The following is a 56533-nucleotide window of genomic DNA, read 5'->3' on the forward strand; positions in this document are numbered from 1 at the left end:
CGCGCGGGCCCGGTCGAGGTTGCCGGTGCACAGCGCGAGGACGCCCAACTCGTGGTGGAAATACGCTTCTTCGCCGACCTCCCCGGCCAGCCGCGCGGCCTCCTGGCCGGCGCGCAGGCCGCGTTCCCAGGCGCCCCAGTGCAGCGCCGCCGCGAACGCCGGGGCCGCGGTGCGGGCCAGCAGCACGGCGGCCGCCCGGTGCGCGGGCTCGCCGCCGGCGATCAGGGCGCTCAGCGCGGCGAGGATCGCGTCGGCCTCGGTGGCGATCCGCTCGGGGGTGACGGAGGGGTGGCCGGCCCACCAGGCGTAGTGCTGGGCGGCGGCGTGCGCCCGGTCGGCGGCCTCGTCGCCGTAGCCCTCGGCGAGGAGCTGCTCGGCGACGCCCGCCGCCAGCCGGTAGTGGGCGCCGGCGGGGCTGATCAGGCCGCAGGCGAGGAGTTCGCCGACGGCGGCGTCCGCGTGGGTGTCGCCGGCCAGCGCGGGCAGGTGCGCCTGGTGGGGCAGTTCACCGCCGAGCGCGACGGCGAAGCGCAGGGCGTCGCGGGCGGCCTCGTCCAGGCGGGAGGCGAGCAGCGCGGCGGGGGCCGCGGCCTGGGCGAGCGTGGGCAGCGGTGCCTCGCGCCCGTCGCCCTCCCCCTCGCCCTCGGCGGCGGCCGCCGCGTACGGCCGCTCGGCGAAGACGCCGAACTCGTCGACGGCCGTGGATCCGGGCGCCTGCCCGGTCCCCAGCCGCAGCAGCGCGCCGGCCTGGACGAAGCGCAGCGGCAGGCCCTCGGACTCGAACCACAGGTCGGCGGCCCAGTCGGCCTCGGCGTCGGTGAGCGGGCGGTCGACGGCCAGCTCGAGCAGCTCCAGGCAGCCGGTGCGGTCGAGTCCGCCGAGGAAGACCTCCTCCACGTGCGAGTCGGTGGAGGGCGCGGCGACGTCGGGGGTGGCGGCGAGCAGGAACGCGCACTCGGGGGTGGCGTCGAGGAGTTCGTCGAGCGCGCTGCCGCCGAACTCGAGGTCGTCCAGGACGACGACCGCGCCGATCTCGTGGACGGCCGCCAGCAGCTCGCCGCGGTCCAGGCGGTGCAGCGGCGCGTGGTGGACGGCGGCGAACAGGTCGTGGAGCAGGTCGGTGGGCGTGCGGCGGTAGCCGCTCAGGCGGACGACGCCGTCGGGCGCGAGGTCCGCGCAGTCCTCGGCGACGGCGTCCAGCAGGACGCTGCGCCCGGAGCCGGAGGGGCCGGTCAGCCGGACCGAGCGGCCGCGCGAGAGCAGGCGGCCCAGGCGCTCGCGCTCCTCGGTGCGGTGCAGGAGGGGCAGGTGGGGCCCGGCCTGGCGGGCGGGCGGCGGGGGCGCGGCGGCGCGGCGCAGGTCGGCGCGCTGCTCGGGGCCGTGGCGCTCGGGTCTGGCGGGCAGGGCGCCGGGCGGGCAGGGCTCTATTTCGCTGCCGTCGACGGGGTTGACCGTGAGGAGGTAGTCGCCGGTGACGAGCTGGACGACGCGCACGGGGCCCTGGGCGGCAGGGGCCTCCGGGGCCGGGGCGGACTCACGCGGCGAGCGCTGCGCGGCACCCGGTCCGGCGGGAGCCTGCTCGTCGTCGTGGAATTCCTCGGGTTCCCGGTTCGTCGGGTCCATGGTTCAGAGCCCCCAAGATGCGTGGCGTGCCGTCGTGCCCTCCGGCCTGTCCGCACTCCTTCGACCTCCGGCCGGGCGCTGCCCGTGCCGTCGATTCCGGTCCGGTGCCCGCCGTGGGCTTTCGTAGGCGGCGGGAAACCGAACAGACCTTGGCACAGTATCTACGACCGGGAGGGTGCCACGGCGCCATGGGACGTCACAGTCTCATGAGGATCGGGGTACTCGTGTCTCAGGGGGCTCACCGGGCCCGCCCGGCGCCCCGTGTTCACGCGCCCCACGGGCAGGGGCGTGGTGTGTCCACGGGAGAGGTCAGACGCGCGGCAGGGGGCGCCGCCGGTCCTCCTCCTCGATGGCGAGGATGCGGTGCAGCCGGGTGGCCACCAGGAGGCGCTGCATCCGGTCCGGCACCCCGCGCAGGACGAGCCGCCGGCCGGTGCGCCCGGCGCGGCGGTGGGCGCCCATGATGACGCCGAGCCCGGTGGCGTCCCAGGAGTCCAGCTCGGTCAGGTCGAGGACGAGGTCGCCCCGGCCGCCGTCGAGGGCGGAGTGCAGGACCGTACGGGCGTCCGCCGCGCTGCGGACGTCGAGGCGGCCCCCGACGACCAGTTCGGCGTGATCGCCCCTGATGTGCATATGCGCTCCCGGGAGTGGTGCCTGATGTGGTTGTGGCTCTAAAGAACTGACTGCCTCTCACACCACAAAGTTGCCGCTTGTAAGCGAACCGATACAAAGTTCACCCTGGAGGGTGAACTTTGTAGCTGTCGGCCCGTCAGTGCTGGTAAAAGCCCTGACCGCTCTTGCGGCCGAGGTCGCCGGCGTCGACCATGCGGCGCATGATCTCCGGCGGGGCGAACTTCTCGTCCTGGCACTCGGTGTAGATGTTGCCGGTGGCGTGCATGAGGATGTCGATGCCGGTGAGGTCGGCGGTGGCCAGGGGGCCCATCGCGTGGCCGAAGCCCAGCTTGCAGGCGATGTCGATGTCCTCGGCGCTGGCCACCCCGGACTCGTAGAGCTTGGCCGCCTCGACGACGAGCGCCGAGATCAGACGGGTGGTGACGAAGCCCGCGACGTCCCGGTTGACGACGATGCAGGTCTTCCCGACGCCCTCGGCGAACTCACGGGCCTTGGCGAGCGTTTCGTCGCTCGTCTTGTAGCCGCGCACCAGCTCGCACAGCTGCATCATGGGCACGGGCGAGAAGAAGTGCGTGCCGACGACGCGCTCCGGGCGCGAGGTGGCGGCCGCGATCTTGGTGATCGGGATGGCGGAGGTGTTGGAGGCGAGGACCGTCTCGTCCTTCACCAGCGTGTCGAGGGCGCGGAAGATGTCCCGCTTGGTGTCGATGTCCTCGAAGACGGCCTCGACCACGATGTCCGCGTCGGCGGCCCCGTCGAGGTCGGTGGTCGTGGTGATCCGCGCCAGCGCCTGCTCGGCGGCACCGGCCTCCAGCTTGCCCTTGGCGACGAACTTCTCGTACGAGGCCTTGATGCCGTCCGTACCCCGGCGCAGCGCCGCGTCGGTGACATCCCGCAGCACGACGTCCCATCCGGCCTGGGCAGAGACCTGCGCGATCCCGGAGCCCATCAGTCCGGCGCCGATGACGGCGAGCTTCTTGGCCACGACTGTCCCCTTACTCCCTGTGCATGTACCTGTTCATCTACGGCTCTCCGCCCGGAGATTAGCGCCCGTCGGCGCGCCGTTGGGCAGGAAGAGATGCGCGTCACGTCCCGAATGACGGACGTCACACTGAGACGGCCGGACGCCGTGCCCCACGGTGCAGTTGAGCCACTCGAGCCCCACTGATCACAGGACGAGCCGCCGGGCGTAGCCGCGCAGCCGCTCGCTCAACAGGCCCTCGATCTCGTCCAGCAGGACGAGCGCCGCCCGCGAGGTCCCGGCGGCCGTGCGCCCCGCCACCATCTCGTGCTGGATGAACTCCACGACGTGCCCCTGCACCCAGCCCAGCTGACTGGCCACCAGGGCCGGCATCAGCCCGCCGTCACCCTCCCCCTCCGCGCCCGCCTCCTGAGCCAGGACGGCGGTCAGCGATTCGGTGGCCCTGCGGTGCATGTCCAGCAGGCGGGAGCGCAGCGCCTGCGACTCGCCGATGACGCGCAGGAAGCGGTCGTAGCCGTCGATGAGGCCGAGGCGCGGCGAGACGGCCACCGCCTCGGCGCGCAGTGAGCGCAGCACGGCGTCGGCGGCCGACTCACCGGCGGGGCGGCCACGGACGACAGTGGCCAGCCACTCGACGGCGTCGTGCTCGCGGTCGAGGAAGAGGTCTTCCTTCGCCGGAAAGTAGTTGTAGACGGTATTGACCGATACGTCCGCCGCCTTCGCGATCTCCGCGATGGTGACGGCGTCGAAGCCGCGCTCCAGGAACAGGCCGGTCGCCACATCCGAGATGTGCTGCCTGGTCTGCCGCTTCTTCCGTTCCCTGAGTCCTTCGGTCATGGCCTCATCGTAGCTTCGCTGGGCTCCATGAAAATTTGGAGTCATTGCAAAATTTAAGCGACTCTGTTTTTCTTGCGGCATGGACGCACCGGCTCCCCTCAGCATCAGCGCCTCCGGGCTGACCCGGACCTTCACCACCCCGCGCGGGCCCGTCGACGCCGTGCGCGGCATCGACCTGGCCGTCCGGCGCGGCGAGATCCTCGGCTTCCTCGGCCCCAACGGGGCGGGCAAGTCGACCACCCTGCGCATGCTCACCACGCTCCTCGCCCCCACCGGCGGCACCGCGGCCGTCGCCGGCCACGACCTCGTCCGCGACCCCGCCGGCGTGCGCCGGCGGACCGGCTACGTCGCCCAGTCCGGGGGCACGGACCCGGCCGTGTCGGTCCGCGAGGAACTCGTCACCCAGGGCCGCCTCTACCGCCTGCGCCGGCCCGCCGCCGAGGCGCGCGCCGCGGAACTGGCCGGCGAACTCGGCCTGACCGAACTGCTCGAGCGGCCCTGCGGCGCGCTCTCCGGCGGGCAGCGGCGCCGCCTCGACCTCGCCATGGCCCTCACCCACCGCCCCGAGGTGCTCTTCCTCGACGAACCCACCACCGGCCTCGACCCCGGCAGCCGCGCGGACCTGTGGGACCTCGTCCGCCGCATCCGCTCCGAGTGGGACACGACCGTCCTCCTCACCACCCACTACCTCGACGAGGCCGACGCGCTCGCCGACCGCCTGGTCGTGGTCGACCGGGGAACGGTCGTCGCCGAGGGCACCCCGGCCGGCCTCAAGGCCCGCTACGCAGGCTCCCCCGGCGCCACCCTGCAGGACGCCTTCCTCGCCATCACCGGGCGCACCGCCGCGCCCCAGGTCCCGGCGCCCGTCGCCGTCTAGAAAGCGGACACCGATGCCTCTCCTCTCCGACACCGCCATCGTCTACGGCCGCTACGCCCGCCAGACCCTGCGCTCGAAGCCCGCCATGACCTTCGGCGCGCTCATGCCCGCGCTCTACCTCGTCCTCTACGGCCCCCTGCTCACCGGCATGCCGCTCGGCGGCGCGGGCAGCTCCTGGCAGGTCCTGGTGCCGGGCCTGCTGCTCCAACTCGGACTGTTCGGCTCGACGTTCGCCGGGCTCGGGCTGGTCGCCGAGAGGCAGAACGGCGTGGTCGAGCGGATGCGGGTGACGCCGGTCAGCCGGCTCGCCCTGCTGCTGGGCAGGGTGCTGATGGACACCACGCTGCTGCTCTTCCAGGCCGCGCTGCTCGTCCTCGTCGCCCTGGCGATGGGCCTGCGCGCCCCGCTGCCCGGCGTCCTCATCGGCTTCGCCTTCACCGCGGCCCTGTCGCTGTCCCTGGCGTCGCTGTCCTACGCGCTGGCCATGAGGATCGCCGCCCCGCGCGTCTTCGCCCCCGTCGTCAACGCCCTCACCATGCCCTCGATGCTGCTCTCCGGGCTGCTGCTGCCGATGTCCCTGGCCCCCGGCTGGCTGGACGCCCTCTCGCACGTGATGCCGCTGCGCTACCTGGTGGACGCCGTGCGCGCCGCCTTCACCGGCGACTACACCGCACCGGCGCTGCTGACGGGCACGGTGGCCGCCGTATCGCTGATGGCCGTCTCGGTGACGGCGGGCACACGGTACTTCCGGCGGGCCGGGGCCTAGGCTCGTAGGCATGGTCAATCTGACGCGCATCTACACCCGCACCGGCGACGACGGCACGACCGCCCTCGGCGACATGAGCCGGACCGTGAAGACCGACACCCGGATCGCGGCGTACGCCGACGCGAACGAGGCGAACGCCGCGATCGGGGTGGCCATCGCGCTGGGACAGCTGCCGGCGGACGTCGTCAAGGTGCTGGTACGGGTCCAGAACGACCTCTTCGACGTGGGCGCCGACCTGGCCACCCCCGTCGTGGAGGAGCCGGAACACCCGCCGCTGCGGGTCGAGCAGTCCTACATCGACAAGCTCGAGGCGGACTGCGACCACTTCCTGGCCGACCTGGAGAAGCTCCGCAGCTTCATCCTCCCCGGCGGCACACCCGGCGCCGCCCTGCTGCACCAGGCCTGCACGGTCGTCCGCCGCGCGGAGCGCTCCACGTGGGCGGCGCTGGAGATGCACGGCGACATCATGAACCACCTGACGGCGACCTACCTCAACCGCCTGTCGGACCTGCTGTTCATCCTGGCCCGCACGGCGAACAAGGAGCGGGGCGACATCCTCTGGGTGCCGGGCGAGAACCGCTGAGACCACGTAGGGAAGACCGGGGAGACGGGGGGCCGCTCCGTCTCCCCGGTCGTTTCGGGGCGGGCGCTAGCCCAGGCCGCTGACGACCGCGTTCATCAGCGTGCCGCGGTCACCGGACATCTCCCAGATCATGACGCCTCCGAGGCCCTTGGACTTCAGCCAGGCGGTCTTCTTGCCGATGGACCACGCGTCGTCGAACGTCCACCACTGGCCCTTGTCGCCGGTGTAGCCGTACGTGGCGACGGCCGCCTCGTCGTGGTGCACCGTCAGGTTCGGCACCGACGCCATGAGGTTGTCGTAGCCACGCGTTCCGGCTTCCTCGGGGAACTGGCCGGGGGCCGCGCCGCCGGCCGGCTGCCAGGCGCCGCGTTCGCCGCCGTCGGCGACCTGCTGCCAGCCCCGGCCGTAGAAGGCCAGGCCCACCACGACCTTGCGGGGGTCGACGCCCGCGTCCAGGTACGTCCGCACGGTCGTCTCCACGCTGAACTTGGTGGTGTAAGGGTCCTTGGCGTCCTGGTAGAGGTTGCCCTGGTGGCCGGTGCGGTTGGGCTCCCAGCTGTTGTCGCTGCCGGAGCCGTGGAAGTCGTAGCCCTGGACGTTGGCGAAGTCCATGGAGTCCAGGACGCTGGGCGTGCCGTCCTTGGTGGTGATGTCCCAGCCGGCCTCGATCTTGGCGGGGTCCGCCGGGGTGAAGGCGGTGAGCAGGTACTTCCGGCCCGTGGTGGTGCTCAGCGCGTCGAGCTGCCTGCGGAACTCGGCGAACAGCAGGGTGTTGTTGGCCTTGTCGTCCTTCGAGACGTGGTTGCCGGCGTGGCCCTCGGCGCCCGGCCACTCCCAGTCGATGTCGAAGCCGTCGAAGATCCCGGCGGCGACGCCCGCGCCGCCGCGCCCGCCGGTCGTCGGCAGGTCGCCCTTGATGTACATGTCGATGCAGGACTTGACGAACTTCTGCCGCGAGGCGTCGGTCCGGGCGACGTCCGAGAAGTACTTGCTGTACGTCCAGCCGCCGATGGACATGTTCACCTTGAGCCTGGGGTACTTGGCCTTGAGCTTGCGCAGCTGGTTGAAGTTGCCCGCCAGCTTCTGGTCCCAGGTGTCGCCCACCCCGTCGACGGACTCGCCGGCGCCGAAGCCCTTCTCGTAGTCGGCCCAGGCGTCACCGGCGCCGTCGCCCTGGTTGGGGTCCTGGGGGTTGGGGCTGGTGGCCTTGGTGACGCCGTTCAGGCAGGTGAGGTTGACGGGGTCGATGTTGGAGAACGAGTAGTTGATGTGCGTGAGCTTGCCGGCGGCGCCCGTGGTGTCGAGGGACTTCACGGTGTAGCCGCGGCCGTAGATGCCCCACTGCACGAAGTAGCCGGCCTTCACCGGCTCCCCGCCCGGCTGCGGCTCGCTGCCACCGCCGGTGGTGCGCACGGTCAGCGCCGGGCTCGCGGGCCCGGTCTGGTCGGCACTGTCGCGGGCGACGACCGTGTAGGAGTAGTCGGTGCCCGCCGTCAGCCCGGTGTCGGTCCAGGCGAGTTTGGCGACGGTGGCCACCTTCGTCTTGCCCCGGTAGACGTCGTAGTTCTTGACGCCCTTGTCGTCCGTGGCGGCCGTCCACTTCAGGGAGACGGAGTTCTCGGTCACGGCCGTCGACGTGGGCCTGCCCGGCGCGCCCGGCGGGGCGTCGGCCGGCGGGGAGCCGTCGCAGGCGCCGCCGTCGAGCCGGCAGCCGGAGGGCTCGCCGTCGCCCGAGGCGACGAAGCCGAAGCGGACGGCCCCGCCGGGCGGGACAGTGCCGTTGTACTCGCGGTTCTTCGCGGTGTAGTGCGTGCCGGAGCCGGTGACCAGGGCGTCCCAGAAGGAGGCGACCGTGGTGCCGGAGGGGAAGTCCCACTCCACGGTCCAGCCGTTGATGGCGGTGGTGCCGGTGTTCTTCACCGTCCATTCGGCCTGGAAGCCGGTTCCCCAGTCGGAGGTCTTGACGAAGGTCGCCGTGGCCGAGGGGCCGGCGGGCGCGGCGTGGGCCGGGCCCGCCGGGCCGGCCAGGGTGGCGGCGGGTATGAGCAGCGCGGCGAAGGCCGTCACCAGGGCGGTGGGTATGAGGCGTCTGTGTCGTCCCGAGGTTCCTGTGCTCAAGCGGCTCAAGGGGGTCTCCCCGAGTGAGATCCGGACAGGGTGGGGGGTGCCGTTGCGCTGGTGCGTGGGGTTGCCGTTGTGGGGGTGTGCGTCGGTGGGGGTGCGCTTGTGAGGGGAGCGTAAGAAGGTCCGTACCAATGGTCAAGAGGTCTGGACCAGACCCAACTCCCGTGCCAGCACCGCCGCCTGTACCCGGCTGCGCAGCTCCAGCTTCCCCAGCAACCGGCTGACGTGCGTCTTGACCGTCGCCTCCGCCATCCCCAGGCGCGCCCCGATCTCCGCGTTCGACAGCCCCTCCCCCACCTGGGCCAGCACCTCCCGCTCGCGCCGCGTCAGCGCGTCCAGCACCGCCGCGTCCGGCCCGCCGGGCGTACGGGCGGGACCGGGCCGCGCGAACTCGGCGATCAGCCGGCGCGTGACCGCCGGGGAGATCAGCCCCTCGCCCCGCGCCACCGTCCGCACCGCCGCCACCAGGTCCGCCGCCTCGCTGTCCTTGAGCAGGAAGCCCGCCGCGCCCGCCCGCAACGCCCCGAAGACGTACTCGTCCAGGTCGAACGTGGTCAGCACCAGCACATCGGCGAGCTGCTCGGCGGTGATCTGCCGGGTGGCGGACACCCCGTCCAGGCGCGGCATCTGCACGTCCATCAGCACCAGGTCCGGCCGCAGCTCGCGGGCCAGCCGCACGGCCTCCTCGCCGTCGCCCGCCTCCCCGACGACCTCGACGCCCGTCGCCGAGCGCAGAATGAGCACCAGGCCCGACCGCACGGCGGCCTGGTCCTCGGCGACAACGACCCGGATCATCGTTTCTCCTCCTCGTCCACGGGCAGTCGGGCCCGCACTTCCCACACCTTGCCGTCACCCGCCACCGGACCGGCCAGCAGTTCCCCGCCCAGCAGCGCCACGCGCTCGCGCATGCCGGTGAGCCCCGCCCCGGCCCCCGGGGCGCGCGGCCCCGACCGGTCGCCGAGCGGACTGACCACCCGTACCTCGAGCGCCCCGGGCTCCCGGGCCAGCTCCACTCTCACCACGCCCGGCGCCGCATGCTTGACCGCGTTGGTCAGCGACTCCTGCACGATGCGGTACGCCGCCAGCTCCACCGGCGCGGGCAGCCGGCCCGGCCCCCGCCCGTCGCTCAGGACGAAGGAGAAGCGGTCGTCGCGCACGGCGGTGCGGGCCCGCTCCAGCAGCGCGTCGAGCCCGGCGAGCGTGGGGGTGGGCGCGGGCTCGTCCCGGCCGGCCGCGTCCCTGAGCAGGCCGATCAGGCGGCGCATCTCGGCGAGCCCCTGGACGCTGTTCTCCCGGATGACGCCCAGCGCCTCCCGGGACGCCTCCGGTTCGTCGATCGACAGGGCGGCGGAGGAATGTATCGCGATGGCGGACAGATGCCCGGCCACCATGTCGTGCAGCTCGCGCGCCATCCGGGCGCGCTCGGCGACCACCGCCTCGCGCCGGTCCAGCTCGGCCAGCAGCGCGGTGCGCTCGGCCGCCAGCCGGGCGGCCTCGGCCCGGTCCCGGTGGACGCGCACGCCCACGCCCGTCCAGGCCGGGACGACGGTGATGACGCCCAGACCCATGCCGAGCAGCAGCCCGGTCGCCTGCTGGGTGATCACGACGGCCATCAGGGTGCCCAGCACGGTCACCACCTCGGTGACGCGCGGGATGAGCCGGTAGGCGGCCGGCGGCCCGTAGAGCACCGCCGCGTAGACCAGGTCCGTGAACATCGCGACGTTCGCCACGAGGCTGCCCGCGCACACGTCGACCGCGAGCGCGCCCATCCCGATGGCCAGGGCCGTCATCGGGGCATGGCGGCGCACCAGCTCGGCCCCGGCCATGACGACGAGCGCGACCAGCGCGAACCGCCCCGGCAGCGTCGACGCGGGATCGCTGCGCAGCCCCAGCGCGTACAGCAGGACGCCGCCGAGCAGCCCGGCGAGCGCGATGAGGACGGCGTCGCGGTCGGGCGGACGAAGCGGGAGACGGAGCGGCATGGGTCCATCTCAGCACGTGGGAGCGGGTGCGGTCGTCACCTGCCGGAGCCTTCCCCGCCGCCGCGGGTACATCGAAGGATGCAGTCCGGGATCGTTACGCGCGACGACGAAATGGCCGGTCAGGGCCGTGACGATGGTGGGGAGGGAAGGGAGAGACCCGTGATCGTCACGTTGATCGTCGCCTGTGAAGTGGGCTTCTGGCTCCTGCTGGCCGCCGGGCTGAGCCTGCGCTACCTGGCCCGGATGCCCCGGGCGGGAGTCGCCGTGCTGCTGCTGGAGCCCCTGCTGGAGCTGGTGCTGCTGATCGTCACGGCGATCGACCTGAAGAACGGCGCCACACCGGGCCTGAAGCACGGCCTGGCCGCCGTCTACATCGGCTTCTCGGTGGCGCTCGGCCACTCGATGATCAAGTGGGTCGACCAGCGCTTCGCCCACCGCTTCGCCGGGGGCCCGCCGCCGGTCAAGCCGCCGAAGTACGGCATGGCCCGGACGGTGCACGAGTGGAAGACGGCCGGCCAGTGGGTGCTGGCCGCGGTGATCGCCATGGCGCTGCTGCAGGGGGCCGCCTGGTACGTCGGCGACTCGGGCGACATCAGCTCGCTGCGGAACTGGCAGACCAAGATGCTGTTCGTGATCGGCATCAATGTGGCCATCGCGCTGAGCTACACGATCTGGCCGAAGGAGCCCAAGGAGCCGGAGAAGGGAGAACCGGGTCAGGGAGACCCGGGGCACGGGGAAAAGGCCGGACTGGCCGAACGGCACTAGGCGACGTTGACGCGCTGCCCCGGCGGGGCGGCCTCCAGCCAGGCGAGGAAGCCCGTCAGGGCGTCCTCGCTCATCGCCAGTTCCAGGCGCGTGCCCCGGTGCAGACAGGCCAGCACGGTGGCGTCCGACAGCAGCGCCAGCTCCTCCTCGCCCTGCGGGGTGCGCCGCTCCAGCACCTCGATGGAGTCGCGCTCCAGCACCCGGCGCGGCCGGGGGGCGTACGAGAAGACCCGGAACCACTCGATCCGGTCACCGTTGTAGCGAGCGACCCCGTACACCCAGCCCTTTCCGGCGGGTTCGGGGTCGTCCTCGGGAACGTTCCAGCGCAGGCTGCAGTCGAAGGTGCCGCCGGACCGCTGGATGAGCCGTCTGCGCAGCCCGAAGACGAAGAGCCCCACCAGCACCAGCAGTACGACGATGCCGCTCACGAGCAGAGCGAGGACCATCTCCACCGACCTCCTCGCGTCAACTAGAACTGCACCTGCGTTATTGCCTCAGCCGCGGACCGCCCTGGAGTGTTCCAGGCCGGCCCGCGGCTGAGGGTCGTACTCGAAGCGGAGGCGGGCTAGCGAACGCCCGTGACCGCCTTCAGCCGGACATCCGCGCGGCGCTCGGCGGCCGCGTCGGCGTCCGCCTTGGCACGCTCGAGCGCCCGCTCGGCACGCTCGACGTCGATCTCGTCGGCGAGCTCCGCGATCTCGGCGAGCAGCGAGAGCTTGTTGTCCGCGAACGAGATGAATCCGCCGTGCACCGCGGCGACGACATTGCCCTCGGCGGTCTTGATGGTCACCGGGCCAGACTCCAGCACACCGAGCAGCGGCTGGTGGCCGGGCATGACGCCGATGTCACCCGATGTGGTACGCGCGATGACCAGAGTGGCCTCGCCGGACCAGACGCTTCGGTCCGCCGCGACCAGCTCGACGTGCAGCTCAGCAGCCAACGTGGCTCCTCGGGTCTCCACCCGCCGGGTGTGGCGGGTGTTGGGTCAAAGAATAGGGGACGTACGGACCGGGGGCGGGGCAGCCCCGCCCCCGGCCGTCAGAGCGCGTGGCTCAGGAGACGCCCAGCTCCTTGGCGTTGGCCTTGAGGTCCTCGAGGCCACCGCACATGAAGAACGCCTGCTCCGGGAAGTGGTCGAACTCACCGTCGCAGATCGCGTTGAACGCGGCGATGGACTCGTCCAGCGGAACGTCCGAACCGTCGACACCGGTGAACTGCTTCGCCGCGTGGGTGTTCTGCGACAGGAAGCGCTCGACGCGACGGGCGCGGTGGACGACCAGCTTGTCCTCTTCGCCCAGCTCGTCGATACCGAGGATCGCGATGATGTCCTGGAGGTCCTTGTACTTCTGCAGGATGCCCTTGACGCGGGAGGCCGCGTTGTAGTGGTCCTGGGAGATGTAGCGCGGGTCCAGGATGCGGGACGTCGAGTCCAGCGGGTCCACCGCCGGGTAGATGCCCTTCTCCGAGATCGGACGCGACAGAACGGTCGTGGCGTCCAGGTGGGCGAAGGTCGTCGCCGGGGCCGGGTCGGTCAGGTCGTCCGCGGGGACGTAGATCGCCTGCATGGAGGTGATCGAGTGACCACGGGTCGAGGTGATGCGCTCCTGGAGGAGGCCCATCTCGTCGGCGAGGTTCGGCTGGTAACCCACCGCGGACGGCATGCGGCCGAGCAGGGTGGAGACCTCGGAACCGGCCTGGGTGAAGCGGAAGATGTTGTCGATGAAGAACAGCACGTCCTGCTTCTGCACATCGCGGAAGTACTCCGCCATGGTCAGACCGGCCAGGGCGACGCGCAGACGGGTGCCCGGGGGCTCGTCCATCTGGCCGAAGACCAGCGCGGTCTTGTCCAGAACGCCGGACTCTTCCATTTCCGCGATGAGGTCGTTGCCCTCACGCGTGCGCTCACCGACACCGGCGAACACGGAAACACCCTCGTGCAGCTTCGCCACACGCATGATCATTTCCTGGATCAGAACGGTCTTGCCGACACCGGCACCACCGAACAGACCGATCTTGCCGCCCTTGACGTACGGGGTGAGAAGGTCGACGACCTTCAGACCCGTCTCGAACATCTCGGTCTTGGACTCGAGCTGGTCGAACGCCGGGGCCTTGCGGTGGATGGACCAGCGCTCGGTGACCTCGGCCTCGGCCTCGGGCTCGTTCAGGATCTTGCCCAGGGTGTTGAACACCCGGCCCTTGGTGACGTCACCGACGGGGACGGTGATGCCGTCGCCGGTGTCGGTCACGGCGGCCTGGCGGACCAGGCCGTCGGTGGGCTCCATGGCGATGGCGCGCACCAGGCCCTCGCCCAGGTGCTGCGCGACCTCGAGCGTCAGGATCTTCTTCTTGCCGGCCTCGGCCGGGTCGGAGACCTCGACGGTCAGGGCGTTGTAGATCTCCGGCATGGCGTCGACGGGGAACTCCACGTCGACGACCGGGCCGATGACCCGCGCGACGCGGCCCGTCGCCGTGGCCGTCTCAACAGTGGTGGTCATTTATCGGTCACTCCCCGCGGTCGCGTCGGCCAGAGCGCTGGCGCCACCGACGATCTCGCTGATTTCCTGGGTGATGTCGGCCTGGCGGGCCGCGTTGGCAAGCCGCGTGAGCGACTTGATGAGCTCTTCGGCGTTGTCGGTCGCCGACTTCATCGCCCGGCGGCGGGCCGCGTGCTCGGAGGCGGCGGCCTGCAGCAGGGCGTTGTAGATCCGGGACTCGACATACCGCGGGAGCAGTGCGTCGAGCACACCCTCGTCCGACGGCTCGAAGTCGTAGAGCGGCAGGAGCTTGTCCTTAGCCACCTCCGACTCCTCGACCGTGCCCGCGGCGTCAGCCGCAGATGTCTCGGCGAGACTCAGCGGCAGCAGCCGCTTGTCGACCGGCGTCTGCGTCATCATCGACACGAATTCCGTGAAGACGATGTGCAGCTCGTCCACGCCGCCCTCGGCCGTGTCCGTGAGGACGGCCTCGATGAGGGGGCCGGCGACCCGCTTGGCGTCGGCGTAGGTCGGGCTGTCGGTGAAGCCCGTCCAGGAGTCGACGACCGGGAGCTCGCGGAAGCCGTAGTACGCGACGCCCTTGCGGCCGACGATGTACGTGACGACGTCCTTGCCGTCCGCCTTGAGGCGGTCGGTGAGCTGGCCGGCGGCCTTGATCGCGTTGGCGGAGTAGCCGCCGGCCAGACCGCGGTCGCTCGTGACGAGCAGGATCGCGGCCCGGGTCGGGTTCTCCACCTCGGTGGTCAGGGCGTGCTTGGTGTTGGAGCCGGTGGCAACCGCGGTCACTGCCCGGGTGAGCTCACTGGCGTACGGAGTCGACGCGGCCACCTTGCGCTGTGCCTTGACGATGCGCGAGGCGGCGATCATCTCCATCGCCTTGGTGATCTTCTTGGTCGCGGAGACGGTCTTGATCCGCCTCTTGTAGACCCGGAGCTGGGCACCCATGCTCAGCCCTCGCCCAGCAGCTTGCCGTCCGAGGTCTCGAACTGCTGCTTGAAGGACGCGATCGAGTCGCCCACGGACTGCAGCGTGTCGTCGGACATCTTGCCGCCCTCGCGGATGCTGTCCATCAGGCCCTTGTGCTCGCGGTGCAGGTAGTCCAGCAGCTCGCGCTCGAAGCGGCGGATGTCCTCGACCGGAACGTCGTCCATCTTGCCGGTGGTGCCGGCCCAGATGGAGACGACCTGGTCCTCGGTGGAGTACGGGGCGTACTGGCCCTGCTTCAGCAGCTCGACCATGCGCTTGCCGCGCTCCAGGGCGGCCTTGGAGGCCGCGTCCAGGTCGGAACCGAAGGCGGCGAACGCCTCGAGCTCACGGAACTGGGCGAGGTCCACACGGAGGCGGCCGGAGACCTGCTTCATGGCCTTGTGCTGGGCGGAGCCACCGACACGGGAGACCGAGATACCGACGTTCAGCGCGGGGCGCTGACCGGCGTTGAACAGGTCCGACTCCAGGAAGCACTGGCCGTCGGTGATGGAGATGACGTTGGTCGGGATGAACGCCGACACGTCGTTCGCCTTGGTCTCGACGATCGGCAGACCCGTCATCGAGCCGGCGCCCATCTCGTCGGAGAGCTTGGCGCAGCGCTCCAGCAGACGCGAGTGCAGGTAGAAGACGTCACCCGGGTAGGCCTCACGGCCCGGCGGGCGGCGCAGCAGCAGGGAGACGGCACGGTAGGCGTCGGCCTGCTTCGAGAGGTCGTCGAAGACGATCAGGACGTGCTTGCCCTGGTACATCCAGTGCTGGCCGATGGCCGAGCCGGTGTAGGGGGCGAGGTACTTGAAGCCGGCCGGGTCGGACGCCGGAGCCGCGACGATCGTCGTGTACTCCAGGGCGCCGGCCTCCTCCAGCGCGCCGCGCACGGACGCGATGGTGGAGCCCTTCTGGCCGACGGCGACGTAGATGCAGCGGACCTGCTTCTTCGGGTCGCCGGAGCGCCAGTTGTCGCGCTGGTTGATGATCGTGTCGACGGCCAGCGCGGTCTTGCCGGTCTGGCGGTCACCGATGATCAGCTGACGCTGGCCACGGCCGACCGGGGTCATCGCGTCGACGGCCTTGTAGCCGGTCTCCATCGGCTCGTGGACCGACTTACGGACCATGACGCCGGGGGCCTGCAGTTCGAGGGCGCGGCGGCCCTCGGTCGCGATCTCGCCGAGGCCGTCGATCGGGTTGCCCAGCGGGTCGACGACGCGGCCGAGGTAGCCCTCGCCGACCGCGACGGAGAGCACCTCACCGGTGCGCTGCACCGGCTGGCCCTCCTCGATGCCGCTGAACTCGCCGAGGACGACCGCACCGATCTCGCGCTCCTCGAGGTTGAGGGCGAGACCGAGGGTTCCGTCCTCGAACCGCAGCAGCTCGTTCGCCATGGCCGAGGGAAGACCCTCGACCTTCGCGATGCCGTCGCCGGCAACGCTGACCGTACCGACCTCCTCGCGCGAGGCCGCGTCCGGCTTGTACGCCTGGACAAAGTTCTCCAGTGCGTCCCGGATCTCCTCCGGCCGGATCGTGAGCTCCGCCATCTGGGTTCCCTGCTCTCCTTGTTGGGCCCGAAGTAATTCTGGGGGGTCTGGGGACTTGCTCCCGCGGCGGTTGCCGCGGGCCCCCAGAGGACACCGTCGACCCAACTCGGGCCGTCAGTACATGCTCTTGAGTTGGTGGCTGGTCAGCCGGCCATCCGACGGCCCGCCTCGGCGAGCCGGTCCGCGATGGTCCCGTTGATGACCTCGTCGCCGATCCGCACCTGGATGCCGCCGATGACCTCGGGGTCGACGTCCAGGTTGAGGTGGACACGCCGTCCGTACAGCTTGGCGAGCGCGTCACCGAGGCGCTGCTTCTGCTGATCGCTCAGCGGCACCGCGGAGGTGACCTCGGCGACCATGCGGTCGCGGCGGTCGGCGGCCAGCTTGGAGAGGGCGTTGAGCCCACCTTCCAGGCTACGGCCACGCGGCGCGGTCACCAGCCGGACGACCAGGCGCTCGGTGACCGGGTTGGCCCGGCCGCCCAGCAGCTCGCGCAGCAGGCCCGCCTTGGCGGACTTCTCCGCGACCTTGTCGGTCAGCGCGGCCCGCAGGTCCGCGGTGGAGGTGACGATCCGGCCGAAGCGGAACAGCTCGTCCTCGACGTCGTCCAGGTCGCCGGCGCGCTCGGCCGCGATCAGGTCGGCGCCGGAGGCCAGCTCCTCGGTCGCGTCCACCAGGTCGCGCGAGCGCGACCAGCGGGAGCGGACCATGCCGGCCACCAGGTCGGCGCACGCGTCGCCCACCTGGCCGCCCAGCAGACGCCGGGCCAGCTCGGACTTGGCCTCGCCGGACTGCGCCGGGTCGGTCAGGACCCGACGCAGCGACACCTCGCGGTCGAGCAGCGCCGTGACGGCGGCCAGCTCCTCGGCCAGCTTCGCGGCGTCGACGGACGTGTTGTCCGCCAGCGCGTCGAGGCTCTCGCGTGCGGAGGCCAGGGCCTCCCGGCTCGCTCCGCTCATCGGGTGGCCTCGGCCTTCGTCACGTCGGCCGGCTTGCTCTCGAGCGCGTCGAGGAAGCGGTCGATGGTGCGGCTCTGGCGGGCGGAGTCCGCGAGGGACTCGCCGACGATCCGGCCGGCCAGGTCGATGGCCAGCTGGCCGACGTCCTGACGCAGCGTGGCCGCGGCGGCCTTGCGGTCGGCCTCGATCTGGGCGTGACCGGCAGCGATGATCTCCTCACGCTGCCGCTGGCCCTCGGACCGCATCTCGGCGATCAGCGCGACGCCCTGCTCCTGCGCCTCCTGGCGCAGACGCGCGGCCTCGTGGCGGGCGTCGGCGAGCTGAGCCCGGTAGTCCTCGAGGACCTGCTGCGCCTCGTCCTGGGCGGCCTTGGCCTTCTCCATGCCGCCCTCGATGGCGGCACGGCGCTCGTCCAGAACCTTGTTGATGTTCGGGAGAAGCTTCTTGCCGAGGAAGACGAAGACGATCAGGAAGGCGACCAGGCCGATGACGAGCTCTGGGATCGGCGGGAGAAGGGGGTTCTCCAGCTCCCCTTCGGACGCCAAATTCAGGGCGTACACATCAGTGCCTTTCGTCGAAAAAGGTGGTCGTCAGGCGCTGCGATCAGGCAGACGGGTAGACGAACGGCATGACCAGACCGATCAGGGCGAGCGCCTCACAGAAGGCGAAGCCGAGGATCTGGTTGGCGCGGATCAGGCCGGCGGCCTCGGGCTGGCGGGCCAGGGCCTGGGTGCCGTTACCGAAGACGATGCCGACGCCGACGCCGGGGCCGATCGCGGCGAGGCCGTAGCCGATCGAGCCCAGGTTGCCCTTGATCTCGACACCAGCGGCGATGGTCTGGAGAGCAGCAGACATGCTCGTTCTTCCTTCTCTTTCACGGACCGGTGGGGGTTGGCCACCGGACGATTGTTGGACTGGGCAGGCGAGGTGCTCAGTGGTGCTCGGCGAGCGCGCCCTGGATGTAGTTCGTGGCCAGCAGGACGAAGACGTACGCCTGGACGGCCTGGATGAAGAGCTCGAAGCCGGTCATCACGATGGTCATCACGAACGAGACACCGGCGTAGGCGATGCCGATGCCGTTCAGCAGGTACCAGCTGGCGATGGTGAACATCAGGATCAGCAGGTGACCGGCGAACATGTTGGCGAAGAGCCGGACGGCGTGGGTGAACGGCCGGACCAGCACGTTCGAGAAGAACTCCAGGATCACGGCCAGCGGGAGAACGCCACCGAGCGACTTGTCGTAGCCGGTGATGTTCTTCAGACCGCCGACGAAGCCGTGGCGCTTGAAGGTCAGGTACATCCACATGACGTAGACGATCAGCGCGAGCGCTGCCGGGAAGGCGATGATCGAGGTCACGGGGAACTGGGCGACCGGAATGATCGACCAGAGGTTCATGATCCAGACGAAGAAGAACAGCGAGACCATGAAGGGGACGTACTTCTCGCCCTCCTTCTTGCCGAGCGCCTCGTAGACGATGCCCCGGCGGACGAAGTCGTAGCCCGCCTCTCCCACCATCTGGAGCTTGCCCGGGACCACCTTGGCCTTGCCGAATGCCGCCCAGAAGAACCCGATGACGATGACCGTGGTGATCACGGCCAGCAGCATCGGCTTGTTGAAGTCGAAGCCGCCAATGCTGAAGATCGGTTCAAACAAGAACGAGTGGAGGCCTGGGGCCGGGAAGCCGCACCCATCGAAGATGTGGCAATCGGTCTCGAAGGCGAGCATCTGGTCAGCACTCACCGCGAGCTCCTTCAGCGTGGCGCATAGGTACGGCAACCTCGTTGTGTCGGCGCGGCGCACAGCCGCGGAACGGCACTGGACTGGTCTTGCGGATGGGGGGGCAGGTGACCGGCGCGGAACCGATCGGCGTAAGCGGCATCAGCTGCATGGACCGCCGATCGCGTCCCGGGAAACTCGGGAGTTCAGCTGCCTGCGCCCACTGTGCCTCAGATGGCACCGGACGATAGCAGGTGAGCGCTCGAGCACTTATCCCGGGCCTACCTGTCACGACGCGGACCCGGCTGGCGCGGACTTCTTCGCGTCGGCGGAATCCGGATCCACATAAAAGATCTTGGCCTTCAGGTACGCCCGCGTCTGGGCGGCGGTCCACACGAGGACCGCGGCCAGGAGGGCGAAGGCGAAGGCACGGGTATTGAAGAGCGACGTGTCCCGGAAGACCGCGAGAACGACGGCCGAGATCAGGAACTGCGTCACATAGAGCACCAGGCCCATGGCCTGGAACAGGTGCGGAAACGACTTGGCGGTGCGCTGGAGAACGACCAGGCCCATGGCCATGATCCCGCCTCCCACGGCTGTGCCGACGGCGGCACCGATTCCCCCCTTGCCGCCGGCGAGCACCGAGCCGGCGACGACGGCGACGACGCCGGCGACGGCGGTCGGGACGGCGCACTGCAGAAGTGTTCGGGCGTCGTTGGACTGCATGAAGGGTTTCTCCGGCGAAGTCGGAAGCAACGATTCGTCGTGGACGAGCGTATCCCCGGGAGCGAGACACGGCTCGCCACGAGGGACCGTCGCACTACGGTCCTTCGGCTCTATCACTCGGGTTTCGTGAACGGTATCACAAACTATTTGATGAGGTCTTTACCTACATCGTGTGCCGGACGTCACACGCAAGGGTCAATCCGCTGGTCATCGGGCTGACGGACCCCCCGTTCCTCTGCTATGCGGGCCCGCTGGGAACCTTCCGGGTGTGCGCGAAACGTGACCTGTCGCCGATGGCCGTGGCCCCGTGGAGACCGGCCGGAACGGGCTCCCGGCGCTCCGTCGCGGCGGCGGTGACCGGCTCGGCCGCGGGGGCCGGAACGGCCCGCCGGCGGTAGCGCGGCGGCACGAATCGCTCGGCCCAGCGAGGGGCCCGCGGAGTGAATCGCGGCATCAGCAGCAGCACCAGTCCGACCGCGCTCAGCACCACGACGAGCAGCAGGATCCAGACACTCGCCGAATTCACGGAATAGGCCACCGCGCCGAATGCGATGAGGGCCGACCAGAAATACATGATCAACACCGCTCGGCTGTGCGAGTGACCGATTTCCAGCAGCCGGTGGTGCAGATGTCCCCGGTCCGCGGCGAACGGCGACTGGCCCTTCCAGGTGCGCCGCACGATCGCCAGCAGCAGGTCCGCCACCGGCACCGCGATGACCGTCAGCGGCAGCAGCAGCGGGATGTAGACCGGCACCATGGCATTCACGGCCGCCCGCTCCGAGCCCGCCCACAGCTTGAGCGCGTCCGGGTCGACCTGCCCGGTGATGGAGATGGCGCCCGCCGCCAGGACCAGCCCGATGAGCATCGAGCCGGAGTCGCCCATGAAGATCCGCGCGGGGTGCATGTTGTGCGGCAGGAAGCCCAGGCACATGCCCATCAGGACCGCCGCGAACAGCGTCGCCGGGGCGGCGGACTCCAGACCGTGGCCGAACCACATCCGGTAGGCGTACATGAAGAACGCGGCGGCGGCGATGCAGACCATGCCCGCGGCCAGGCCGTCCAGGCCGTCGACGAAGTTCACCGCGTTGATGGTGATCACCACCAGCGCCACCGTCAGCAGCGTGCCCTGCATCGGGGTCAGCGAGACCGTGCCCACCCCGGGGATGGGGATGAACAGGATCGTCAGGCCCTGCAGCACCATCACGCCGGCGGCGATCATCTGCCCGCCCAGCTTGACCAGGGCGTCCACGCCCCACTTGTCGTCCAGCACGCCCAGCAGCCAGATCAGGCCGGCGCCCGAGAGCAGCGCCCGTGGCTCGTTGGACAGCTCGAAGACGGACTTGAGGTTGGACAGGTGCGCGGCCACCAGCAGCCCCGCGCACAGCCCGCCGAACATCGCGATACCACCGAGCCGTGGCGTGGGTTCCCGGTGCACGTCGCGCGCGCGGATCTCCGGCATGGCGCCCGCCAGGATCGCGAACTTCCGCACCGGGCCCGTCAGCAGATAAGTGACCGCCGCGGTGACGCACAACGTCAGCAGGTATTCACGCACGGGCTGCCCCAGGGATCGCGCTGGACATCACAGCCTCACACCATATTCGCGTCCGCCCCGGAACCGTGAATGGGCTGGAAGACGTACGCCACCGCCCGGCGGTTCCAAATGATCACATGTGGGACCGATACGGGGGGAACCTTCCGGCCAGCTCCGCCACCTCCACCCGGACCTCGCCCTCCCGCCGGTCGCCCCGCAGCGCGGCCCCCATCAGCGCCCCGATCCGGGCCATCTCCGCCTCCCCCATGCCCTGCGTGGTCACCGCCGCCGTGCCCAGCCGCAGGCCGCGCGCGCTGCCCCCGGCCAGCCCGCAGGTGTCCAGGACCATCCCGGCCGCGGCGAGCCGCCCGCGGGCCGTGGCGCCGTCCAGGGCGAGCGGGGCGGCGTCGGCGGTGATCAAGTGCGTGTCGGTGCCTCCCGTGCCGATCAGCAGGCCCTCACCGGCCAGCGCGGCGGCCAGCGCGCGGGCGTTGGCGACCACCTGATGGGCGTACGCCGTGAACGCGGGCGCCGCCGCCTCCCCGAAGGCGACCGCCTTGGCCGCGACGGTGTGCATCTGGGCGCCGCCCTGGGTGAACGGGAACACCGCCCGGTCGAGCCGCTCGGCCAGCCGCGCCCCGCACAGGATCAGCCCGCCCCGCGGCCCGCGCAGCACCTTGTGCGTCGTGGCGCAGACGACGTCGGCGTACGGGACCGGACTGGGCGCCGCTCCCCCGGCGACCAGCCCTATGGGGTGCGCGGCGTCCACCACGAGGTAGGCGCCCACCTCGTCGGCGATCTCGCGGAAGGCCGCGTAGTCGGGGTGGCGGGGATAGGACATCGAGCCGCAGACGATGGCCCGGGGCATGCGGTCCCGGGCCAGGGCGCGGACCTCGGCGTAGTCGATCAGGCCGGTGTCCTCGTCGAGCCCGTAGGCGGCGAAGTCGTACCAGCGGCCCGAGAAGTTGGCCGGAGAGCCGTGGGTGAGGTGGCCGCCGTGCCGCAGGGACATGGCCAGCACCGTGTCGCCGGGGTGCAGCAGCGCGGCGTAGGCGGCCAGCACGGCGGCGGTGCCGGAGTTCGGCTGGACGTTGGCGTGCTCGGCGCCGAAGAGGGCCTTGGCGCGCTCGGCGGCGATGCGCTCGGTGAGGTCGACGAGCTCGCAGCCGCCGTGGTGGCGGGCACCGGGATAGCCCTCGGCGTACTTGTTGGTGAGCGGCGAGCCGAGAGTGGCCAGAACGGCGGGTGAGGTGAAGTTCTCGGCAGCGACGAGCTGGAGCCCGGTCGCCTGGCGCTCGGTCTCGGCGAGCAGGAGCCCGGCGATCTCGGGGTCCTGCCGGCGCAGCGACTCGAATCCGCCGCCCCACGACGGGTGGAGCCGGCCGTGCTCCGCGGCTCCTTCGGCGGCGGGCGCGCTGGCGCCCCTGGCGGGCGTGTGGGTGACGGACATCGCCGGCTCCGGACTGTGCGGCGCGATGGGTCTCAGCACCCACTGTAGGCCCGTGCACAGGCATATGCCCGGTCTGGCGGGCCCGCGGCGGGCCCGGGTCTCAGGAGCGGGCCGCAACTCCCGTGAGCGCGGTGACGACCGGGTCGAGCGCCTGGTTGATCTCGTCGCCGATGGAGCGGAAGAAGGTGATCGGGGCACCGTACGGGTCGTGGACCTCGTCGGCCTCCGCACTGGGCGCCAGCAGCCAGCCGCGCAGCGCCGCCGCGGCCTGCACCAGGGCGCGGGCGCGCTCGACGACGCCGCCGGCCTGCTCGGGGTCCGGCAGGGTGGCGGGGTCTATGGCCCGTACCAGCCGGGTGAACTCCTTCAGGGTGAAGGTGCGCAGGCCCGCCGAGTGGCCCATGGAGATGACCTGGGCGCGGTGGTCGCGGGTGGCGGTCAGCACCAGGTCGGCCCGGATGACGTGCTCGTCGAGCAGCTCACGGCCGGTGAAGCCGTGCGCGTCGGCGCCGAAGTCGGCCAGGACGGTGGCGGCGTGGGCCTCCATGGGGGCGCCCTCGTGCCCCCAGGTGCCGGCGCTCTCCACCACCAGGCCGCCCGCGGCGGGGTCGCCCAGGCGGTGGGAGAGGGCATGCCGGGTCAGCCGCTCGGTGATGGGCGAGCGGCAGACGTTGCCGGTGCTGACGTGGAGGATGCGGAAAGTGTCGGTGGTGGTGTCCGGTCCCGCTATGCCACGCCCCTGCGGGGCGATCAATTGGCCACCTCGAGGTCGGGTACCACCTCGCGGAGCTGCTCGGCGCTGATGGCGCCGGCGCGCAGCAGGACGGGCACCTTGCCGGTGACGTCCACGATGGAGGACGGCACGTCGGCCGGGGTGGGGCCGCCGTCGAGGTAGACGGAGACGGAGTCGCCGAGCATCTCCTGCGCGGCGTCGCAGTCCTGCGGGGCGGGGTGGCCGGTGAGGTTGGCGCTGGAGACGGCCATCGGGCCGAACTCGGTCAGCAGCTCGATGGCGACCGGGTGCAGCGGCATCCGCACGGCGACGGTGCCGCGGGTCTCGCCCAGGTCCCAGGTCAGCGAGGGCTGGTGCTTGGCGACGAGGGTGAGGGCGCCGGGCCAGAAGGCGTCGACGAGCTCCCAGGCCTGCTCGGAGAAGTCCGTGACGAGGCCGTGCAGGGTGTTCGGGGAGCCGATGAGGACGGGCGAGGGCATGCCCCGGCCACGGCCCTTGGCCTGCAGCAGGTCGCCGACGGCCTCGCGGCTGAAGGCGTCCGCACCGATGCCGTAGACGGTGTCGGTGGGCAGCACGACCAGCTCGCCGCGGCGCACCGCGGCGGCGGCTTCGCGCAGACCGGTCCTGCGGTCGGTCGCGTCGCTGCAGTCGTATCGCCGTGCCATCTAACGGACCTCCTCGTACAGGGCGAACAGGGCAGAAGTCTGGGGGGCCGGGGATGCCGCCGTCACGGCATGGCCTTGCGCGCGGTGGCGAAGCGGGGCCGGTTGTTCAGGTCGGGGTGGTCGGCGGCGTCCGCCCAGCCCCGCTCCTCGGTGAAGATCCACGGCACCTGGCCGCCCTGGGTGTCGGCGTGCTCGATGACGACGACGCCGCCGGGGCGCAGCAGCCGGTGCGCGGTGCGCTCCAGGCCGCGGATGGTGTCCAGGCCGTCCTCGCCGGAGAAGAGCGCCAGCTCCGGGTCGTGGTCGCGGGCCTCGGGGGCGACGTACTCCCACTCGGTGAGGGGGATGTAGGGCGGGTTGGAGATCACCAGGTCGACCTGGCCGTCCAGCTCGGGCAGGGCCTGCAGCGCGTCGCCGTGGTGCAGCTGGACGCGGGAGCCCTCGATGTTCTTGCGGGCCCAGCTCAGGGCGGTGTCGTCCAGCTCGACGGCGTGCACGCGCGAGCGCGGCACCTCCTGGGCGAGGGCCAGGGCGATGGCGCCGGAGCCGGTGCACAGGTCGACGATGAGCGGCTCGACGACGTCCATGGCCCGCACGGCGTCTATGGCCCAGCCGACGACCGACTCGGTCTCGGGCCGGGGCACGAAGACGCCCGGCCCCACCTGGAGCTCGAGGTAGCGGAAGAAGGCGCGGCCGGTGATGTGCTGCAGCGGCTCGCGGGCCTCCCGGCGCGCGACGGCCTCCCAGTAGCGGGCGTCGAAGTCGGCGTCCTTGACGTTGTGCAGCTCACCGCGCTTGACGCCGTGCACGAAGGCGGCGAGCTCCTCCGCGTCGAAGCGCGGGGACGGTACGCCGGCGTCGGCCAGCCGCTGAGTGGCCTGCGCCACCTCTGCTAGCAGCAGGTTCACGTTGTTCCTCTCGCGTCGGCGCCCCGGTCGTCCGTGATGGCCGGACGGGCTCGATTCTTGTGCACCGGTCTACCGCACTCCGGTCAGCTCGCGGCGGCGAGCTTGGCCGCCGAGTCGGCGTCCACACAGGCCTGGATCACCGGATCCAGCTCTCCGTCGAGCACCTGGTCCAAGTTGTACGCCTTGAACCCCACCCGGTGGTCCGAAATGCGGTTCTCCGGGAAGTTGTAGGTGCGGATCTTCTCGGAGCGGTCGACGGTGCGGACCTGGCTGCGGCGGGCGTCGGCCGCCTCGGCCTCGGCCTTCTCCTGGGCGGCGGCCAGCAGCCGGGAGCGCAGGATGCGCAGCGCCTGCTCCTTGTTCTGCAGCTGGCTCTTCTCGTTCTGGCAGGAGGCCACGACGCCGGTCGGCAGGTGGGTGATGCGCACGGCCGAGTCGGTGGTGTTGACGGACTGGCCGCCGGGACCGGAGGAGCGGTAGACGTCGATCCGCAGGTCGTTCATGTTGATCTCGACGTCGACCTCCTCCGCCTCGGGGGTGACGAGCACGCCGGCGGCGGAGGTGTGGATACGGCCCTGCGACTCGGTGGCGGGCACGCGCTGGACGCGGTGGACGCCGCCCTCGTACTTCAGCCGGGCCCAGACGCCCTGGCCGGGCTCGGTGGCGCCGTTGCCGCCCTTGGTCTTCACGGCGACCTGGACGTCCTTGTAACCGCCGAGCTCGGACTCGGTGGAGTCGATGATCTCGGTCTTCCAGCCGATCCGCTCGGCGTAGCGCAGGTACATGCGCAGCAGGTCGCCGGCGAAGAGCGCGGACTCGTCGCCGCCGGCACCGGCCTTGATCTCGAGGATGACGTCCTTGTCGTCGCTGGGGTCGCGGGGGACGAGCAGCAGGCGGAGCTTCTCGGTGAGCCCCTCGCGCTGCTTCTCCAGGTCCTTGACCTCGGCGGCGAAGTCGGGGTCGTCCGCGGCGAACTCGCGGGCGGTCTCGATGTCGTCCCCGGCCTGCTTCCAGGAGCGGTACGTCCCGACGATCGGCGTCAGCTCGGCGTAGCGCTTGTTGAGCTTGCGTGCGTTGGCCTGGTCCGCGTGCACGGCGGGGTCGGCGAGCCGCTTCTCGAGGTCGGCGTGCTCACCGATCAGTTCCTCGACTGCCTCGAACATGGGGTTTCCCTAGCTGCTGGAAGTGACGGGCCTGCGGGCCTTCGGGCCTGCTGGACGACAAAGCGCCGGTCCGGTGGCCCAGCCGGGGCTGGGCAACCGAGGACCGGCGCCTGCGGGTCGCTACTTCTTGGCCGACCCGGCGGTCTTGCCGAAGCGGGCCTCGAACCGCGCCACGCGGCCACCGGTGTCGAGGATCTTCTGCTTGCCCGTGTAGAACGGGTGGCACTCGGAGCACACGTCGGCGCGGATGGCGCCTTCGGCGACGGTGCTACGGGTGGTGAACGAGGCGCCACAGGTGCAGCTGACCTGGGTCTCGACGTACTCCGGGTGGATGTCGCGCTTCAAGGGTTCTCCTAGGTTCGGGAGGGCACCGGGTCGTAGAGGCGGGATTGCCTTACGTGAACCGGGGCCGACGTACCAGTCTGCCAGTACTGGCCGTATCCCCCAAAACGGGGGGTGGCGGCCGGGTATTCCCGGCGGCCCGGTGCCGGAGGCGGCGCCTCCGGTGCCGGGCGGCGGTGCTACTTGACCACGCCGTCGGCGTCGGTCTTCTGGCTGTCGCCGAGGGCGGCCTTCGGGATCTCCCGGTCCGCGAGCAGGGCCTTCCAGACCTGCTCGGACTCGGCGGGCAGCGGCACCACCCGGTCGGGGTCCCGGGGGTCGGCACCCACCGGCAGGGTGATCATGTGCATGTCCTCCGAGCCGATGCCCTTGAGGCCGCCCGCGAAGCTGTAGAGCTTGTCGACGGTGTTCAGCTCGCGGTCGGTGGTCAGCGCCTTGGTGGCGGTGTCGGCGATGCCGTAGAGCTTGGTGGGGCTGGTGAACAGCCCGATGGACTTCACCTGGTCCAGCAGCGCCTTGATGAAGGCCTGCTGGAGCTTGATCCGGCCGAGGTCGCTGCCGTCGCCGACGCCCTTGCGGGTGCGCACCAGGCCGAGGGACTGCTCGCCGTCGAGCTTGTGGGTGCCCGGCTCGAGGTCGAGGTGGCTGGACTTGTCGTGGATGGCCTTGGTCGTGGTGACCTCGACCCCGCCCAGCTTGTCGATGAGCTTCTGGAAGCCGGCGAAGTCGACCTCGAGGTAGTGGTCCATGCGGATGTTCGTCATGGCCTCGACGGTCTTGACCGCGCACACCGCGCCGCCGATCGTGTACGCCTCGTTGAACTGGGCGCGCTTGACGGCCGGGCTCCGCTTGCCGCCGGTGGTGGTGCACTCCGGGCGGGGGACGATCGTGTCGCGTGGGATGGAGACGACGCTGGCCTTCTTGTGGCCCGCGTAGACGTGCAGGATCATCGCGGTGTCGGAGCGGGAGGTGCCCTCGTCCCTGCCGTACTTGCCGTTGTCGCCGGCCCGCGAGTCGGAGCCGAGGACGAGGATGTCCTGGGAGCCGTTGTCGACGTTGTCCGGGCGGTTCTTGCCCAGGGCCGCGTTGATGTCGACGCTGTGCAGGTTGCCGTTGAACTTGAAGTAGAGGAAGCCGAGCCCCGCGCCTGTGGCGAGCACCACGGCCGCCGTGCTCCAGGCGGCTATTCGCCGGCCCTTGCGGCGCACGGGCGGCTTGCGGCGGCGGCCGCGCTTGCCACCGCGGCGGTGCGAGCCCGCCCGCGGGCTCCTGCTCTCGTCGGCCATGCGCTCCTCAGTCCTTGTCGTCTCCGTGCCCCCTGCTGGTTGACGGGGAAGTCTGCGCCAGGGTTGCACAGCGGATTCTGAGGAGAGTCTTAGGAAATCTCCTGATCACCGGCCGCCCGCAGAGCCGCTTCCACCCCTGCCACCTGCGATTTCGGCCATCCGGAAGGCGTCGGTTCCGGCCAGGCGCGGACGGCCGCGCTGTGGCGGATGTCTCAAAAGGTCACGGGAAGATCACGGCGCCGGGCGGCACGGGGGCGGAACGACCGTCACGGGGCCGGAACGACGGAGCCTCCCCGTCACGGTCGTGACGGGGAGGCTCCGAAGGACGGACGCGGATCAGTCGTTGCCGTTGCCCGGGGCGGGCGTGGTCTTGGCGATCTGCATCAGGAACTCGGCGTTGGACTTCGTCTGCTTCATCTTGTCGAGAAGCAGCTCGATGGCCTGCTGCGAGTCGAGCGCGTGCAGCACCCGGCGGAGCTTCCAGACGATGTTGAGCTCCTCACCGCTGAGGAGGATCTCCTCCTTGCGGGTGCCGGACGGGTCGACGTCCACGGCCGGGAAGATGCGCTTGTCGGCGAGCTTCCGGTCGAGCTTGAGCTCCATGTTGCCGGTGCCCTTGAACTCCTCGAAGATCACCTCGTCCATGCGCGAGCCGGTCTCGACCAGCGCGGTGGCCAGGATGGTCAGCGAGCCGCCGTCCTCGATGTTGCGCGCGGCACCGAAGAACTTCTTCGGCGGGTAGAGCGCGGTCGAGTCGACACCACCGGACAGGATGCGGCCCGAGGCCGGGGCGGCCAGGTTGTAGGCGCGGCCCAGACGGGTGATCGAGTCCAGCAGGACGACCACGTCGTGACCCAGCTCCACGAGGCGCTTGGCGCGCTCGATGGCCAGCTCGGCGACGGTGGTGTGGTCCTCGGCCGGGCGGTCGAAGGTCGAGGAGATGACCTCGCCCTTGACCGACCGCTGCATGTCGGTGACCTCTTCCGGACGCTCGTCGACCAGGACGACCATCAGGTGGCACTCGGGGTTGTTGGTGGTGATCGCGTTGGCGATCGCCTGCATGATCATGGTCTTACCGGTCTTCGGCGGGGCCACGATCAGACCGCGCTGGCCCTTGCCGATGGGGGCGACCAGATCGATGATCCGGGTGGTCAGCACGCCCGGGTCCGTCTCCAACCGCAGGCGGTCCTGCGGGTAGAGCGGGGTGAGCTTGCCGAACTCCGGCCGTCCGCGCCCGTTTTCGGGCGGCATGCCGTTCACCGAGTCCAGGCGGACGAGGGCGTTGAACTTCTCGCGCCGCTCGCCGTCCTTGGGCTGGCGGACCGCACCGGTGACGTGGTCACCCTTGCGCAGGCCGTTCTTGCGGACCTGGGCGAGGGAGACGTAGACGTCGTTCGGGCCCGGCAGGTAGCCGGAGGTCCGGATGAAGGCGTAGTTGTCGAGGATGTCCAGGATGCCCGCGACGGGGATCAGGACGTCGTCCTCGGCGAGCTGCGGCTCGTTGGCGCCGAACTCGTCGCGGCCACGACGACCACGACGGTCGCGGTAACGGCCGCGGCGGCCGCGGCGGCCACCCTCGAAGTCGTCCTCGTCCTGCGGGCCGCCCTGGGGGCCACGGTCGCCGCGCTGCTGGCGGTCGCCCTTCTGGCCGGCCTCGGCGTCGCGGCCACGGCGGTCGCGGTCGCGCTGGCCGCGCTCGCCACGGTCCCCGCGCTCGCGGCGCTCGCCCTTCTGGCCGCGACCCTCGCGGTCCTGGCGCTCGCCGCCCTTGGCGGCCTTGCCCTCGGCGGTGTCCACGGCGGCCTCGGCCTTGGCCTCGGCGCGCTCCTCGGTCCGCACCTCGGTGCGGGTGGCCTCGGCGCGGGCCTCGGCGGCCGGCTCGGGGCTGCCCGCGGCGGCGGTGGCCCGCCGGCGGCGGCGCTCGCCCGCCGGGGCCTCGTCGGCGCCCGGCTGGCCCGGGATCTCGATCTGCTGCTGGGCCGCGGCCTTCTCGGCGGGCTTGTCGGCAGCGCTCTCGCCCGTACGGGCCCGGGAGGTCGCACGGCGCTTCGGCTTGGTCTCGGCGGCCTCCGACGGCGCCGGGGCCTCGGTCTTGGCGGGCGCGGCGGAACCGCCGGCCTGCCTCTCCTTGATGACCTCGATCAGCTGGCCTTTACGCATCCGCGCGGTGCCCTTGATGCCGAGGCCGGAAGCGAGCTGCTGGAGCTCGGCCAGGACCATGGCGTCGAGGCCCGTGCCCGAGCGGCGCCGCTTGGGGGCGGTGGCAGCACCGGTGGCAGGCGCGGCGGGAGCGTCCGTGGCGGGCGCGGAGGCATTGCCGGCGGCGCCGGCGTTCACGCCCATCAGATCGGTGGTGTCGCTCACGAAGGGGTCCTTCCCTGGAGCGGGCGTCGGCCTGTCTGGCTCGGCGACCGGTTGTGCTGTCCGGCTGCGGTCCTGATCTATCGGACCGGGCCGGGGCGGTGGTCCGCCGGTGTACACGGCGGAAGAATCAGTGCATTGGTGCCGGCGTGAAGAATGAGGGAAGGGCACGACATAACGCTTCACTCATGTCGCCCACGCCGATTCCGGAGCGTGCTCGAAACTGCTCAGGCAGGCTGCTCAGGCAGTTTGGGAGGCTCCCGGAAGAAAAGCGGTCCCTGATCGGGACACACAGCACCGAGCCGATGTGGCTTCGAGTGCAGACTTGAGGTTAACACTACCGGATCCCACAAACATTCCCCCTCTCCAAGACCGGCAACCGCGTTTTTCGTGGGCCCGGGATCCCCTTTTCGGTCTGGTTTCCCCGGACACCACAGGTCAGGCGAGCGGCAGCACGCTCGTCCCCCCGGCGTCGAGGGTCAGCCGATTGGCGGCCCACCCCTCGCCCGCCAGCCGTGCGACCTTGTCGGCCGCACCGTCCTCGACCAGCGCGAGCACCGTGGGGCCCGCGCCGGAGATGACCGCGGGCACGCCGTCCGCCCGCAGTCGGTTGACCAGGGTCACGCTCTCCGGCATCGCCGGAGCGCGGTATTCCTGGTGGAGCCGGTCCTCGGTGGCCGGCAGCAGCAGCTCGGGGCGCCTGGTCAGGGCCTCGACGAGCAGTGCCGCGCGCCCGGCGTTGGCGGCCGCGTCCACATGGGGGACGCTGCGCGGCAGCAGCCCGCGCGCGGTCTCGGTCAGTACGGGTCTCGACGGCACGAAGACCACCGGAACGATGGAATCCGCAGGGTCCATCCGAATGGCACGGGCGACCCCGGACTCCATCCAGGCGAGGGTGAATCCGCCGAGCAGGCAGGCGGCGACGTTGTCGGGGTGGCCCTCGATCTCGGTGGCCAGCTCCAGCATGGCCGCGTCGTCGAGCTTCTCGGCCCCGCCTATGGTCACCGCGCGGGCGGCGACGATGCCCGCGCAGATCGCGGCCGAGGAGGAGCCCAGGCCCCGGCCGTGCGGAATGCGGTTGGCGCAGACGACCTCCAGCCCGCGCGGCTGGCCGCCGAGCAGGTCGAAGGTGGTGCGCAGGGACCGTACGAGGAGATGACCCTCATCGCGCGGGAGGGTGTCGGCGCCCTCCCCGGCGATGTCGATGTGCAGCCCCGATTCCGCCACCCGGACCACGACATCGTCGTAAAGCCCCAGGGACAGGCCGAGGGCGTCGAAGCCGGGACCGAGATTTGCGCTGGTGGCGGGGGTGCGCACTCGGACGGCGGCGGCGCGGAACGCGGGACCGGCCATCGCTCGATGACTCTCCTTGGTGTGGCCATGGTTGGTGGCGGGCGACATCCGCAAGGGCCGCGACGGCGATACCGCGTGGCGGCGGCACGGTCAGCGACGGGGCGGAGTGTGCACAGCCTATCGAAGGAAGGTTCAGTGGCGACATAGGGCGCACAGGAGGCGCACGATGCGTGTCGCACGACTACCTGTGCATCTGTCGATTTTGCCTGGTTGTGGGCAGTCGTTCCACTGGGGCGGAACGGGTGGGCACAACCCACCCACCCGCCCGCACCCGCACAACGACCTCAGACGAGCCCGAGCTCCCGCGCCGCGGTACCCGCATCGACCGGCACAGTAATCGGCTGCGGCGCCCCCGCCACCGCCCAGTCCGGGTCCTTCAGCCCGTTCCCGGTCACGGTGCACACGATCCGCTGCCCGGGATCGACCAGCCCCTGCTCGGCGGCCTTGAGCAGCCCCGCCACCGACGCGGCGGACGCCGGCTCCACGAAGACGCCCTCCTGCGAGGCCAACAGCCGGTACGCGGCCAGGATCTGTCGGTCGGTCACCTCGTCGATGAGCCCGCCCGACTCGTCCCGCGCCTCCTCGGCGAACCGCCAGGACGCCGGGTTGCCGATGCGGATCGCGGTGGCGATGGTGTGCGGTTCCTTCACCGGCTCACCGCGCACGATCGGCGCGGAACCGGAGGCCTGGAAGCCCCACATCCGCGGGTTGCGGGTGGAGATCCCGTCGGCGGCGTACTCGCGGTAGCCCCGCCAGTAGGCGGTGATGTTGCCCGCGTTGCCGACCGGCAGGACGTGGATGTCGGGCGCGTCGCCGAGGGCGTCGACGATCTCGAAGGCCGCGGTCTTCTGCCCCTCGATACGTACCGGGTTGACCGAATTGACCAGCGCCACCGGGTAGTTGTCGGAGAGGTTGCGGGCCAGCGTCAGGCAGTCGTCGAAGTTGCCGTCGACCTGGAGGATGCGCGCGCCGTGGACGAGGGCCTGGCCCATCTTGCCCAGCGCGATCTTGCCCTGCGGCACCAGCACGGCGCAGACCATCCCGGCCCGCACGGCGTAGGCCGCGGCCGAGGCGGAGGTGTTGCCCGTGGAGGCGCAGATGACCGCGCGCGCTCCCTCTTCCTTCGCCCGGGTGATGGCCATGGTCATGCCGCGGTCCTTGAAGGAACCGGTGGGGTTGGCGCCCTCCACCTTGAGGTGGACCTCGCAGCCCGTGCGCTCGGAGAGCACCTGGGCCGGGACGAGCGGGGTGCCGCCCTCGCGCAGGGTGACGACCGGCGTGTCGGCGGTCACCGGAAGGCGGTCGCGGTACTCCTCGATGATGCCGCGCCACTGGTGGGTGCCCTGGGAGCCGGGGCGGCTGTTGTTGGCAGACATTGCTTTCGTTATCCCCTTACTCGCCTTACTCGCCCTCGACCCGCATGATGCTCGCGACCCCGCGGACCGTCTCCAGCTCCCGCAGCGCCCCGACCGTCGCGGACAGGGCGGCGTCGGCGGCCCGGTGGGTGACCACGACGAGGGAGGCCTCGCCGGCCTTGCCCTTCTGGCGGACCGTGTCGATGGACACGCCGTGCTCGGCGAAGACCGTGGCGACCTGCGCCAGGACACCCGGCTTGTCGGCCACGTCCAGGCTGATGTGGTAGCGGGTGACCACCTCGCCCATGGGGCTCACCGGCAGCCGGGTGTAGGCCGATTCGCCCGGCCCGGTGGCCTCGGCGAGCTTGTTGCGGCAGACGGCGACGATGTCGCCGAGGACGGCGGAGGCGGTCGGCGAGCCGCCCGCGCCGGGCCCGTAGAACATCAGCCGGCCCGCGGCCTCGGCCTCGATGAACACCGCGTTGTACGCCTCGCGCACCGAGGCGAGCGGGTGGCTGAGCGGGATCATCGCCGGGTGCACCCGGGCGGTGACGGACCGGCCGTCGGCGGCCCGCTCGCAGATCGCCAGGAGCTTGATGGTGCAGCCCATCTGCTTCGCGGACGCGAAGTCCGCGGCGGTGACCTCGGTCATGCCCTCGCGATGGACGTCGTCCAGCCGCACCCGGGTGTGGAAGGCGATCCCGGCCAGGATGGCGGCCTTGGCGGCGGCGTCGAAGCCCTCCACGTCGGCGGTCGGGTCGGCCTCGGCGTAGCCGAGCGCGGTGGCCTCGTCGAGCGCCTCGGAGTAGCCCGCTCCGCTCGAATCCATCTTGTCGAGGATGAAGTTGGTCGTGCCGTTGACGATGCCGAGCACCCGGTTGACCTTGTCGCCGGCCAGCGACTCGCGCAGCGGCCGGACCAGCGGGATGGCGCCGGCGACGGCGGCCTCGTAGTAGAGGTCGGCGCCGTGCTCCTCGGCGGCGGCGTGCAGCGCGGCGCCGTCCTGGGCCAGCAGCGCCTTGTTGGCGGAGACGACGCTGGCGCCGTGCTCGAAGGCGGTGGTGATCAGGCCGCGGGCCGGCTCGATGCCGCCGATGACCTCGACGACCACGTCGATGTCACCGCGTTTGACCAGGGCGGTGGCGTCGGTGGTGATCAGCTCGGCGGGGACCCCGGCACGGACCCGGTCCGGGCGGCGCACGGCGATGCCGGCGAGCTCGACGGGCGCCCCGACGCGTTGCGTGAGGTCGTCCGCGTGCGTCGTCATGATGCGCGCCACCTCAGAGCCGACCACTCCACAGCCCAGCAGCGCCACCTTCAGCGGACGCGTACGCATCATCCGACCTCGTTTCTCGTACATCTTTGGGATACCAGTCTCACTCACCGGATGGGGGACGCCGCCCCCGGTCCAGCATTCGAGATCCATATTTCCGTTTTCACCGGCGGTTTTCCGACGCCGGTGAGTCCTGCAGCGCGTTCCGGCCGCCGTCCGGCCGGTTCGTCAGCCGACGTCGAGACGGAGGAGGTCCTCCTCCGTCTCCCGCCGGACGATCACTCGCGCCTCGCCGTCCCGCACGGCGACGACGGGCGGGCGCAGCGCGTGGTTGTAGTTGCTGGCCATGGAGCGGCAGTACGCGCCGGTGGCGGGCACGGCGAGCAGGTCGCCGGGCGCCACGTCGGCGGGCAGGAAGGCGTCGCGCACGACGATGTCACCGGACTCGCAGTGCTTGCCGACGACACGCGTGAGCATCGGTTCGGCGGTGGAGGTGCGGGAGACCAGTGCGACGGAGTAGTCGGCGTCGTAGAGGGCGGTACGGATGTTGTCGGACATGCCGCCGTCGACGCTGACGTACGTCCGCAGGCCCGGCAGCTCCTTGACGGTGCCGACCTCGTAGAGCGTGAACGCGGTCGGGCCGACGATCGCGCGTCCCGGCTCGACGGAGATCCGCGGCACGGCGAGACCCGCGGCCCCGCACTCGCGGGTGACGATGTCGCGCAGCGCGGCGGCGATCTCGTGGGGCGCGCACGGGTCGTCCTCCGAGGTGTAGGCGATGCCCAGGCCACCGCCGAGGTCGATCTCGGGGAGCTCGACGCCGTGCTCGTCCCGTACCTCGGCGAGCAGTTGCACCACGCGCCGGGCGGAGACCTCGAAGCCGGCCATGTCGAAGATCTGCGAGCCGATGTGCGAGTGGATGCCGACGAGCTCGAGCCCGTCGAGCTTCAGCGCCCGCCGCACGGCCTCGGCGGCCTGTCCCCCGGCGAGCGCGATGCCGAACTTCTGGTCCTCGTGGGCGGTGGCGATGAACTCGTGGGTGTGCGCCTCGACGCCGACGGTCACCCGGATCTGCACGCGCTGCCGCTTGCCGAGCCGCTCGGCGATGTGCGCGACGCGCACGATCTCCTGGAAGGAGTCGAGGACGATCCGCCCGACGCCCGCCTCGACGGCACGCGTGATCTCCTCGGTGGACTTGTTGTTGCCGTGCAGGGCGATGCGCTCTGCGGGCATCCCGGCCGCCAGCGCGGTGGCGAGCTCGCCGCCGGAGCAGACGTCGAGGTTGAGCCCCTCCTCGTGCAGCCAGCGCACGATCGCGCGGGAGAGGAAGGCCTTGCCCGCGTAGAAGACGTCGGCGTCGGGCCCGAAGGCCTCGCGCCAGGCGCGGCACCGCTCGCGGAAGTCGCTCTCGTCGAGGAAGTAGCCGGGCGTCCCGAACTCCTCGGCCAGCCGCCTGACGTCGATCCCGCCGACGGTGACCACACCTTCGGCGTCGCGGTCGACGGTACGGGCCCATACGCGCGGGTCGAGCGCGTTGAGGTCGGTGGGCGGGGGGGTGTAGTGACCCTCGGGAAGGACGTCGGCGTGGCGGGGCCCGGCGGGGTGGGCGGAGCGGCTCATGGTGGCGATCCCCTTAGAGATGTGCGGGTGCGGTGATGCCGAGCTGGTGCAGGCCGTCGGCGAGCACCGTGCCCGTGGCCTCGGCGAGGGCCAGGCGGGCGCGGTGGACGACCGAGGGTTTCTCGTCCCCGCGCGGCAGCGTGGGACAGTCGGCCTGCCACCGCAGGAATGCGTCGGCGGTCCGCTCGAGATGCCGGGCGAGCCGCTCGGGCGCGCGAGCGGCACCGATCCGGGAGTGATCGCCGAGGGCGGCGAGGAGGGGGGCGGCCGACGCGTCGTCGAGGTCGCCCGCGAGGGGCTCGAACCCGAGGTCGGCGGCGTTGCGCAGCAGGGCCCGGGTACGGGCGTGGGCGTACCGGACGCGGAAGAGGGGATTGCTCTCGCGCTGGACGAGCAGCAGGTCGCGGTCGAGGCCGGGCGGGCAGAGCAGGCTCCACCGGGCGGCGTCGGAGCCGAGCCGGGCGACCAGGCCGGGGCGGGGCGCGAGCGCGAAGGGCTCGCCGGCCGGCCGGTGGCCGAGCAGCGTCCGCACGACCTGCGCGCTGTTGTGCCCCTCGAGGGTGATGTTGAGGAACCCGGGGCCCGCGATGTCGACGCGGGCGATGCCGGGCAGGGCGGCGAGCCGTCGCCGCAGCACGCCGGCGACCTCGAGGGCGGGGCGTCCGGTCGCCTGGGCGACGCGGAGGGCGACGTTGGTGGCGTAGTCCCCGCACCCCGGCCGGGGCGGAACCCGCACACTGACCCGGTCCGGCGCGACGGCGGGCAGCTCGTCCGCCTCGACGGCGCGGCGCACGGTGTGCAACACGGTGCGGGTGAGGTCGGCGGGGGTCACAGGGCAAGCCTAGGGGAGAGGGGGGCCCGTTCCGCGAACCGGTTTCACCCAGCGGGACGGACGACGGGCTCCGGATCCCCCGGGGCCCCTTCCCCTTCGGGGAAACCCACCAGCCTGCGCACGAGCCGCACCATCTCGGCGGGCTCGAACGGCTTCGCCAGGAACGCGTCCACTCCGGCGGACCGCCCGCTTTCCACCTCGTACTGGGTACAGGCGCTGATGATCGCGATCGGGATGTCCCGCGTCCGCACATCGGCCCGCAGCCGGGCGGCGGTGCGCAGCCCGTCGAGCCGGGGCATCACGACGTCCAGGGTCACCGCGTCGGGCCGCACCCGGTGCACGATCTCCAGACACTCGGCACCATCGGCCGCGGTCACGACCTCGAAGCCTTCGAGCTCGAGGTTGACCCTGATCAACTGCCGGATGACCCTGTTGTCGTCCACAACAAGGACCCGGCCGGACAAGCCAGGCACACCCCGAGGGTAGGCGCGCCCCCGCCCCGCCGTCCGGGTTTTCCCCACTTCCACCCCGCCCGAGCGACCGTTCCCCGGCCTCACCCCCCGTTCTGGATCACCGTTGCCAGTCACCCCGTCGGAGCTGGTAGTGTTCTACCCGTCGCCGCGAGCGAGAGCGAGCCGGCCGACACGCCCCCGTAGCTCAGGGGATAGAGCAACGGCCTCCGGAGCCGTGTGCGCAGGTTCGAATCCTGCCGGGGGCACTTCGCAGGAAGTGCCGGAAGACCCCGCCACCAGCCATTCGCTGGGAGCGGGGTCTTTGTGTAGGCGGGTGTTGTGCGGCTTCCGGGCTCAGATCTTCGGGAAGTCGAACCCGTACCCCTCCCCCTTCAGCCAGGTGATGCAGCGCCCCAGCGCCTCGACGCTCTGGCTGCGCTCCCCTCCCCCGTCGTGCAGCAGGATGATCGGGCCGTTGCCGATCTCGCGCTTGACCGTTTCCACGATGCGGTCGGCACCCGGGCGCTTCCAGTCGTGGGTGTCGATGCTCCAGCCGAGCGGGCGCATGCCGTTCTCGGCGGCGACGCGGCGGCTGTAGGGGGTGAAGGCGCCGCCGGGTGCGCGGTAGTAGCGGACCTTGGCGCCGGCGGCGACGTCTTCGATCATCTTCTTGGCGTCGAGGATCTGTTGCTTCTGGTACTCCTCGGAGCGCTGGTCCATCGCCGTGTTGTGGTCCACGGAGTGGTCGCAGAGGCGGTGGCCGTCGGCGAGGACCTTCTTGACGAGGCCCGGGAACGCCTTGGCGGACGGGCCGATCATGCAGAAGGTGGCCTTGACGTTGTGCTGCCTGAGGACGTCGAGGGTCTTGGGGGTCCAGGTGGGGTCGGGGCCGTCGTCGATCGTGAGGGCCACGGACTTGCCGCCGCGTTCGGTCTCGTGGGCCATCTCCGAGGAGACGGGGCCGGACGGACCGGGGTCGGCGGGCGGGGTCGCAGCCTTCCGCTTGTTGTCGGGCGAGGGCGGCGGGGCCGACTCCAGTGAACTCGAGCCCCTCACGCCGTCGGAATCCTCCGTGGCCACTGCCACCGTTCCCGATATCACCCCCGCGAGAGCCATTACCCCTCCCGCCGCGATCGCGATGTGCCGCCTATGGGCAGTCAATCGAGCCATGGACTTTCCCCCATCCCCCTCGCCCACCTGAAAGAGTTCCTGCCCGCGTAGACGGCCGTTTACCGTAAGCCGTTCCGTAACACTCCATCGCTCACGACATTCGGACAGAACAGGCACGGGGTCTCTGTAAAGCCCGCTATTTCCGCACCACTGTTACCCTTCCGCGATCGTTCGGGCGACCTCCGCCGTACGGGCCGCCTCCTCCGCCGCGAATCGCCGGGCGTCGAGCTCCTCGGCGATCTCCTCGTCCTGGGCCATGAGTTGATCGAGACTGGCGTCGCCCATGTCGAATACCCCCATGTCGACGTAGGCACGCTGGAGCCTTTCACCCCACAGACCGATGTCCTTCACGCAGGGCACGATGCGGCTGAACAGCAACTTCCGGAAGATCTGCAGATATTCGGACCGCTCGCTGAGCTGGGCGGCGTCGGCGGCCGGCACACCGAAGCCGGTCAGCACCTCGTCGCCGCGCAGCCGGTCGCGCATCAGATAGCAGCCCTCGATGACGAACTCCTCGCGCTCGCGGAGTTCGGCGTCCGACAGTTGCCGGTAGTAGTCGCGCAGGGCCATCCGGCCGAAGGCGACATGGCGCGCCTCGTCCTGCATCACATAGGCCAGAATCTGGTGCGGCAGCGGTTTCTTGGTCGCATCGCGCAGCATGCCGAAGGCGGCGAGCGCAAGACCTTCGATCAGGACCTGCATACCGAGATACGGCATGTCCCAACGGGAGTCGCGCAAGGTGTCGTCGAGCAGCGACTGAAGGCTGTTATTGACCGGATAGAGCATTCCGATCTTCTCGCGCAGGAATCTGCTGTAGATCTCCACGTGCCGGGCCTCGTCCATGGCCTGGGTGGCGGAGTAGAACTTGGCGTCCAGATCGGGCACGGACTCCACGATGCGGCTCGCGCACACCAGCGCCCCCTGCTCGCCGTGCAGGAACTGGCTGAACTGCCAGGAGGCGAAATGGCGGCGCAGCTCGCGCTTGTCACGCTCGCTCATCCGGTCCCAGTACGGGGTGCCGTAGATGGTCATGTTCTCGTCGGGCACGCCGAGCGGGTCGTACGGGTCGACCTCCAGGTCCCATTCGATGCGGCGGCCGGCGTCCCACTGCTTGTCCTTGCCCTTCTGGTAGAGGGCGAGGAGGCGTTCGCGGCCGTCGTCGTAGTCCCAGCCGAAGCGGGCGGCGCCGCTGGCCGGAATCTCCCAGACGGGTTCGCCGGGGGCGCGGACGTAGAGGGGGTTCGCGGAGGGGGCGGGTGCGTGAGGGTCGGGTACGGAGGGGCCGTGTGCGGAGGGCTCGCGCGTCGTCATCGTCGCGACTCCTGTCTCGTGCGGGGCTTGACCCACGTTGCTGACACGCAGTCTCATAAGAACGTACCCCGGGTAACCCTGATCTGAGGTGGAGTCGGCCATGAAGACCGCGCCCGACCGGCAATCTTTTCGACCACTTGGGCCACATCCTCCCCGCGACGCGCTCGGCCCTCTCAAGGACCGCGAACGCGTCGCCGAGCGTCTGCTCGAATCCTCCGTCAGACACTCCCTCGACCCCGACACCGAACTCGACTGGGACGCCCCCCTGGAACCCGGGAAGTGGCTCCTGCCCCCGGAGCTCATATCCCTCTACGGCACCCCGCTGTGGCGCCGGATGCCGGAGGAGCAGCGCATGGAGCTGGCCCGGCACGAGCTGGCGTCGCTCGGCTCGCTCGGCATCTGGTTCGAGATCATCCTGATGCAGCTGCTGGTCCGTCACATCTACGACAAGCCGCTGACCAGCGCGCACGTCCGCTACGCCCTCACCGAGATCGCCGACGAGTGCCGGCACTCCAAGATGTTCGCCCGGATGATCCACAAGGTGGACGGCCCCACCTACCCCGTACGCCCCTTGCACCACAATCTCGCCCGCGTCCTGAAGACCGTCTCGACGACGCCGGGGTCCTTCACCTGCACCCTGCTGGGCGAGGAGATCCTCGACCACATGCAGCGCCTTACCTTCCCCGACGAGCGCGTCCAGCCCATCGTCCGCGGTGTCACCCGCATCCACGTCATCGAGGAGGCCCGCCATGTGCGCTACGCGCGCGAGGAGTTGCGGCGCCAGATGGCGACCGCCCCGCGCTGGGAGGCGGAGCTGACCCGCGTCAGCGCGGGCGAGGCGGCGCGCGTCTTCTCCCTCGCCTTCGTCAACCCCGCCGTCTACACCAACGTCGGCCTCGACCGCCGCGAGGCCCTGGCCCAGGTGCGCGCCAGCGGTCACCGCCGCGAGGTGATGCAGGCCGGTGCCAAGCGGCTGACGGACTTCCTCGACGAGATCGGCCTCATGAGGGGCGTCGGCCGGCGGCTGTGGAAGAGCTCCGGCCTCCTCGCCTGAGCCCGCGATGCGGCCTTCCGCCGCCCGTTACCCTCCATGCATGACCAGCAGCGGAACCGCCTCCTACCGCAGGCTCAGCGTCCCCGAGCGCCGCGCGCAGCTGATCAGCGCGGCTCTCGGCCTGTTCGCCCACCGGGCGCCCGAGGACGTCTCCGTCGACGACGTCGCGGCCGCGGCCGAGGTCTCCCGCCCGCTGGTCTACCGCTACTTCCCGGGCGGCAAGCCGCAGTTGTACGAGGCCGCCCTGCGCAGCGCCGCCGACGACCTCCAGCTGTGCTTCGCCGAGCCCCAGTCCGGCCCCCTCACCGGCCGCCTCGCCGCCGCCCTCGACCGCTACCTCGCCTTCGTCGACCAGCACGACGCCGGCTTCAGCGCGCTGCTGCAGGGCGGCAGCGTCGCCGAGACCTCGCGCACGGGCGCGATCGTGGACGGAGTACGCAGGGCGGCCGCGGCCCAGATCCTCACCCACCTGTCGGTGGCCGAGCCCGGGGTGCGGCTGCGGATGATGGTCCGCACCTGGATAACGGCCGTCGAGGCGGCCTCCCTGATCTGGCTGGACGAGGACAAACAGCCGCCCCTGCCGGAGCTCCGCGACTGGCTGGTCGACCACTTCGTGGCCATGCTGACGGCCACCGCCGCAAGCGACCCCCAAACCGCCCACGCCGCCCGCACGGCCCTCGCCCTCGAACCCCCGGACGGCCCGGTCGGCAACCTGGCCCGCAGGGTGGCACCGGTGGTCTCGGGAGCTTCGCACCTGCTGTGACGGGCATCCGGTCCCACCCCGCCGGACCGTGCGAGGAGAGGCGGTAAGAATAGTCTGACGGCTGATCAGCGGTCAGGAACGGGGAGAAGAGCACGTGAGCGAGACAACGAATCCGGCAGACGCGTACGAACGCCTCTATTCGATCGCGGCCCGGATGCTGTGGGCGCAGGAGCACCCCGCCTGGCGGGAGGACGACTCGGAGTGGCCGGCGGACCGGCGGGTGGCGTGGCAGGCGCTGGAGCGGGTGCTGCTCGACGCGGAGGCGGCCCTGGGGGTGCCGGCGTCCGACGAGGCGTCCGACCCCGGACGGCACCTGCTCTCGCGGCGCGCCCCTGGTGACCGGCCGCTCTCCTTCGACGAGGCCGTCCAGGACTGGCGGCAGCGGCTCGCCGCCGATCCCGGCTTCCTCGAGGAACGCCGGGAGCCCTTCCCCGACTTCTACATGAAGCCCGGCGCGTGTGTCGTCGTGCCCTCCGGGCGCCACCTCGCGATGGTCGACGTGTTCCCCGAGCTGTTCCACCGCCTCGCGCCCGGACGCCCGGGGGCCGGCCTCGGGCCGGACGCCGCCGAGCTGAGCGCGGTGATCCACGAGGCGGCGGACGCGCTCCGCGCGCCGTTGGGTGTCGCGATTCCCACGCCGCACCCCGGCACGGCCCCCTGGGTCTCCCCCGTCTCCCGCCGGGTCGCCGACCTGCCCGATCTCCCGGCGCGGCTGGAGGCACTGCGGCAGGCCGCGTGGCGCGCGGCGGAGGCCGTGCCCAGCCCTGAGGAGCTGCGGGCGACGGTGGACCTCTCGGTGACGATGCCGGTCGCCAAGGCGGCGGCCGACCTCACCCAGGTGCTGATGGGACAGCAGGTCCCGTCCTGGCGGGAGGAGTACGAACAGATCGACCCGGCCAGGCACGGTCTCGTCGGCCTCGTCTCCGGCCCGTCGGGGCCGCGCCCTGTCGCGTTCCAGGAAGAGGCCGCGGAGTGGCGGAAGCTCTTCGGCCAGGGCCCCCTCCCCTGGACGCCGCAGGAGTACCAGCGGCAGTTCTACCCGGACCAGGGCGAGGACGACGTCGCGCTGTCGGCGACCCGGGCGCTCGTCTTCGCCGAAATCCTGGACGAGTACGCCGCCCGGCTCCATCCGGGGGCCGGTACCGGGCTCATCCACTACAGCGCGTATGAGTTCGGCCAGTTCATCACCTGGGAAATCGGTCGCGAGCTGCGCGACCACGCGGGCTTCTGAGGGGAGGGCGACCTATGACGAACGACCGTTACCGCATCCTCGTCGTCTCCAACATCAGTGGCATGGGCAAGGGCGGTGTACCCGTCTTCAACCAGCATCTGACCGAGGCCCTCGCACGGCATCACGACGTGACGCTGTTCACCGCGGACCCGGACACCGTGGCGCACCAGGGCGCCCGGATGGTCTCGACGCCCCATCCGCCGGAGGGCGTGGACGCCCGTGACTGGATCACGCAGCAGGCAGGCGTGGACCCACGCGCCCATGGGCTGCCGGATCCGCAGGATCGTCCCTTCGACATGATCATCGGCCATTCCCGCTTCTCCGGGCCGGCTGCGACCGAGATCCGCGACCGGTGGTACCCGGACGCCCGGGTCGCGCACTTCCTGCACACGAGCCCGGAGCGGCTTCCCGGGTTCAAGTACCCCGACGATCCCGAACGCGCGCAGGCCAAGGCGGCCCGGGACTCCTCGATCGAGCGCGAGGTGATGGGGCGGGCCGACGTGGTCGTCGGCGTCGGACCGCTGCTGACCACCGAGGCCGAGCGGCTGTCCGCGGCGGGCCGGCACGTGCCCGACGCGCACCAGCTCATACCCGGCGTGAAGGTCGAGGAACTGGTCCGGCGCGGGCAGCACGAGGGGAGGCTCAACCTCCTGGTCATGGGCCGGACGGACGACCCGCTGAAGGGTGTCGACGACGCGCTGCGTGCCGTGAAGAAGCTCAACGCGGCCGGCGTCGACGTCCACCTCACCGTCCGCGGCGCGGACCCCGAGAAGCTCGACCGGATCACCAAGGCGGCCTCCAGGCTGGGCGGTGAAGGGAACGTCACGGTCAAGCCGTTCACCAAGGACGCCAATGAGCTGAAGAACGACATCATCGGCGCCGATGCCGTGATCATGCCGTCCAAGCACGAGGGCTTCGGCCTCGTGGCCACGGAGGCGGCCGGCCACGGCGTGCCCGTCCTCGTCAACCAGGACAGCGGTGCGGCGCAGTTCCTCAGCGACCCGTCACGCATCGACCCCAAGATCGGGCTGCCGTGCGTCGTCCCCGAACCGGACAACCCCAAGCACCGGCCCGCCGCCTGGGGCAAGGCGATGCAGGAGCTGAAGGCCGACCTCCCGCAGCGCCGCGAGAACGCCAAGGAGCTGCGCGAGGCCCTCAAGGCCTACTCCTGGGACCACGCCTCGCAGGGCCTGGTCGAGGCCACGATGAAATCGACTCCATTGCCCCAGAAGGGTCAGGACGGGCCGGCCGCGCAGCAGCAGGCGCAGCAACGGGTCACCTCGGTCCAGGGCCCGAACGGGACGCTGCTCACCAGCGGTGAGCCGAAACAGCGGGCGGCACCCGCGGCCGTCGGCCCCCAGAGCGCCCTCGCCAGAGCCGCCAACCTGACGTCCCCGGGAGCCCGTCCCGCCGCCGCGCAGGCGAACGCGCCGGGCGCGGGCAGGCAAGGCCCCGGCCCGGCTGCCGCTGCCCGCCGGTTCCAGCCGCCGCCCACCCAGCCGGGGCCGGGCAGGAGCCCGGGGCGCTGAGCGAACCCGCGGCCTACCTGCGGCATCTCATGCCGGCCGACGAGCGCCGCTGACGCCCCTTGACGGAGACTGGGGGCGTGAGAAGCGAGAACACGCCCTTCGAGGGCGGGCCCATGGACGGGCGCGTGCTGCCCGTGCTCCTCGGCCACACCGGGCTGCCGCCGAAGGTCTACCGGATCCCCGTACCGGCGGCCGAGGACGGCGGGGCGCCCACCGTGCTCGTCTACCGCCGCGTACAGGCCGGTACGACGCGCCGGCTCGGGCTGCCCCGCGGCTGGAAGTACGAGTACGACCCCGAGGGGCAGCCGGAGCGTCGCCTCAAGTGGCCCTGGTCCGCCCGCTGAGCCACCCACATGCTGTCGCAGCGCCGCCGCAGCGCCGCCGCACGGGTGACAGCCGCGACAGCTCGGGCGGCTTCGCCCCCATTTACTCCTATTAGTCATACCGGGCGTGGCACGATCCCCTCGAGGGGCAGCGAATCAGGGAGTCACGGGTCAGGGAGCCAGGAGGTGAGCCGTGTCAGGACGCCTCCCACGCATCACCCGCCTCACCCACCTCGCCTGCGCCGCCGCGCTCGCGGCCGGCACGGCCCTCGCCGCGCCCTCCCCCGCGACGGCGACCGCAACGGCGGCCGGGGCGGCGACCGCCGCCCCGCCCGACCAGCCCGTCAGCGCCCTGCTCACCCGGCTCCGGGCGCTCTACCGGCAGGCCGAGCAGGCCACCGAGGCCTGGAGTGCCACCGGCGAGAAGCTGAAGAAGCAGCGCGACCAGGCCGACCGGCTCGGGCGCGAACTGGCCGACGCCCGCCTGGCGCTCGCCGCCGGGCGCGCCGACGCCGGACGGCTCGCCCGCGAGCAGTACCGCGGAGCCCGCGGCCCGCTCTCCCCCTACCTCGAGTTCCTCCTCGGCACCGACCCCCAGCAGGCCATGGACCGGGGCCATGAGATCGCGCGGGCCGCCGGCCGCAGAGCGGGCGCCGTCGAACGGCTCCGGGCCGACGAGGGCCGCGCCGCCGCCCTCGCCTCCCGGGCCCGCCGCGCCCTCGGCGCCCAGCAGACCCTCGCCGCCGCCCACAAGCGGCACCGCGACACCGCGCGCCAGCAGCTCGGCGAGGTCGAACGGCTGCTGGCCTCGGTGACCAGCGCCCAGCTCGCCGAGCTGCGCCGCCTCGAGCGGCGGCTCCACCGCACAGGATGAGCTACCGCGGATGAGCCACCGCGGGCCTCACCCCACCCCCGCCGTCGCCTCCGCCACGAACGCCTCCGCCTTCGCCGCGTCGTAGAAGTAGTCCTCGAAGTCCGCGGGATCGTCGAAGCCGTTGGCGAAGCGGTCCGCCACGTGCTGCAGGCCGCCCGCCGCCGCGATCAGGCTGCGCACGTGCCGGGCCGGGGAACCCAGCATGGTGTTGGTCCACCGTGTGACGTACCGGGCCGAGGCCCAGTACCGCTCGAAGACCATCCGCATCCAGTTCGCGTCGAACGGCTCGTCGCCCCGCTCCACGATGGAGGCGAGGTACGAGGCCGCGCACTTGGCCGCCGAGTTGGAGCCCTGCCCGGTGAGCGGGTCGTTGACGACCACGGCGTCCCCGACGCCCAGCACCAGGCCTCCGGACGGCAGCCGCCCGACGGGATCGCGCACGGTGGGGGCGTAGCGCCCGGCCAGGGTGGCCTGGGCGTCGGTGAGCTCGACCGCGGTGGCCCGCCCGTACTCCCACGGCACGTACCTCTCCAGCAGCTCCAGCGTGCGGGCCAGGTGCTCGCCGGGGCCGTCGACGTTCTGGAAGACGTCCAGCGGGCCGCCCGGCATCCCCTCCCAGAAGAGGATGTCGGCACGGCCGGACGTGGTGAGCGTGGGGATCACCCACAGCTCGCCCGCGCCGGGGACGAGGTTGCAGCGGGCCGCGTCGTACTCGGGGTGCTCGGTGCGCGGCCCCAGGCCGTGGACGTAGGCGACCGCGAGGGAACGCTGTGGCGCGTCGTAGGGGGAACGGGCGGCGTCGCGGGGGAAGAGGGAGACCAGCTCGCCCTTGCCCGCCGCGACGAGCACCAGGTCGTAGCGGGGCGCGAGGAAGTCCAGGTCGGAGACGGCCGCGCAGTGGACGACGATCCGGCCGCCGCGCTCGGCGAAGGTGTCCAGCCAGCCGGCCATCTTCACCCGCTGGTCGACGGACTGGGCGAACCCCTCGAGCCGCCCCACCCAGTCGATCAGGCGCTGGACTCCGGGCACCCCCGGCAGGGTCCCCGCCACCGACAGGCCCAGGCCCTCGACGCGAGGGGCCAGGGCCTCCCAGAAGTTGAGGCCCAGCTCGCGCTCGTAGCGCAGTGCCGTACGGAACATGATCTGCGTGGACATCACCCGCCCGGTGCGGATCTCCTCCGGCGTGCGGTTCGACATGACGGTGACGTCGTAGCCCTTGGCCTGCAGCCCGAGGGCCAGCTGGAGCCCGGACTGGCCGGCTCCGACTATGAGGATCCGTCGCACGGTGTGTTCGCCTCCGATCGGGTGATGCCGGGTGGTCAGGCCTGGTTGACGCCGGGCAGGGCGGGCGATACGGCGAGGGCCCGGCCGACGAGGGTCAGCAGCGTCTCGACGACGGTGATCCGCTGCCGGGCGTCCATGACCGTCACCGGTACGTCCGGCGCCAGGGCCAGCGCCTCGCGGACCACCTCCGGGTCGTGACGGGTCGTGCCCTCGAAGTGGTTGACGGCCACGACGTAGGGCAGGCCGCCGCTCTCGAAGTAGTCGAGGGCCGGGAAGCAGTCGGCCAAGCGCCTGGTGTCGACGAGGACGACCGCGCCGATGGCGCCCCGCACCAGGTCGTCCCACATGAACCAGAACCGTTTCTGGCCCGGCGTGCCGAACAGGTACAGCACCAGGTCGGCCTCGAGGGTGATCCGCCCGAAGTCCATGGCGACCGTGGTCGTCGACTTGCCCGGCACCCCGGCCACGTCGTCGACGCCCTGGCCGGCCGTCGTCATGACGGCCTCGGTGCGCAGCGGGGTGATCTCGGAGACCGAGCCGACGAAGGTGGTCTTGCCGACCCCGAAGCCGCCCGCGATGACGATCTTCGTGGCGGCGGGGGCCCGGGAGAGGTCCGTCTGCCAGCTCGGGGCCCCGGTGTCCCCGGCCGGCGCGTCGGCGGACGCGTCAGAGTCTGCGTAGTCCACTCAGCACCCTTTCCAGCAGCGCGCGGTCCGGCCGGCCGATGGCGTGGCCGGTGCCGTAGACGCGGATCCTTCCCTGGTCGGCCAGGTCGCTCAGCAGCACGCGCACCACGCCGAGCGGCATCTTCAGCAGCGCGGACACTTCGGCGACCGAGCGCAGCCGCCGGCACAGTCCGACGATGGCCCGCACCTCGGGCAGCACCCGGGAGGCCAGCCCGCCCGACGGCGGCTCGGACGGGCCGTCCCCGGCGCCCGGCGGCCCGCCCGGGGCCGCCACGAACGTCTCGACGAGCAGCAGGTGCCCGCAGCGGGTGCGTCCGCCGGTGAGCGAGTACGGGCGGACGCGCGCGCTCTTCAGGCCCGCCGGGCCGACGACGCCACGGGGCCGGGCGGCGGCCACGGCGCTGACGGCCGGTACGACGGGGAGGACGGGCGGGGCGGGCGCGGACGTGGTCATCCGACGGCCTCCACCGACTGCCGCAGCTCGCGGCGGAGTTCGGGGGTCAGGACGTGCCCGGCCCGGCCCACGAACAGCGCCATGTGGTAGGCGACGACGGCCATGTCGCAGTCGGGCGCGGTGCGGACGCCCAGCAGCGAGCCGTCGCTGATGGTCATGACGAACAGCCCCCCGCCGTCCATCGCGACCATGGTCTGCTTGACCGCGCCACCGTCCATCAGGGCCGCCGCCCCCGTGGTCAGGCTGCCCAGCCCGGCGACGATCGTGGCGAGGTCGGCGGTGGAGCCGCGCGGGCCGTGCGCGCCTCTGCCGCCCGGGACGCCGGGGGCCGGCGGCGGCGCGTGCTCCGGGGTGGAGGAGAGCAGGAGCAGGCCGTCGGAGGAGACCACGGCGACGGACAGCACGCCCGGCACCTCCTCGACCAGGTCCGCCAGCAGCCAGTGCAGACTGCGGGCCTCGTCGCTCAGCCCGAAGGCGGTGACGCCAGTGGTGCGCGCGGGGGTTACTGGCGTCGCCCCCTGGGAAAATGCAGTCAACCGCGTGCCTCCTCTACAGTGCCGCCCTCGTCCGGCGCCCCCGCTCGGTTCCGATCACTACCACGATCGCGTGCGCTCAACTCCGCCTCGACGTCGCGGCGTCCGTCCCGCGCGCCCTGCTGGAAGCCCGCGAGCTTGCGGCGCAGCGCCTCGGCGTCCACGCCCTGGCGCACGCTCAGCGGCACGGGCTTCTGGGCCACGACCCTGGGGGTCCGCTTGGGCAGCCCGGAGCCACCGGTGCCGGGCCCGGCACCGGCCCCAGGTTCCGGCCGCGGTTCCGGGCGCAGCGGCTCGGGCCGCAGGGCCTGGGGATAGGACGGCTGGGGGTAGGACGGCGGAGGGTATGAAGCCTGGGGGTACGAGGCCTGGGGGTGCGAGGCCTGGGGGCCCGACGGCGCCTGCGGGTACGACGCCTCCGGGAACCTCGCCCCGCCGGGTGACGAATGCGATGTGGGCGACGTATGCGACGTAGGTGACCCGTGCGGCACCCGCGTCGCGTGCGCCTGCTGCGGTACGGACGCGCGCGCGTGCCGCCCGTTGGCGGAACGGGCGTCGTCGTCGCCCGGAGGCGTCGCGTGTCCCGCGGCCGGGCCCGGCATCTGCCAGGCCGGACCGGGGATCCGCCGCACGGTGGTGAGCTGGATGGTCTGCTCGTCCTGCTCCACCCAGGGCCCCGAGCGCCGCTGGCCCGGCACCGGGTGGTGGTGCGGACGGCCCGGCAGCGTATGGGAGTTGGCCTCCGCGACCGCGCCCGGCAGGTCGGCCTGCGGCACCGAGCGGGCGGAGCCCGGCACCGGCGGGGCGGAGGCCGGGTCGCTGACGACCGGCGGGTCGGCGGGCAGCAGGTGGCAGGGCAGCACGACGACGGCCGTGATGCCGCCGGGCCGCTGTTCCCGCAGCTGCACCCGCACCCCGTGCCGGGCGGCGAGCCGGGCCACCAGGTACAGGCCGAGGCCCATGACGGGCTCGCCCCCTTCGCCGTGGCCGGTCCGCCGCGGGTCGGGGTCGGCCTCGGCGAGCAGGGCGTTGAGCTCGTTCAGCCGTTCGGGGGCCATGCCGATGCCCTCGTCCTGGACGGAGAGCATCACCTCGCCGTTCTCCAGCAGCCAGCCGGAGACCTGGACCTGGACGTCCGGCGGTGAGAAGGACGTCGCGTTCTCCAGCAGCTCGGCCACCAGGTGGCTGATGTCGTCGGCGGCGAAGCCGGTGAGCTGGGCGCGGGCCGGGAGGGAGTGGATGCGCACCCGCTCGTACCGCTCGATCTCGCTGACGCCGGCGCGCAGCACGTCCAGCAGGGGGACGGCCCCCGCGTGCCCGGCGGACTGCTCGGCGCCCGCGAGGACCAGCAGGTTCTCGTTGCAGCGGCGCATCTGGGTGGCGAGGTGGTCGAGCTTGAAGAGGACCTCCAGGCGGTCGGGGTCCGCCTCGTGGGCCTCCATGGACTCGATGACGGTCAGCTGCCGCTCGACCAGGCCGAGGGTGCGCCGCGAGAGGCTGACGAAGGTGCCCTGCACCCGCCCGGAGAGCCCGGCCATGCGGTCGTCGAGCTCCTGGAACCTGCCCCGCAGCGCGTCGCGTTCGTCGGCGAGGTCCTGGCGGGCGACGTCCAGGCGGTTGCGCTCGCCCTCGAGGAGGGCGATGCGCTCGCGCATCCGCACGACAGTGCCGTGCAGGACGTTGACGGAGCGGGCGACCTCGGCGAACTCGTCGTCGCGGCCCTGGAAGGAGACCGGCTCCTTGGTCACCGGGTCGGCGCACACCCGCCGGGCGCCCAGCCGCAGCGCGGCGAGCGGGCGGGTGACGGACCGGGCCGTCTGGACGCCGGTGCCCAGCACGAGCAGGAAGCACAGCGCGGCGAGCGTGCCGCGCACCTCCAGGGCGTTGGCGTCGTGGTCGCGGAGCCCGGCCAGGCGGGCCATCTCCTCGGTGGCGAGCCCGGACTCCAGGCCGCGCATCCGCTCCACGCGGGCGGTCAGCTCCGCCCGTACGGGGCCGGGGCGCTCGATCTCCGCCGCCGCGGGCTGCGCCTTCGCGGCCAGCCGCTCCAGCCGGGCCTCGGCGGCGCTGACCTCCGGGCCGCTGACGGCATGGGCGTACTCGGTGCGCAGCGGGGCGGGGGCGAGGCGGCGGAAGTCGTCGAGCGCGGCCTGCTCGCGCAGGGCGGCCCGCTGGGCCGCCGCGGCCGGCCGCGGCTGGGTGCCGCGGGCGGCGAGCGCGGCGAGGAGCAGGCCGCGGGCGGCGGAGGCCTCCTCGACGGCGCGGCCGAGCGCGGGCAGGGCCGGCGCCCGGTCGGTCTGGGCGCGCGCGGGCAGCCGCTGGGCGAGCGATGCGGCCAGGCCGTGCAGGGCCCGGACGGTGGCGGTGTAGGCGGTGAAGGCAGCGAGCGCGTCGCCGGGGCCGGTCAGGGCGGTGCGGCGCACCTCGGCCAGGCCGTCGAGCCGGCGCTGCAGGGAGACGGGCGCGGTGGGCCGGAACTCCTCGATCTGCCGGTCCACGCGGGCGCGTTGCTCGTCGGAGACGCCGCCGGCGCCCGCCCCCGCGGCCCGCCCGGCGGCCACGTACTCGGTCATGGCGTCGCGCTCGTCGGCCAAGGAGTGGGCGAGGGCGACGGCACCGCTGCTGGTGGTGGCGAGGCCGGCCAGGCGGCGGGAGTCGCCGAGGTCGCGTATGGCGTCGGCGACGCCGAACGCGCCGGCGCCCAGGGCCGTCAGCGAGACGACGGCGACGGAGGCGATGAGTCGGTTGCGTACGCGGGCGGTGCGCTCCGGCACTCCCGATGTCTGCTGTTCGCGCTGGCCGCCGCGAAGCCGCTTCTTCCGCACCGGTGCTCGCAATCTGCTGTCGTCCGTGTCCCACCCCTGGTGGCCCCTTGCCGGTGTCACTCACCGCATCCCCCCGGCAAGTGCCCACTCAGGTAAACAGCCCGGCGCGCCGGAAGGATGCGCGCCAACCGGCGGGGAAATTCGGGCATCCGGCACACTGGTCGCATGCGCATCGAACTGGCCACTCTGCCCGGCGATTCGCTTCGCCCGAACGAGGATTTCGCGTCGGTCGCCCTGCCCGCCTCGGGCCACGGCGGGGCGCTCGTTCTGCTGGACGGGGTGACGCCGCCGCCGGACGGCGGGACGGGCTGCACGCACGGGGTGCCCTGGTTCACGGCGCGGCTCGGCGGCGCCCTGCTCGAACTGGCCGTCTCACGGCGCGACATGGCGCTCGGCCAGTGCCTGGCGGCTGCCATCTCCCGTACGGCGGAGGCGCATCGGGACGGCTGCGACCTGTCGCACCGCCGCACCCCGCAGGCCACGGTCGTCGCCGCGCGCTGGGACGGGGTGAGGGTGGAGCACCTGGTGCTGTCGGACTCGGTGCTGCTGATCGAGGGCGTGGGCGGCGGGGTGCGGGCCGTGCTGGACGATCGGATCGCCCGGCTGGCGGCGCGGGGCCCGGTGACGGACGCGCAGCGCAACGCGGAGGGCGGCTTCTTCACGGCGGCCGCCGATCCTGCCGTGGCCGCCCGCGCGGTCACCGGAAGCACCCCCCGCGCGGACGTACGGGCCCTGGCCGCGCTCAGCGACGGGGCGGCCCGCTGGGTGGAGGTGTTCCGGGAGGGCGGCTGGCGGGAGTGCTTCGCGCTGCTGGCGAAGGAGGGCCCGCACGTGCTGATCGAGCGGGTGCGCGCGGCGGAGCTGGCGGATCCGGAAGGGCAATCCTTCCGGCGCGGCAAGCCGCATGACGATGCGGCAGCCCTTTACTCTGAATTGTAATGAGATGCTCGCTATGTCCGATTGCCGCCCGGGGCGGCACCGCGCCGCGGCTAGGACTCCGCCCGCTCGTTGAGCTGGTGGAGCAGCCGGGCGAGCTCGGCGATCTCGGCGCGGTCCCAGTCGGCGAGCTTGCTCACGTACTTCGCGCGCCGGGCGTCCCGCACACGCGTGAAGCGGGCGCGCCCCTCGTCGGTGATCTGGACGAGCGAGGCGCGGCCGTCGGCCGGGTCCGGGTCTCGGCCGACGAGCCCGAGGTCGCACAGCGCGCGCAGCTGGCGGCTCATGGTGGCCTTGCCGACGCCGAAGTAGGCGGCGAGGTCGGTGGCCCGCTGCTGGCCGGCCTCCTCGAGGCGGACCAGCAGTCCGTACGCCGCCGGCTCCAGGTCCGGGTGGACCTCGCGGGCGAGCTCACCGGAGGAGGCGCGGGCGCGGCGGAGGAAGACGGCCAGCTCTCGCTCCAGCGCGAGGAAGGCCTGGTCCATTCCGGTGCCGTTGCCCGGCCCGGGACCGCCTTCCTCGGGAGACGGGGTACTGGTCTCGTGCACGTGAGGCCCTCTCCTGCGTTTTCAGCCACTGAAAGATGTGCGCGGGCGGGGTGCGCCACCGCAGCTCGGCCAGTATTTCGCAGGATTAGACCAACGGCAGCACCCCGGGCCCGTTTCGCGGGGCGCCGCTGGGCCCATAGCTTGATTAATGACATGGTCACACCAATATGACCCGTCGTCGGACTCCTCCCGCCCACTCCCCCACCTGGTCTCGGAGGCAGCTCATGCCCGTGCACCACTCCGGTCCGGGCCGCCGGACACCCCCCACAGCGGCGGCCCTCCTCGTCTCCCTGCTGACCGCGCTCGCCCTGATCGTCACCCTCCCCGCGACCGCGCCCGCGGCCGGGAGCCAAAAACGCCCCAGCCACCCCGAGCGGGACTGGATGGGCTCCACCATCCGTGCCCACGAGGGCGTCCAGGCACCGCCCGCCAACTCCGCGCTCGCCTACGTCGAGGGCGTGGACGTCAGCAGCCACAACGGCCACGTCTCCTGGTCGAAGCTGTGGAACAACGGTTCCCGCTTCGCCTACGTCAAGTCCACCGAGGGCACCAGCTACACCAACCCCTACTTCGGCTCGCAGTACAACGGCGCGTACCGGGAGGGCATGATCCGCGGGGCGTACCACTTCGCGCTCCCGGACAACTCCAGCGGGGCCGCGCAGGCCGACTTCTTCGCCGACCACGGCGGCGGCTGGTCGAGCGACGGCAAGACGCTGCCCGGGGTGCTCGACATGGAGTACAACCCCTACGGCAACCAGTGCTACGGCATGTCCGCCGGCCGCCTGATCGACTGGATGGAGGACTTCTTCGACACCTACCGCGAGCGCACCGGGCGCGACGCGGTGCTGTACACCTCCACCGGCTGGTGGAAGAAGTGCACCGGCAACCACAGTGGATTCGGCGGCTGGAACCCCTTGTGGATACCGCGATACGGGTCCTCCTCCGGCGAGCTCCCGGCCGGCTGGGGCTTCTACACCTTCTGGCAGTACACCGACTCGGGCCCGACGGTCGGCGACCACAACCGCTTCAACGGCTCGTACAGCCGGCTGAAGTCGCTCGCCTACGGGTGACGTACGAACGGGCCCCCGGCGCATCGGCGCCGGGGGCCCTGCTCATTGCTGCTGCCGAACCGTCAGCCGCAGTTGCCCGCGGGGCGGGTGCGGGTGACGAGGTCGGTGTAGCCGGTGGTGCCGTCGGTCCACACCACCTGCTTGCCGCCCGCCGCCGCGGCCGAGATCTGCTCACCGCGGTTGCAGGAGACGCGCGAGCGGGCGCCGTCCGTGCCGAACTGCCACAGCTTGGCCATGGTCTCGTTGCGGTACCGGGTGTCCGGCAGTTGCGCGCTCACCGTCACGGCGTCGTCGGAGGCCGTGAGGTCGAAGGCGTACAGCGCGTCGTCGCCCTTCTCCTTGCTGATGTCCACCGTGCCCGTGCCGTCGAGGCCGGCGCGGCGCACCGCCGTCTGGCCCTGGTCGACGACCTCGTCCGCGAGCCAGTAGACGTGCTTGCCGGTGACGGCGGTCTGGCCGATGGTCTCGGGCGTGCCGAGCTGGGTCATCAGCTTCTTCGCGCCGGTCTTGAGGTCCAGCACCTCGACGCCCATCCGGAACGAGTCGCCCTCGGGGTAGACCTTGGCGTACGCGATCCGGCCGCCGCCGATGGACGGCAGGGCCGAGCCCAGCTCCGCCTTGCGGTCGTCCACCCAGGTCGGCTCCTTGTCGCCGGTACGGACGTACGCGGCGTGCCGGGAGCCGAAGCCGTCCATGACCTCGAAGGTCACGACCGCGCCCTCGACCCGCACCCCGCGCAGGCCCTCGGTGGTGGCGTACACCTTCTTGACGGGCCCGCCGGCCAGCGGCCGGGACAGGACCTCCACGCCCGCCGGCCCGTGCGCCTCCCAGACCACGCTCTTGCCGTCGGTGGCCGGGTTGACGTGGAAACGGCCGTCGTTCGGGCTGATCAGCTTCGGGGAACCCTTGCCGTCGGTGCGGCCGGCCCAGATCGAGTAGGCCTCGGTGCCGTCGTCGTTGGACTTGGCCGCGGCCCACCAGCCGCCGCCCGCGCCCACGCCGGTGTCGGCGGTGTTGAGCTTGCCGAAGAGCCGGTCGGTGTCGACGCCGAGGGCCTGCTCCCAGTTGGGGACGATGCCGTGGGCGTTGAAGGAGCGCTTGACGACGTTCAGGTCCTTGGCGGAGACCTTGAGGGCCTTGGCGGCCGCGATGACCGCGTTGCGGCCCTCGGTGAAGCCGTCGAGCGGCGTCATGTACTCGGTGAGCGCCTTGTAGGCGATCCGGTCGGCGAGGGTGCGGCCCAGGTCCTCACGGATGTCCCACAGGGCGCCCGAGAAGATCGTGGAGTTGAGGTGCACGCCGCCGTTGTCGTTGGCGAAGCCGACGCCCAGGAAGTTCTTGGACGTTGTCGCGCCGTCGTTGAGGTCGCGGATGGCGCACTCGCGCGGGGACTTGGTGCGGCAGAGGCTGCCGCCGAGCAGGCCCGCCTCGGGGTGGTCCATCGCCATGCCGGCCGCGTCCACCGCGATGGCGTTGCCGAAGTAGTCCGCGATCGCCTCGTTGAGCGCGCCGGACTGACCGGCGTAGACGAGGTTGGCGCTGTTCTCGACGACCCCGTGCGTCATCTCGTGACCGACCACGTCCAGGTCGGCCGAGAGGGTCTTGTACTCCTTGTCGCCCGAGCCGTACACCATCTTGGTGCCGTCCCAGAAGGCGTTGACGTACGGCATGCCGAAGAAGGTGACGCCGACCAGCGAGTTGACGGTCATGCCGCGGCCGTCGAGGCTGTCGCGGCCGTGGGCCTTCTTGTAGTAGTCGTAGACCTTGCCCGCGGCCCAGTGGGCGTCGACCGCGCCGGAGTCGGTGGCCTCCTTGGGGAACTGCGGCCCCTTCGAGCCGAACTCCTTGATCCCCTCGGGCCAGCTGCCGGACGCCTCGTTGGCGTCCTTGCCGGACGCGTCCCACGTGGAGAGCACGTTCTTGCTCGACTCCCACATGCGGGAGTGGTCGCGCATGACGTACTCGCCGCGCGCGGTGTCGAAGTACAGGCCCAGCTCGACGGTGGTGCCGTCGTACTTGACGCCCGAACCGGCGACGCCCGGGTGCTGCCCGGCCGCCTCCGGCGCCTTGCCCTCACCGGGCGCGCCCGCCGCCCCGCCCGCCTTGGCCGCCGCCTTCGGGGCGCCGAAGGTCTTGATGGCGCTGTACTGCAGCACCGGGTAGCCGGCCTTGGCGTCGATGTACACCTCGCGCAGCACCGGCTCGCCGGTGGCCGGGTCGGCGCCCCGCACGGTGACGTGGTGAGCGAGGACGCCGGTGCCCTTGGGCAGGACGACCAGGCCGCGCGCGGTACCGGTCAGCGGCCGCTCGGCCTTGGCGCCGCGCGCGGCAGCGACGGCGTTCTTGTCCAGTTTCTTCGCGGCGAGACGGGCGAGCGTCGCGTTCACGGCCCGCTTGACGGCCAGGTCCTCGCTGACGTCGGCCTTGGTGTCGGCGGTGAGGGCGGTGAAGTACTTGCCGGAGGTACCGGTGACGACGCGCTTGCCGTCCTTCTTCTCCATCCGGACGACGTACTGGCCGCCGAGGACGTCGATGCCGCGGTGCTTCTGCTGCAACCGGACGGTCTCGGAGGCGCCGGCCGTCGTGGTCCGGACGGGCTTGAGGTCACGGCCCGGGTTGGCGATGCGGTAGCGCGACTGCTTGTCGGCGAGGTGCCCGCGCGCGGCGTCGGCGGCGCTGCCGGAGGCCTTCACGCCCTCCCGGATGCCGTCCACCAGGGAGGGGGTGGAGGTTCCCGTCCCCGGTACGACGTCGGCGGGGTCCGAGGCGGCCGGGGCCGCGAGGGCCTGGCCGGGGACCGCGGATACGACGAGGGCGGCAGCGCCCAGCAGCGCCGCCGCCCCTGCTATTCCGTTTTTGGTGACCGATCTTCCTGAACGTGCTCTGGGCTTACGCAAGGTTTTCCCCCTCCGTACGGCCGTGCGGCCGAGCCGGAACGCCGGAACATGTGTGGTCGCACATGTGTGGTCGGGGGACATGCAATCGGTGAGGCGCAAGGAGATCAATGGGGCGTGGGTTCCGATGGTCAAC

The 56533-nt window shown here is 71.7% G+C and carries 53 protein-coding genes and 1 tRNA gene (1 of these 54 running past the window's edge); 13 read left to right on the forward strand and 41 right to left on the reverse strand.

Going from position 1 to position 56533, the window contains the following annotated elements:
- From ACIG36_RS28440 to ACIG36_RS28455, 4 genes are all read right to left on the reverse strand, one after another.
- Positions 1-1623 carry the 5' portion of an ATP-binding protein gene (locus ACIG36_RS28440; RefSeq protein WP_399933770.1) on the reverse strand. The gene continues 1008 nt to the left of window position 1, outside the view, so 1623 of the gene's 2631 nt are visible here — the first part of the coding sequence; it begins with the start codon at positions 1621-1623; the stop codon falls past the left edge of the window.
- 309 nt (positions 1624-1932) lie between these two features.
- Positions 1933-2256: an STAS domain-containing protein gene (locus ACIG36_RS28445; RefSeq protein ID WP_399933773.1), complete on the reverse strand. Its 324-nt coding sequence runs from the start codon at positions 2254-2256 to the stop codon at positions 1933-1935.
- A gap of 136 nt (positions 2257-2392) precedes the next feature.
- Positions 2393-3241, reverse strand: coding sequence for a 3-hydroxyacyl-CoA dehydrogenase family protein (locus ACIG36_RS28450; protein ID WP_399933776.1), 849 nt, complete (start codon positions 3239-3241; stop codon positions 2393-2395).
- 183 nt (positions 3242-3424) lie between these two features.
- Positions 3425-4075, reverse strand: coding sequence for a TetR/AcrR family transcriptional regulator (locus ACIG36_RS28455; protein WP_399933778.1), 651 nt, complete (start codon positions 4073-4075; stop codon positions 3425-3427).
- 79 nt (positions 4076-4154) lie between these two features.
- Here ACIG36_RS28455 and ACIG36_RS28460 point away from each other — a divergent pair, with 79 nt between their 5' ends.
- The 3 genes from ACIG36_RS28460 to ACIG36_RS28470 are packed head-to-tail and all read left to right on the forward strand — an operon-like array spanning position 4155 to position 6301.
- Positions 4155-4952 carry an ABC transporter ATP-binding protein gene (locus tag ACIG36_RS28460; protein ID WP_399933781.1) on the forward strand — a complete coding sequence of 266 codons (798 nt, stop codon included), beginning with the start codon at positions 4155-4157 and terminating at the stop codon, positions 4950-4952.
- 13 nt (positions 4953-4965) lie between these two features.
- On the forward strand, positions 4966-5718 hold the full coding sequence (locus ACIG36_RS28465; RefSeq protein WP_399933783.1) for an ABC transporter permease: 753 nt from the start codon (positions 4966-4968) through the stop codon (positions 5716-5718).
- A 10-nt stretch (positions 5719-5728) separates the two neighbouring features.
- Positions 5729-6301, forward strand: coding sequence for a cob(I)yrinic acid a,c-diamide adenosyltransferase (locus ACIG36_RS28470; protein ID WP_399933786.1), 573 nt, complete (start codon positions 5729-5731; stop codon positions 6299-6301).
- 66 nt (positions 6302-6367) lie between these two features.
- Here ACIG36_RS28470 and ACIG36_RS28475 read toward each other — a convergent pair whose 3' ends face one another.
- From ACIG36_RS28475 to ACIG36_RS28485, 3 genes are all read right to left on the reverse strand, one after another.
- Entirely contained in the window at positions 6368-8419 is a 2052-nt protein-coding gene (locus tag ACIG36_RS28475; RefSeq protein WP_399933788.1) for a glycosyl hydrolase family 18 protein, read from the reverse strand.
- Between the two features lie 141 nt (positions 8420-8560).
- Complete coding sequence (locus ACIG36_RS28480; RefSeq protein ID WP_399933790.1) at positions 8561-9220, reverse strand: response regulator; 660 nt, start codon at positions 9218-9220, stop codon at positions 8561-8563.
- A complete protein-coding gene (locus ACIG36_RS28485) occupies positions 9217-10407 on the reverse strand; it encodes a sensor histidine kinase (RefSeq protein ID WP_399933793.1) in 1191 nt (396 codons plus the stop codon). Before ACIG36_RS28485 ends, ACIG36_RS28480 begins: the two co-directional genes overlap by 4 nt.
- Before the next feature lie 159 nt (positions 10408-10566).
- On the opposite strand from ACIG36_RS28485, the gene ACIG36_RS28490 reads away from it, so the two are divergent.
- Positions 10567-11172 carry a hypothetical protein gene (locus tag ACIG36_RS28490; RefSeq protein ID WP_399933796.1) on the forward strand — a complete coding sequence of 202 codons (606 nt, stop codon included), beginning with the start codon at positions 10567-10569 and terminating at the stop codon, positions 11170-11172.
- Here the strand turns inward: ACIG36_RS28490 and ACIG36_RS28495 are convergent.
- The 25 genes from ACIG36_RS28495 to ACIG36_RS28615 all read right to left on the reverse strand — a co-directional run bounded on the left by ACIG36_RS28495 (position 11169) and on the right by ACIG36_RS28615 (position 37017).
- Positions 11169-11618 carry a DUF2550 domain-containing protein gene (locus ACIG36_RS28495; RefSeq protein WP_399933799.1) on the reverse strand — a complete coding sequence of 150 codons (450 nt, stop codon included), beginning with the start codon at positions 11616-11618 and terminating at the stop codon, positions 11169-11171. The genes ACIG36_RS28490 and ACIG36_RS28495 overlap by 4 nt on opposite strands.
- A gap of 119 nt (positions 11619-11737) precedes the next feature.
- The gene (locus ACIG36_RS28500) at positions 11738-12112 is read right to left on the reverse strand and encodes a F0F1 ATP synthase subunit epsilon (RefSeq protein WP_399933803.1); all 375 of its coding nucleotides are present in this window, start codon (positions 12110-12112) and stop codon (positions 11738-11740) included.
- A gap of 112 nt (positions 12113-12224) precedes the next feature.
- Positions 12225-13667: a F0F1 ATP synthase subunit beta gene (atpD, locus tag ACIG36_RS28505; protein WP_399933805.1), complete on the reverse strand. Its 1443-nt coding sequence runs from the start codon at positions 13665-13667 to the stop codon at positions 12225-12227.
- On the reverse strand, positions 13668-14612 hold the full coding sequence (locus ACIG36_RS28510) for a F0F1 ATP synthase subunit gamma (RefSeq protein ID WP_399933808.1): 945 nt from the start codon (positions 14610-14612) through the stop codon (positions 13668-13670).
- Between the two features lie 2 nt (positions 14613-14614).
- Positions 14615-16186: a F0F1 ATP synthase subunit alpha gene (gene atpA / locus ACIG36_RS28515; protein ID WP_399933811.1), complete on the reverse strand. Its 1572-nt coding sequence runs from the start codon at positions 16184-16186 to the stop codon at positions 14615-14617.
- Between the two features lie 143 nt (positions 16187-16329).
- On the reverse strand, positions 16330-17145 hold the full coding sequence (locus ACIG36_RS28520; RefSeq protein WP_399933814.1) for a F0F1 ATP synthase subunit delta: 816 nt from the start codon (positions 17143-17145) through the stop codon (positions 16330-16332).
- Positions 17142-17705 (reverse strand): F0F1 ATP synthase subunit B, encoded by a 564-nt coding sequence (locus tag ACIG36_RS28525; RefSeq protein WP_399933816.1) that lies wholly within the window; start codon positions 17703-17705, stop codon positions 17142-17144. Before ACIG36_RS28525 ends, ACIG36_RS28520 begins: the two co-directional genes overlap by 4 nt.
- A 43-nt stretch (positions 17706-17748) precedes the next feature.
- A complete protein-coding gene (gene atpE, locus ACIG36_RS28530) occupies positions 17749-18000 on the reverse strand; it encodes an ATP synthase F0 subunit C (protein WP_087926250.1) in 252 nt (83 codons plus the stop codon).
- A gap of 76 nt (positions 18001-18076) precedes the next feature.
- The gene (gene atpB / locus ACIG36_RS28535) at positions 18077-18871 is read right to left on the reverse strand and encodes a F0F1 ATP synthase subunit A (protein WP_399933965.1); all 795 of its coding nucleotides are present in this window, start codon (positions 18869-18871) and stop codon (positions 18077-18079) included.
- Between the two features lie 279 nt (positions 18872-19150).
- Positions 19151-19588 (reverse strand): hypothetical protein, encoded by a 438-nt coding sequence (locus ACIG36_RS28540; protein ID WP_399933820.1) that lies wholly within the window; start codon positions 19586-19588, stop codon positions 19151-19153.
- A 238-nt stretch (positions 19589-19826) separates the two neighbouring features.
- Positions 19827-21140 (reverse strand): MraY family glycosyltransferase, encoded by a 1314-nt coding sequence (locus tag ACIG36_RS28545; RefSeq protein WP_399933823.1) that lies wholly within the window; start codon positions 21138-21140, stop codon positions 19827-19829.
- Positions 21141-21252: 112 nt separating this feature from the next.
- The gene (glyA, locus tag ACIG36_RS28550) at positions 21253-22569 is read right to left on the reverse strand and encodes a serine hydroxymethyltransferase (protein ID WP_399933826.1); all 1317 of its coding nucleotides are present in this window, start codon (positions 22567-22569) and stop codon (positions 21253-21255) included.
- A 100-nt stretch (positions 22570-22669) separates the two neighbouring features.
- A complete protein-coding gene (locus ACIG36_RS28555) occupies positions 22670-23323 on the reverse strand; it encodes a protein-tyrosine-phosphatase (RefSeq protein WP_399933829.1) in 654 nt (217 codons plus the stop codon).
- Positions 23320-23967, reverse strand: a complete 648-nt coding sequence (locus ACIG36_RS28560) for an L-threonylcarbamoyladenylate synthase (RefSeq protein ID WP_399933831.1) — start codon at positions 23965-23967, stop codon at positions 23320-23322. Before ACIG36_RS28560 ends, ACIG36_RS28555 begins: the two co-directional genes overlap by 4 nt.
- Before the next feature lie 62 nt (positions 23968-24029).
- Entirely contained in the window at positions 24030-24875 is an 846-nt protein-coding gene (gene prmC / locus ACIG36_RS28565) for a peptide chain release factor N(5)-glutamine methyltransferase (RefSeq protein WP_399933834.1), read from the reverse strand.
- Positions 24876-24958: 83 nt separating this feature from the next.
- Positions 24959-26038, reverse strand: a complete 1080-nt coding sequence (prfA, locus tag ACIG36_RS28570) for a peptide chain release factor 1 (protein WP_399933837.1) — start codon at positions 26036-26038, stop codon at positions 24959-24961.
- 120 nt (positions 26039-26158) lie between these two features.
- Entirely contained in the window at positions 26159-26383 is a 225-nt protein-coding gene (gene rpmE, locus ACIG36_RS28575; protein ID WP_399933840.1) for a 50S ribosomal protein L31, read from the reverse strand.
- A gap of 176 nt (positions 26384-26559) precedes the next feature.
- Positions 26560-27666, reverse strand: coding sequence for an LCP family protein (locus ACIG36_RS28580; RefSeq protein ID WP_399933843.1), 1107 nt, complete (start codon positions 27664-27666; stop codon positions 26560-26562).
- Positions 27667-28002: 336 nt separating this feature from the next.
- The gene (gene rho, locus ACIG36_RS28585; RefSeq protein WP_399933846.1) at positions 28003-30030 is read right to left on the reverse strand and encodes a transcription termination factor Rho; all 2028 of its coding nucleotides are present in this window, start codon (positions 30028-30030) and stop codon (positions 28003-28005) included.
- A gap of 435 nt (positions 30031-30465) precedes the next feature.
- Entirely contained in the window at positions 30466-31380 is a 915-nt protein-coding gene (gene thrB, locus ACIG36_RS28590; RefSeq protein ID WP_399933848.1) for a homoserine kinase, read from the reverse strand.
- Between the two features lie 284 nt (positions 31381-31664).
- Entirely contained in the window at positions 31665-32756 is a 1092-nt protein-coding gene (thrC, locus tag ACIG36_RS28595) for a threonine synthase (RefSeq protein WP_399933851.1), read from the reverse strand.
- Positions 32757-32781: 25 nt separating this feature from the next.
- Complete coding sequence (locus tag ACIG36_RS28600; protein ID WP_399933854.1) at positions 32782-34074, reverse strand: homoserine dehydrogenase; 1293 nt, start codon at positions 34072-34074, stop codon at positions 32782-32784.
- Positions 34075-34236: 162 nt separating this feature from the next.
- Entirely contained in the window at positions 34237-35628 is a 1392-nt protein-coding gene (gene lysA, locus ACIG36_RS28605) for a diaminopimelate decarboxylase (RefSeq protein WP_399933857.1), read from the reverse strand.
- Between the two features lie 13 nt (positions 35629-35641).
- Entirely contained in the window at positions 35642-36460 is an 819-nt protein-coding gene (nrtL, locus tag ACIG36_RS28610; RefSeq protein WP_399933859.1) for an ArgS-related anticodon-binding protein NrtL, read from the reverse strand.
- Between the two features lie 44 nt (positions 36461-36504).
- On the reverse strand, positions 36505-37017 hold the full coding sequence (locus tag ACIG36_RS28615) for a response regulator (RefSeq protein ID WP_399933968.1): 513 nt from the start codon (positions 37015-37017) through the stop codon (positions 36505-36507).
- 89 nt (positions 37018-37106) lie between these two features.
- Here ACIG36_RS28615 and ACIG36_RS28620 point away from each other — a divergent pair.
- Positions 37107-37178: transfer RNA gene (locus ACIG36_RS28620), tRNA-Arg, on the forward strand.
- 88 nt (positions 37179-37266) lie between these two features.
- Here the strand turns inward: ACIG36_RS28620 and ACIG36_RS28625 are convergent.
- Positions 37267-37968 carry a polysaccharide deacetylase family protein gene (locus ACIG36_RS28625; protein ID WP_399933862.1) on the reverse strand — a complete coding sequence of 234 codons (702 nt, stop codon included), beginning with the start codon at positions 37966-37968 and terminating at the stop codon, positions 37267-37269.
- A gap of 267 nt (positions 37969-38235) precedes the next feature.
- The gene (locus ACIG36_RS28630; RefSeq protein WP_399933865.1) at positions 38236-39393 is read right to left on the reverse strand and encodes a ferritin-like domain-containing protein; all 1158 of its coding nucleotides are present in this window, start codon (positions 39391-39393) and stop codon (positions 38236-38238) included.
- A 100-nt stretch (positions 39394-39493) separates the two neighbouring features.
- Here ACIG36_RS28630 and ACIG36_RS28635 point away from each other — a divergent pair, with 100 nt between their 5' ends.
- From ACIG36_RS28635 to ACIG36_RS28660, 6 genes are all read left to right on the forward strand, one after another.
- Positions 39494-40447 carry a diiron oxygenase gene (locus ACIG36_RS28635; RefSeq protein ID WP_399933868.1) on the forward strand — a complete coding sequence of 318 codons (954 nt, stop codon included), beginning with the start codon at positions 39494-39496 and terminating at the stop codon, positions 40445-40447.
- A gap of 40 nt (positions 40448-40487) precedes the next feature.
- On the forward strand, positions 40488-41210 hold the full coding sequence (locus ACIG36_RS28640; RefSeq protein WP_399933871.1) for a TetR/AcrR family transcriptional regulator: 723 nt from the start codon (positions 40488-40490) through the stop codon (positions 41208-41210).
- A 94-nt stretch (positions 41211-41304) separates the two neighbouring features.
- Positions 41305-42441 carry a hypothetical protein gene (locus tag ACIG36_RS28645; protein WP_399933873.1) on the forward strand — a complete coding sequence of 379 codons (1137 nt, stop codon included), beginning with the start codon at positions 41305-41307 and terminating at the stop codon, positions 42439-42441.
- A 14-nt stretch (positions 42442-42455) separates the two neighbouring features.
- Positions 42456-43970 carry a glycosyltransferase family 4 protein gene (locus tag ACIG36_RS28650; protein ID WP_399933876.1) on the forward strand — a complete coding sequence of 505 codons (1515 nt, stop codon included), beginning with the start codon at positions 42456-42458 and terminating at the stop codon, positions 43968-43970.
- Positions 43971-44047: 77 nt separating this feature from the next.
- Positions 44048-44314, forward strand: coding sequence for a hypothetical protein (locus tag ACIG36_RS28655; protein ID WP_399933878.1), 267 nt, complete (start codon positions 44048-44050; stop codon positions 44312-44314).
- A gap of 172 nt (positions 44315-44486) precedes the next feature.
- Positions 44487-45167 carry a coiled-coil domain-containing protein gene (locus tag ACIG36_RS28660; RefSeq protein WP_399933880.1) on the forward strand — a complete coding sequence of 227 codons (681 nt, stop codon included), beginning with the start codon at positions 44487-44489 and terminating at the stop codon, positions 45165-45167.
- A 27-nt stretch (positions 45168-45194) separates the two neighbouring features.
- Here ACIG36_RS28660 and ACIG36_RS28665 read toward each other — a convergent pair whose 3' ends face one another.
- Genes ACIG36_RS28665 through ACIG36_RS28685 form a run of 5 tightly spaced genes read right to left on the reverse strand, consistent with a single transcriptional unit; the run spans position 45195 to position 50898 of the window.
- Complete coding sequence (locus ACIG36_RS28665) at positions 45195-46451, reverse strand: styrene monooxygenase/indole monooxygenase family protein (protein WP_399933883.1); 1257 nt, start codon at positions 46449-46451, stop codon at positions 45195-45197.
- 35 nt (positions 46452-46486) lie between these two features.
- The gene (locus ACIG36_RS28670; RefSeq protein WP_399933885.1) at positions 46487-47137 is read right to left on the reverse strand and encodes a GTP-binding protein; all 651 of its coding nucleotides are present in this window, start codon (positions 47135-47137) and stop codon (positions 46487-46489) included.
- Positions 47118-47591: a DUF742 domain-containing protein gene (locus tag ACIG36_RS28675; protein WP_399933888.1), complete on the reverse strand. Its 474-nt coding sequence runs from the start codon at positions 47589-47591 to the stop codon at positions 47118-47120. Before ACIG36_RS28675 ends, ACIG36_RS28670 begins: the two co-directional genes overlap by 20 nt.
- On the reverse strand, positions 47588-48127 hold the full coding sequence (locus ACIG36_RS28680) for a roadblock/LC7 domain-containing protein (protein WP_399933891.1): 540 nt from the start codon (positions 48125-48127) through the stop codon (positions 47588-47590). The genes ACIG36_RS28675 and ACIG36_RS28680 overlap by 4 nt, the downstream gene beginning before the upstream one ends.
- Positions 48124-50898: a nitrate- and nitrite sensing domain-containing protein gene (locus ACIG36_RS28685; protein ID WP_399933894.1), complete on the reverse strand. Its 2775-nt coding sequence runs from the start codon at positions 50896-50898 to the stop codon at positions 48124-48126. Before ACIG36_RS28685 ends, ACIG36_RS28680 begins: the two co-directional genes overlap by 4 nt.
- A gap of 216 nt (positions 50899-51114) precedes the next feature.
- Between ACIG36_RS28685 and ACIG36_RS28690 the strand changes: the two genes are divergently transcribed.
- Positions 51115-51888 (forward strand): hypothetical protein, encoded by a 774-nt coding sequence (locus ACIG36_RS28690; protein ID WP_399933896.1) that lies wholly within the window; start codon positions 51115-51117, stop codon positions 51886-51888.
- Between the two features lie 50 nt (positions 51889-51938).
- On the opposite strand, the gene ACIG36_RS28695 is transcribed toward ACIG36_RS28690, so the two are convergent.
- The gene (locus tag ACIG36_RS28695; protein WP_399933971.1) at positions 51939-52370 is read right to left on the reverse strand and encodes a MarR family winged helix-turn-helix transcriptional regulator; all 432 of its coding nucleotides are present in this window, start codon (positions 52368-52370) and stop codon (positions 51939-51941) included.
- Between the two features lie 287 nt (positions 52371-52657).
- Here ACIG36_RS28695 and ACIG36_RS28700 point away from each other — a divergent pair, with 287 nt between their 5' ends.
- On the forward strand, positions 52658-53503 hold the full coding sequence (locus tag ACIG36_RS28700) for a lysozyme (protein ID WP_399933899.1): 846 nt from the start codon (positions 52658-52660) through the stop codon (positions 53501-53503).
- Positions 53504-53565: 62 nt separating this feature from the next.
- On the opposite strand, the gene ACIG36_RS28705 is transcribed toward ACIG36_RS28700, so the two are convergent.
- Positions 53566-56400: a M4 family metallopeptidase gene (locus tag ACIG36_RS28705; RefSeq protein ID WP_399933901.1), complete on the reverse strand. Its 2835-nt coding sequence runs from the start codon at positions 56398-56400 to the stop codon at positions 53566-53568.
- Positions 56401-56533 lie beyond the last annotated feature (133 nt).

Source organism: Streptomyces sp. NPDC053048, assembly GCF_044547045.1.
In the GTDB taxonomy this organism is placed as follows: Bacteria; Actinomycetota; Actinomycetes; order Streptomycetales; family Streptomycetaceae; genus Streptomyces.

What these genes read in the sequence shown, in the direction of transcription:
- ACIG36_RS28445 (WP_399933773.1), bottom strand. Translation starts at nt 2,256, where the DNA reads ATGCACATCAGGGGCGATCACGCCGAACTGGTCGTCGGGGGCCGCCTC.
- ACIG36_RS28455 (WP_399933778.1), bottom strand. Translation starts at nt 4,075, where the DNA reads ATGACCGAAGGACTCAGGGAACGGAAGAAGCGGCAGACCAGGCAGCAC.
- ACIG36_RS28460 (WP_399933781.1), top strand. Translation starts at nt 4,155, where the DNA reads ATGGACGCACCGGCTCCCCTCAGCATCAGCGCCTCCGGGCTGACCCGG.
- ACIG36_RS28465 (WP_399933783.1), top strand. Translation starts at nt 4,966, where the DNA reads ATGCCTCTCCTCTCCGACACCGCCATCGTCTACGGCCGCTACGCCCGC.
- ACIG36_RS28470 (WP_399933786.1), top strand. Translation starts at nt 5,729, where the DNA reads ATGGTCAATCTGACGCGCATCTACACCCGCACCGGCGACGACGGCACG.
- ACIG36_RS28480 (WP_399933790.1), bottom strand. Translation starts at nt 9,220, where the DNA reads ATGATCCGGGTCGTTGTCGCCGAGGACCAGGCCGCCGTGCGGTCGGGC.
- ACIG36_RS28485 (WP_399933793.1), bottom strand. Translation starts at nt 10,407, where the DNA reads ATGCCGCTCCGTCTCCCGCTTCGTCCGCCCGACCGCGACGCCGTCCTC.
- ACIG36_RS28495 (WP_399933799.1), bottom strand. Translation starts at nt 11,618, where the DNA reads ATGGTCCTCGCTCTGCTCGTGAGCGGCATCGTCGTACTGCTGGTGCTG.
- atpD (WP_399933805.1), bottom strand. Translation starts at nt 13,667, where the DNA reads ATGACCACCACTGTTGAGACGGCCACGGCGACGGGCCGCGTCGCGCGG.
- ACIG36_RS28510 (WP_399933808.1), bottom strand. Translation starts at nt 14,612, where the DNA reads ATGGGTGCCCAGCTCCGGGTCTACAAGAGGCGGATCAAGACCGTCTCC.
- atpA (WP_399933811.1), bottom strand. Translation starts at nt 16,186, where the DNA reads ATGGCGGAGCTCACGATCCGGCCGGAGGAGATCCGGGACGCACTGGAG.
- ACIG36_RS28520 (WP_399933814.1), bottom strand. Translation starts at nt 17,145, where the DNA reads ATGAGCGGAGCGAGCCGGGAGGCCCTGGCCTCCGCACGCGAGAGCCTC.
- atpE (WP_087926250.1), bottom strand. Translation starts at nt 18,000, where the DNA reads ATGTCTGCTGCTCTCCAGACCATCGCCGCTGGTGTCGAGATCAAGGGC.
- atpB (WP_399933965.1), bottom strand. Translation starts at nt 18,871, where the DNA reads ATGCTCGCCTTCGAGACCGATTGCCACATCTTCGATGGGTGCGGCTTC.
- ACIG36_RS28540 (WP_399933820.1), bottom strand. Translation starts at nt 19,588, where the DNA reads ATGCAGTCCAACGACGCCCGAACACTTCTGCAGTGCGCCGTCCCGACC.
- glyA (WP_399933826.1), bottom strand. Translation starts at nt 22,569, where the DNA reads ATGTCCGTCACCCACACGCCCGCCAGGGGCGCCAGCGCGCCCGCCGCC.
- ACIG36_RS28560 (WP_399933831.1), bottom strand. Translation starts at nt 23,967, where the DNA reads ATGGCACGGCGATACGACTGCAGCGACGCGACCGACCGCAGGACCGGT.
- prfA (WP_399933837.1), bottom strand. Translation starts at nt 26,038, where the DNA reads ATGTTCGAGGCAGTCGAGGAACTGATCGGTGAGCACGCCGACCTCGAG.
- ACIG36_RS28580 (WP_399933843.1), bottom strand. Translation starts at nt 27,666, where the DNA reads ATGGCCGACGAGAGCAGGAGCCCGCGGGCGGGCTCGCACCGCCGCGGT.
- thrB (WP_399933848.1), bottom strand. Translation starts at nt 31,380, where the DNA reads ATGGCCGGTCCCGCGTTCCGCGCCGCCGCCGTCCGAGTGCGCACCCCC.
- thrC (WP_399933851.1), bottom strand. Translation starts at nt 32,756, where the DNA reads ATGTCTGCCAACAACAGCCGCCCCGGCTCCCAGGGCACCCACCAGTGG.
- ACIG36_RS28600 (WP_399933854.1), bottom strand. Translation starts at nt 34,074, where the DNA reads ATGATGCGTACGCGTCCGCTGAAGGTGGCGCTGCTGGGCTGTGGAGTG.
- lysA (WP_399933857.1), bottom strand. Translation starts at nt 35,628, where the DNA reads ATGAGCCGCTCCGCCCACCCCGCCGGGCCCCGCCACGCCGACGTCCTT.
- ACIG36_RS28630 (WP_399933865.1), bottom strand. Translation starts at nt 39,393, where the DNA reads ATGACGACGCGCGAGCCCTCCGCACACGGCCCCTCCGTACCCGACCCT.
- ACIG36_RS28635 (WP_399933868.1), top strand. Translation starts at nt 39,494, where the DNA reads ATGAAGACCGCGCCCGACCGGCAATCTTTTCGACCACTTGGGCCACAT.
- ACIG36_RS28640 (WP_399933871.1), top strand. Translation starts at nt 40,488, where the DNA reads ATGACCAGCAGCGGAACCGCCTCCTACCGCAGGCTCAGCGTCCCCGAG.
- ACIG36_RS28650 (WP_399933876.1), top strand. Translation starts at nt 42,456, where the DNA reads ATGACGAACGACCGTTACCGCATCCTCGTCGTCTCCAACATCAGTGGC.
- ACIG36_RS28675 (WP_399933888.1), bottom strand. Translation starts at nt 47,591, where the DNA reads ATGACCACGTCCGCGCCCGCCCCGCCCGTCCTCCCCGTCGTACCGGCC.
- ACIG36_RS28690 (WP_399933896.1), top strand. Translation starts at nt 51,115, where the DNA reads ATGCGCATCGAACTGGCCACTCTGCCCGGCGATTCGCTTCGCCCGAAC.
- ACIG36_RS28695 (WP_399933971.1), bottom strand. Translation starts at nt 52,370, where the DNA reads ATGGACCAGGCCTTCCTCGCGCTGGAGCGAGAGCTGGCCGTCTTCCTC.
- ACIG36_RS28700 (WP_399933899.1), top strand. Translation starts at nt 52,658, where the DNA reads ATGCCCGTGCACCACTCCGGTCCGGGCCGCCGGACACCCCCCACAGCG.